The sequence below is a fragment of the Sphingobacterium psychroaquaticum genome (genome assembly GCF_004421025.1).
GTDB classification, from domain to species: Bacteria; Bacteroidota; Bacteroidia; order Sphingobacteriales; family Sphingobacteriaceae; genus Sphingobacterium; species Sphingobacterium psychroaquaticum.
The window spans coordinates 4322637-4380307 of the sequence record NZ_CP038029.1; the positions used below are offsets into that span (position 1 = coordinate 4322637).

Genomic DNA, 57671 nt, shown 5'->3' on the forward strand with positions numbered 1-57671 from the left:
TCTATCCGTCCCAATTGACGAGTATCTATTTCACAAAGTTGCACCATATATTCCTGCGACCATCCTTTATCTTCACGCTTACATTTAAAATGGCTGCCTAATTTGATTAAATATGCTTGATCCCTATATTGTTTCTGCGTCATAGAACTAATCTCAAAAAATTAATACTTAAAACAAAAGAGAGTAATTAGACCAAGCGTGTTATGAATCTATCTTTAACGCACTCAATCTTTTTATCGTGGTTTGGATTACAGTTTCGAAAAATCTAAAAGTTCATTTACTGATACCTTCAGAGCTTCCGCTATTTGCACCAATATAGATGTCGTAGGGTTTGCTCCTTGACGCTCCTACCGGTTGATGAATTGTTTGTCTTTTTGGACAATTGCGGCAAGGGTACTTTGTTCCATATTACTTCCCCCTTTGTGGTAAACCCTTATTTTAACATTATAGGTTCCATCTGCTTTTTTGTGGTGTTCATAAACTTTTGCGCTTACGGTTGCCATAATCTTTTCATTACCACGAAAACCTTTGTGACGGTTTTACGTGAAGTTCAACAAAAAACTATGCAAAACACGCCATTTTAAAGGATTCAAAACGGCTAGGGCGGAAGTTCCAAAACGGCTCTGAAAAACGCAAAAAAGCCGTTTTACGCATTTGTAAAACGGCCCTTTTCAGAAAGTGACCCCGCTGAGGCTCGAACTCAGGACCCACAGATTAAGAGTCTGTTGCTCTACCAACTGAGCTACGAAGTCTTTTTGATAAACAAATGTACGTACCATCATAAGAAAAGCAAATAATTTTTAGAATTATTTGCTTTTCTTATTCTCACAGTCCTTTCAGCCTCTTTTATATCAAAACCGCACTATTCAACAACTTCAATCTCCTTCTTCGTTTCATGCTTTCTACCAAACATATCAATCGCCTCAATTTCAATCATATGTTTCCCGGCTTTCAACTTTGGTAGTTTAAGCTTCCATAAATGTGCCGAAGAAGAGGCATCGCTAGGCCTTCTACCTGGCTGTAATGTCTTAGCACCATCATATGCCAATAAAGCTTGAACATAATTAGGATCTTCACCAACCACCTTTTCCATTGCCTTCCATGCACCATTATTCACCCTATAGGTTACCTTATCATCCGCAGAGCCCAAGAAAAAATTAGCGTATACATGATAACGACCGGCATATTTTGCTTTTACAACCGCCGGGCCGAAAACGCCGATCGTATAAGATTCATCTTCGCCAACCACCTTATAGTCAAATATGTAACGATTGCCATCAATAGAAAGTATCGCATATCCCTTCGGTGTTCCATCACGCATCATCGAAGTCGGCACGCCATCTCCATTAGGTAATCCAGAATACCAATCCCCCGAAGTTGTACCCACATTAAACTCATGGTGTGGAGTTGTCCCTTTCCAACCATGTGCAGCGGTATAAAAATTTTGCTGCTGGAAGTGCGTATGCGCCGATAATGACAACGTATTGGGATAGGCCGCTAAGAGATCAAACAAAACTTGTCTATCTTCATTACGAAAAGACTCGTCGTTATCAGGATTCAAGGGAATATGGAACGCTAAAACAACCAGTTTATTTGTCGGAACAAATTTCAAATCATTTGCCACAAACTCCAATTGATCTTTCCGAAAACCGCCCTGATATCCCTTTCCCTTCGTTGGATGTGGATAGATAATATCATCTAAAACAATAAAATGCGCATCCCCCACATTAAAGGAATAATTTGCAGGACCAAAAGCGCGTTCAAAACCTTCATCCGATAAAGAGTCATGCACGGCATCCAAATTCATATCATGATTTCCAATAACATGGTACCACGGTAACCCCATATGTGCAATTGTTTTTCTATAGCTCGGGTGTAACGTCAAATCATCCCCCACAAGATCTCCTAAGCTAATGCCAAACAAAGGCCCCTTTTTATTTTTCGCTTCATCCACGACACCCTTTTTAAAGAAAGCCATCTCCTCTTCCGTGTAAGCCTGCGGGTCTCCAAAAACAAAAGCATCAAATTTAGTTGACTCCATGGTTGGCACAACGGCAAAATCAATTTCCTTTGGTAAACTTCCCGTCGCATCTACCCCCTTATACTTTAATGCAGGAGAGCCTTCCGGTTTATGGATATAGTAAAACTTGGATTGATTGTCTGCATCCAAGGGAATTGAATAACCTGAAGGCTTAATGACAAAAATAATATTGTCCTTTTCTACCTGCAGTGCATATCGGCCATTTTTATCCGTTTGCACAACATCGCGACCATTACTGACACTAACGCCTGCTAAACCGATTTCCTTTTTATCACGACGGCCATTCCCATTCTCATCCACATAAATTGTTCCTTTTGCGACCTCCTGACCAACGGCTGTTCCTGTAACGAGACAGGCTAATAATGACCAATATAAGTTTTTCATATCCTTTAAATTATGTTGCCGCAAACATAGCATCTTGGGGTTAATAGAAATTTACGTTAACGTTAAATTAAATGTTCAATTAATCTCGACCGGCCGACTATAGATTCCTAAAAAAATCACGTAGTTTTGTACCAGAAAATACCCCAGCATGTCGACAACAACACTAAACGACGCTCCGCCTGTAGCGCCATCCAAAAACAGAGTGCGCATCGCCGTTTCCCTCTTTTATTTCGGTCAAGGTATCGCCTTTGCCTCATGGGCAAGCCGCATCCCCCAGATAAAAACAACCCTAGGGCTTACTGAAGCCCAGCTGGGAACCATCCTATTGATGTTGCCTATTGGACAGTTAATGACCATGGCCCTTTCGGGAAAGCTCGTCAGTAAATATGGTAGCCACAAAGTGATGCCTATTGCTGCCATTTTATATGGTATTGTCCTTTGTAGCATCCCTTTTGCAACTAATGCTTGGCAGTTAGGTGCTATTCTATTACTGTTTGGCATTACCGGGAACATGTGTAATATTGCAGTGAACACACAAGGAGTTTTGACCGAAGAGCTCTTTGGAAAGTCCATTATGTCTTCTTTCCATGGCGCGTGGAGTATTGCCGGATTCACCGGAGCGCTCGTCGGACTGGCCACCATGAATCTTGGAATCACCACCCTTCCTCACTTTATCTTTATTTTCGCCTTGCTGATTATAAATATCTTAGTGAACAGTAAATTCTTGATCGCCACTAAACCTGCGAAGGCAGAAAAAAAATCATTTGGATTAAAAATGGACAAAATTCTAATTAGTCTAGGCGTAGTCGGTTTTTGCAGCATGGCGACAGAAGGAGCAATGTTCGACTGGAGCGGTGTATACTTCCACGATATTGTACAGGCCCCAGAAAATTTAGTTATCCTCGGTTATGCTTCCTTTATGGTGATGATGGCGACAGGACGCTTTTTAGGAGATTTTATTATCGCGCGCTATGGTCGCCAACGTATATTACAAGGGAGCGGCATCTTGATGTTTATTGGCATGATGCTTTCCGTAGCCTTTCCTTCCCTTTGGGTCTGCGTGCTTGCTTTTATGCTCGTCGGGCTAGGCGTAGCCTGTAACGTACCAACGGTCTATTCTATTGCAGGAAAGCACCCAACCGTATCTTCAGGAATAGCATTAGCGATGGTTTCAAGTGTCAGCTATTTAGGCTTCTTGATCGGCCCTCCACTTATCGGTTACATTGCTGAAATCTTTAGCTTACGTTATTCCTTTGGTGTATTTGCACTCTTTGGACTACTGATGTTCTTTATGACAAGTCGGTTATCCATTTTTAAGTCGTAACAAGGCAACACACTAAAGGGTTACAAATCCTATAAAATGCGACGTCTTTCCGAACGGGGCACGCTATCCGATTTTAGCGCCTTCCATACTATGGGAGACGAAACCCATAGTATGTCATATATCAACAAAAAGAGCCCACATTACTGCGGGCTCTAACATTGAAACAAAATACCCAGTTTCTATGGGTAGGTCGTTAACACCTTACTTACCTGCCAACCATCCTGGCTTTTGCTCAAGGTGATGTAATCCACACGGGTAAAGTTGTCAAACTTCATCGTTGTTTTCGCGATGCACGTTTGTCCGGCTTCGTCTAATATCTCATAGCTTGTTTTACAATCGTACTTTAATCCTTTAGTTGCTTTTAAAAAAGCGCTATACTGCTTCTTTGAAAAGTTGTCGCCATTCGCGGTGTTGCTGTATGCAAAGTCATCTGCAAAGAGGTGTTTATTCAAGGTCGTATTTCCAGAGGTGGCTGCCGCCACATAACTTAACACGATGTTTTTAGAATCCAAATTTTTCAACGGATTAGCTTTCTCTGCGGCGAAAGAGCTAAATGATGCGATCATAATGAATGCTGCTGCGAGGGTTGTTACTGTTCTTTTCATGGTTTTAATATGTTTAATGTTTTCGTTTATATTTCTTATTTGATAACTCAAAGGTAGGGCAACAACACGGTGAAGGAAACGTCAATTAGACCAGTTTGGGGATATTCTCGGTGAAAAAGGGAAACAAATCGGTGAAATTTTTTACCGATAATCGAGATAGCATTCTCCCTTTGTTTTTACATACCACAACAGCAGGAAGAAGCGTACTATTCGTCTGGAAATGCGCCAACAAAAAAAGAGCCTACATCGCTGCAGGCTCTAATATTGAAACAAAATATTCTTTTATGGGTACGTCGTTAATACTTTACTTACCTGCCAACCCTCTTGGCTTTTGCTCAAGGTGATGTAGTCCACACGAGTAAAATTGTCAAACTTCATAGTTGCTTTTGCCATGCAGGTTTGTCCGGCTTCATCTAATATTTCATAAGTTGTTGTACAATCATATTTCAGCCCTTTAGTCGCTTTCAAAAAGGCACGGTACTGCTTCTTTGAAAAGTTATCGCCATTGGCCACATTACTATATGTAAAGTCTTCTGCAAAGAGGTGTTTATTCCATACTACATTTCCCGCTGTAGTCGCTTCGAGGTAGCTTAACACGATGTTCTTTGAATCTAGATTTCTTAACGGGTTAGCTTTCTCTGCGGCGAAAGAGCTAAATGATGCGATCATAATGAATGCTGCTGCGATGGTTGTTACTGTTCTTTTCATGGTTTTAATATGTTTAATGTTTTCGTTTATATTTCTTATTTGATGACTCAAAGGTAGGGCAGCAGCACGCAGTAGGAAACGCCAATTAGACCAGTTTGGGAATATTCTCGGTGAAAAAGGGAAACAAATCGGTGAAAATACTTACCGACTTACGTTTATACTGTGTCATCCTACTTTCATAATAAGCGAAACCTACACCAGCATCACCAATTGTTCCTGTTTCGTGAAACAAAATTCAAGATTTGTGCTAGTTTTTCCCCGTAAAATCAACTTACTTTTGTCAACACTTTTATTAGAAAAAAGGGTTATTGGCTAATGAATACACTCATGTTAAGACTATTAACATTCGTAATCTTCTTATTTTTAGCGCCCACAAATAAAGCGGCCGCAAAGATATCAGTACGGAAATGTGCTAGTCAATTACATGTATTAACGGATGACCTTACCGTTGCCAAACAACAGTACGCAGAAACGACACGCCGCTTTGAACATGCCGAAGCAAGCTGGATAAGCCCTATTTGGGATAATGACGGCGAACTAACTAAAAGTCAAGACTATACCATACATAAACTCCTTCATTCGCTTTCTTGGAAAACATTCCATGGTTCTTCCTTGTTTGTTGCTCGTGAGCGATATGCTATGGCAAGCCCGCCCGTCTTTCCTCTTGCGCGCTACTTGTTATTCCTTCAATTAAAAATCCCATCCGTAGACACGGTCTAAAGAGAACCGTTCTTTGATGAACGTACATCAAAGTATTACTCGGTTCACCATGCCACATGTGTTCTTTCATATCAAAGCGAACGCGTAAAAGAAGTCTTTTACGTCGCTCGAAAGGGCAATAAAGGACCATTTAGACCTTCTAACAGTCGTATTGGAACAGTCATAAAGGCCGTTCCAGAACAGAATCAAACACTTAATATTTACGTATTTATACTATGCATGAACTTAGTATAGTGAAGGATATTTTCGACACCTTGTCGGCTCATTATGCCACCAAGATCGACGATATTCAAAAAATTCAGGTAACAGCAGGTTTATTATCCAATGTACAACCTGTACTGATACAAAACGCATTTGATGCCTTTATTGCTGATAATCGGCAATATAGGGATATGGAGCTAGAAGTAATTGTAAACGACATTATCGCACACTGCGACCACTGTCAAAAAGACTTCAAGGTTCAATACCATCGTTTTGTATGCCCTTGCGGGCAGCCCTCCACCCAAATTGTGCAGGGCAATGAATTATTTATTTCAAAAGTAATCTTTAAACAACATGTCAGTTAACCCAGCAAACCCAAAAAGCGCCGGAAACCGAGTGGGCTCGGTACAGTGCGACAACACAACTCTACATCTTCTGAAAGCAAATGATTATGTAGCGCAAGCCATCCGTACGAGATTGAAAGATGTTTGTGTGATCAACGTATGTTCATCTCCCGGTTCGGGAAAAACGACATTGATGCAAGAAACCGGCAAGCGACTAGCGAAAGATCTTAACATCTCTATATTGGTAGGAGACCCAGAAACAGAACGTGACGCCGTCCGCATGCGTGAAGTCGGAATCAATGCTTTACAGATCGTTACAGGAGGCATGTGCCATATCGAAGCACAAATGATTCTACAAGCGCTTGACCATATCGATCTGACAGGTACCGACTTACTCTTTATCGAAAATGTAGGAAACCTATTATGTCCATCAGCATTCGATCTTGGTGAAGATTATCGTGTAACCCTACTTGCTACAACAGAAGGCGATGATAAACCGAAAAAATACCCTCGGATGTTTCTTACCAGTGAACTGATGTTGGTATCCAAAGCAGATCTTCTTCCGTATGTACCATTCTCTGTTGATGCCGTTTCCAAAGATGCTTGGGAGGTTAATCCAAACTTAGAAGTCATGACAATAAGCACATTGAATGGAGAGGGTCTGGATGCATGGTGCGATTGGTTAAAAGCCAAAGTACAAGCAAAAAAAGAGGCTGCAAATCAAACAACTGAAAAGTAACGGTGTCGTGAAGCAAATAGTACAAATCGACACGATTCAATCTGCCGCGCTAATTGGTAACTTCTGCTCTGATTTTATTGAACTGGAGTGGTTCGAAGTGCATAAACGTACGCTAACTCGAGCCACAAATAATGGACAAACATTACGCGTCGAACTTCCTGAAAAACAAGAATGGAAACATGGTGATGGACTCTATTTTCAAGGAATACTGCTGGCGACGATCCATATCAAGCCTTGCCTCACAATAGCCTTTCAATCAATGGGGCTAGTAGATGCCGCAGACTTTTGTTACTACATCGGAAATCGGCATCTTCCCATTTATGCAACACAGCAGAACGGTTTGTTTTTAGTTCCCTATGATGGACAATTGTACGAACAACTTCAAGCGCGGTATTCCAATCGTATTTCACTGCGCGAGGAACAGCTTTTTGCCGAACATGTAGTGCGAAAGAAAACAGCTTCGTAACAAACGCCTCGTTGCCACGGCCATAGGAGGGATCTAAAACAATATCCAAGTATAGATTCCTCCTTAAAAAATGGTTCGGAAATACAGGCTAAGATTTCTCAAAAATGAAGATTACTAAATTTATACAAACGATCGGTATCCTGACACTTATCTTCCTGACAGGATGTTCTTCACCAACGCATGAAGACGCTGAAAATGCGTTTACTGCGAAAGACAGTCGTGGACAAAATATCCGATTGCAGGAACCTGCAAAACGAGTCGTCGTTCTTTTTGAACCGTCCGTTGATGAGATATACATGTTGCAAGCGGCAGACCGCTTAGTCGGTATACCGCAACAAATCTATCAAAACGAAGAAACCTATACCTTTCTTTCCAAACTGGACGCTCGTATCGCTGACAGGAGTATTTCCACACCAACCTTCGGAGGCCGTTCCAGCAATGTCGAATCCATTGTGGCACTTATGCCAGACTTAGTCGTGCTCTACGAACAAGATCGCGAAACGGCTCAACAATTGGAAGGTTTAGGAATCACCGTCTTTACGGTATCAAGCGGAGATAAAGAGAAAATATTTCAAGAACTGATCGGTCTCGGAACCCTCTTGGGTAAAAAGGAACGGGCAGAGGAGATTGTTCAATATGTAGATGCCGAAACCAAAAAAATGATCGCTCCATCCGGCTCGAAGGTTAAAAAGGTCTATTACGCCTGGTCCAAAGGCCGTGTTTTTTCAACCTCAGGGAGAGGAACATTAATTGACCTTTCGATCACCTCGGCCGGCGCAGAAAACGCATGCCCACTCCAACTGGAAGCACCAAATGTGAGCGCTGAATCATTGTATAAATGGAACCCAGATATTATTTTACTGTGGAACTCTCAACTTTCAGATGTTTATAATCTGAAAGAGCTCGCCGCTCTACCTGCCGTAAAAAACAAACAAGTGTTTGTGATGAGCCCTGCTTTTTATTTTGACCCACACACCGTTAAGTTTATGCTTTTTGCAAAACAACTCCGCCATTGGTGTTACCCCGAATATACCGCACAACAACTTCAGGCGGATCTAAACGACGCTTTTACAATACTTTATGGTAAAGAAAATCTAATCCAATGAAGTCGTCTTTAAAAATAAGCCTGCTAGTTCTTTTTCCTATCCTCCTGATGCTTGCTTCGCTAGCATTAGGCTCGACAGGGAGCCTGAGCCCCTCCGCATTGACTATGCACATCTACAACGGAATACGGAATCTCTTTCAGGAACAAACAAGCCCGAACATGGTAGAAACAATTTTATGGCAAGTTCGTCTACCCCGTGTACTACTTACTTTCCTCGTAGGTGCGGCCTTAGCCTCTTCAGGCGGGGTGCTGCAAGCCATCTTTAGGAATCCTATTGTAGATCCGTTTACATTGGGAATCTCCTCCGGCGCTGCATTTGGGGCAGCACTAGCGATGTTAATCCCCGTACTATCGATTAACTTATCCGCCTTCTTTTTTGGCGTCTGCGCTGTCGTACTCACCTATCTGGTCTCCTACAGCAAAGTACGAAGCTCACTGGTGAGTATGGTTTTAGCTGGAATGATCATTTCCGGCGTATTTACCGCTCTTTTAACACTCTTACAATACTTGAGCGATCCGTATAAGCTCCAAGCCATCGTGCAATGGACTATGGGAAACTTACATACAGCCTCCTGGGATAAAGTAAAAACAGCATTCCTCCCAATTGGGATCGGTTTAAGCATACTGGTTTTCTTCCGATGGAAGCTCAACCTCTTGGCACTCGGAGACCATGAAGCATTGGCAGTAGGTGTGAATCCAAGATTATTGAAACTTCTTCTTGTTGGCGTATCAACGATGATAACCGCAGCCGCAGTCGCCGCTGTCGGTGTCATCAGCCTCTTTGGGTTAATCGTGCCGCATATTAGCCGCATGATATTTGGACCAAGTAATAGTATTGCCGTATGGGCTAACATCAGTATTGGTGGCAGTTTCCTTCTTTTGATTGACAATTTTTCCCGCACAGTAATGCCGTTTGAAATCCCTGTCGGTGTATTTACCATGCTCATTGGTGCTCCGATATTTATTTATTTAATGCGTAGAAATGCGATAAACTGGAACGCATGATAAAGGACGTAAACATAAAAAACTTGTCTTTCTCCTATGGTAGAGACACGGTGCTTAAAGGCGTAACAACATCCTTTCCGGCTGGAAAACTATCCATCATTCTGGGACGTAACGGAAGCGGCAAATCAACATTGTTCAATATTATTGCGGGACTTGAAAAACGATATGCAGGAGAGGTTTTGATTGGTAATGTAGAAAGAAAGAAACTTAAAACCGGAGCAAAAGATACCACCCGCTTGGGTTTTATGACGCAATTTCACCAAACCACATTTCCCTTTAAAGTATATGATGTAATCATGACGGGACGCGCCTCTTTTTCGCGCTTTTCTCCACGGGACGAAGACCACGATACCGTCACAGAAGTCCTCAAGCGATTTGCATTATGGCACCTCCGCAATAAACCATACACCGATCTTTCCGGCGGGGAAAGACAGCTTGTCTTGCTTTGTAGGGTACTCGTACAAAAACCGGATATCCTTATGCTTGATGAGCCCACAAACCATCTTGATCTGCATTATCAGGTCGCTGTATTGGAGTGCTTACAACAACTTGTACGAGAAGGAACAACCATCTTATGTGTTATGCATGATCCGAATTTAGCCTTTATGTTTGGGGATGCCTTTTATGTTATGCGCGGACAAGAGCTGTCTAGCTTGCAAGACCTAGACAGCTCTGCTGTAAAAAAACTACTCGAAGAAACCTATCAGTTACCCCTTATGGGATTGGACAACCAAGGCAAACCCTTATTTGTACCGCAACTAAAACAGCAGTAATATGAACATGGAACAACTTATCATAACACTCGTAGAAGAAAGACATAAAGACGAAATATTGTCGTACGTCATTGCATTTCGAAAGAAACTGTTTCCCATGTTGGACAGCGATAAGATTCCTGATGATCTTCGTTTTTTTGAGGAGACCTATATAACACATCCTTATGGGGCTTTTTTACAGGCAAGAACAAAATCCGGAAAACTTGTCGGTGTCATCGGTATGATGGCTTACGACTTCCGCTTTCCACACCTCCCGCTCGACCAACGCCCCACAGTCGAAGTAGCGCGCTTATTTATCGAACCTGATGTTCGACGCTCCGGTCTTGGCACCACGCTTTTCCAAGCGTTGCTCCGTTGTGCACGAGAACGCAGCATTGAACGGCTCTATTTACATACACATCCTTTCCTTACCGGGGCTTATGATTTTTGGTTAAAACAAGATTTTTCTTTGGTTGACTTCTGCGAAGAAGGGGGCTTCTCAACCATCCATATGGAACGACAGGTGTTGCAAATAGACGACAATAAAATAAATAGAAAGAACCCTTCCGCAGATTCTTTATTACAAACGACAGAACAATAAAATGACCTATAAATTTAACGTTTCAGCACTTACAGTGCTCCTCAGTATTCTCTTTTCTGTCACCGTACAGGCCCAGGGAACCGTTCGAATATTCGGAAAAACAGTCAATGAAGATGGGAAACCAATTGTCGGTGTCACGTTACGCATTGATAACCAAAATTTAGCAACAACGAGCAACAATATGGGAACATACCAGTTCTCAAAAGAAACGCATTTACCGGCTCAGATAAAAGCCACCGCCGTTGGTTATTACCCAAGTACCACGACACTAGACCGTGTCACGTGGAACACAGCCAGCGGACTTATTATTACGCTTGTAAAAAACGACCAACAGCTCGATGAGGTCTTGGTGACTGGCAGGCGCAACAACTCGTACCTAACAAATGGCGTAGAACTTGGTGGTAAATTCGCCGGAAAACTCAAAGATCTTCCTCAATCGGTATCCGTTGTTAGCAAGGAGTTTATGGAAGACAAACAAGCCTTCCTAATTACGGATATGGTACATGACCTTGCTGGAGTAAACCAGGCGTCAGCATACGATGACTTTACCATCCGTGGGTTTAAAAGTGGTTACGAAAATGGGCTACGATTAGTAAATGGGCTGCGTTCCAGCTATGGTTATGGAACAAGCTATTTTCGGCCACCTTTAACCATAAACCTAGAAAGTATCGAAGTTCTAAAAGGACCAGGAGCATCCCTCTTTGGAGATATCACGCCTGGGGGAACAATCAATATGGTTACTAAAAAACCGTTAGAAGAGCATTATGGTGCCGTAAATTTCACCATAGGAGGCTTCCAGACCATGCGCAGTACCCTCGATATTGGAGGTCCCCTTGATGCAGAGAAGAAAGTATTATATCGTTTTAATGTTGGATACGAAAACAGCAAGACTTTTCGTGATGTAAATCAACGAAAAACCTTTGCCATAGCACCTTCATTTACCTTTAAACCTGCTAAAGGCACACAGGTGGATGTAGATCTGCTATACGATAATTTCAACGGTTACCTGGATCGTGGAATGGGCATCAAAAGCAATAATCTATATGCTTTATCTCGTTCATTTACACTGAGCCAACCATCGGATTTCTACCGTACAAAGAACATCTCCCTTACAGCGCGTCTGAAACAGGAAATTGGTCCGCACCTGACCCTGAATGTGAGTTATGCCAAAGCTATTTATCAAGAGGAGCTTAACGAACACCGTACACTCAACACGTTTGCCAATCCACCACAAAACACGGTGATGAACATGCGCTTTTTTGAAAAAAGCTTAAAAGATTATACCGATAATATGGTGGCTTACCTGAACTACAACTTGCGTACGGGGCGTGTCAACCAACATATCGTTCTTGGCGTAGATCACGCACAGTATAAAGGCGATCCCAATAACCAGCAAAAGGAGGCTCGTAGCATGATGGTGAACGGAACAGCGGTACCGCTCACTTTTGACTTAGAAAACCCAACATATGCCTTGCGGGATGTGAATTCGTATATCTGGCGCCCGCAAGCATCCTTTCCTTTCCTAAGCCCTTATCGAAGTACAGGAATCTATATTCAAGATCAGTTGACCATCGATAGATTGCACCTCATTGTCGGGCTTCGCCACGAACATTACTATTCATCAAGCCCGGACGTAAAAACACCATACTCCGGCACACAAAATGCTTGGCTACCACGTCTTGGCTTAACCTACACGCTGAACGATCAAATTAACTATTTCGCTAGTTATGCACAAGGTTACGTCCCTGTTGCATCAAATTATGTGGCCAACTACCAAGACTACGGGGCCGACAAACCTTTTACAGCGGAACGAAGCTATCAGATTGAAACTGGATTCAAAACGGGGTTCTTCCAAAATCAATTACAAATGGACCTTTCCCTATACCATATTCAGCGTGAAAATATGATGGTATCAACAGGCGAAACGAGTGAAACCGGCTTTCCAATATATCGTCAATCTGGCCGGGTCACTTCCCGTGGTATAGAGCTCGATCTACGGGGACAAATTACAAAAGAGTTACAACTAATGGGAAACTACAGCTTTAATGTAACCGATGTCAAAGAATCTTCTATTCCCGCAGAGATCGGCATGCCTCTGGGCAATGCACCCAAAAACATGGGCGGAGCATGGGTAAAATACGTGTTCTCTGCACATGCCTTAAAAGGACTTGGCTTTGGAACTGGTGTCTACTACGTCGGCAGTCGTCGCATGGACAATCCTATTGGTAAAGATGCACAGGGATTGGACACCTGGGGCTTTCTTCCTGGATATACCACGGTAAATGCCGCACTCTATTATCACGTAGGCGCACTAAAAGTCGCGGCCAACCTCAATAATGTCTTTGATAAATATTATTACGTCGGCGCCTTCGATTATACCCGGGCTTTCCCAGGAGCACCTCGACATCTAATGCTATCCTTGGGATATCGTTTTTAACACATTTAGAAAACGCACAAATCTTGATTTAAGAAGAATTAAGACTAATCTAGTCAAGATTTGTGCTATTCGATCACCCCAAATAGCTCGTAAATTTGAGCTATCAAAATAAGATAAGAAGTCAATATCATGAAGACCAATGTTCGGTACATTTTAATCCTAATCGGGATGCTAAGCATACTAGCATTAGGGTTTGCCCTCCACCAAAAGGAGGTTTTTGTACGAACAGCAGCACATGTAGATGTCCCTGGCACAACGCATATCAGCAAAGCCGCCGACCACCTCCTCACCGATGCATTGTCTTCCTTTATGAACAGTATTATTGACGATCAGAATTTTCCGACAGCTGAAGAAGAGTGGGGAAAGATGCTATTTGTAAGCATCACATTGCTCTTATCCTTTGCCTTTCTTCTGCAAACGGAGAAACCACTACGTGACGATCCGCAAAAAGGATCTGTTCAACTTGTCTTACAACCTAAATACATTCTTTATCATTCCATAAAGATCCCCTTCCTGGGTTAGGTTAAATTTCTCATCGTTTCTTTTATCAAAGATCTCCTTTGTTGGTTCCAAAGAATGGGAGCCGTAGGAAATCAATGAGATACACCTCACTCGCGGAAACGCGACCTGAGCTATACAACATGGCTTCGTTTCCAGATCTCTTTCACTTGTTTTTAATTAAAAAGTATATATCATGCATTTATTGCCTAGAGAAACAGAAAAACTTCTACTTCACCTTGCCGGTGAGCTTGCAAAAAAACGTAAGGCCAGAGGCCTAAAATTAAATTACCCAGAAACGATCGCCTACATCAGCAGTGAGCTGCTAGAAGCCGCTCGTGATGGCCGGACAGTTGCTGAACTTATGCAATATGGCGCCACATTACTTACACGGGAAGATGTGATGCTTGGAGTCCCAGAAATGATCCATGATATACAGATTGAAGCAACATTTCCGGATGGAACAAAGCTCGTAACTGTGCATAACCCTGTTAGATAATTACAAATACTATCAATATGATTCCAGGAGAATATTTTATAAGAGAAGAAGACATTGTCTGCAATGAAGGCAGGACTATAACCAAACTTTCTGTGGTAAATACCGGAGACAGGCCCATCCAAGTTGGTTCACATTACCATTTTTTTGAAGTAAACAAAATGATGGAATTTGACCGTGCGCAGGCGTTCGGAAAGCGACTAAACATTATTGCCAGCACGGCCGTTCGCTTTGAGCCCGGCGAAGCGAAAGAAATAGAGCTTGTTCCATATGCAGGCGAACGAAAAATTTACGGTCACAACGACCTAGTGAATGGAGATACCGAAACAGACGCCTCCAAGATAGAAGCGTTAAAACGCATGGAGAAAAACCACTTTAAAAACAAAGTATCATGAGCTTAAACGTAAGTAGAGTAAACTATACCGCCATATTTGGCCCAACCACGGGCGATAAAGTTCGTCTAGGAAATACAGAAATAATTATTGAAGTTGAAAAAGATTATGCCAGCTATGGGGATGAAGCGAAATTCGGTGGCGGAAAAACAATCCGCGACGGGATGTGTCAATCATCCAAACACCTGCGCGAAGAAGGCACCCTTGACATGGTAATAACTGGGGCAATTATTCTGGATCACTGGGGTATTGTAAAAGGAGATATTGGGATCAAAGACGGCAAGATTGTCGGTATTGGTCGGGCCGGGAATCCAGACACCATGGATAACATCACACCGAACATGATTATTGGAGCCTCCACAGAGGTTCATGGTGGAGCTGGATATATCGTTACACCTGCCGGCATTGATACACATATCCATTATATCAGTCCAACACAAATTGAGACCGCCCTATACAGTGGTGTGACAACGATGATCGGAGGCGGAACAGGTCCTGCGGACGGAAGCAATGCAACAACCGTTACACCAGGAAAATGGAACATGAAACGCATGCTTCAAGCGGTAGAAGCCTTCCCCATGAACTTCGGTTTCTTTGGAAAAGGAAACGTCGGCAATGAGCAACCTATTATTGAACAAATTGAAGCCGGTGCCTTAGGCGTAAAAATACACGAAGATTGGGGTGCAACGCCAGCAACGATAGACCGTGCACTATCTGTCGCTGACAAATATGATGTGCAAGTCGCCATTCACACCGATACATTGAATGAGGCCGGCTTCTTGGAAGACACAATGCAAGCAATTAACGGCCGAGTTATCCATACATTCCACACCGAAGGGGCCGGGGGCGGACATGCACCAGATATTATTAAATCAGCAATGTATCCAAATGTTCTTCCTGCATCAACCAACCCGACACGTCCTTTCACCAAGAATACCATTGATGAACATCTCGATATGCTCATGGTCTGTCATCACTTAAGTAAAGATATTCCAGAGGATGTCGCTTTTGCAGACTCTCGTATTCGCCCGGAAACAATTGCCGCCGAAGATATTCTTCAAGATGCAGGGGTCTTTAGTATCATGAGTTCTGACTCTCAAGCAATGGGGCGCGTTGGTGAGGTGATTACACGCACTTGGCAAACCGCCGACAAGATGAAGAAACAACTCGGACCACTTGAAGAAGATGCCGGAAAAGGAAATGATAACTATAGAGCGAAACGCTATGTTGCAAAGTACAGCATTAATCCGGCTATTGCACATGGAATATCAAATTACATCGGCTCTATTGAACCAGGAAAAATTGCGGACATGGTCATCTGGAAACCAGCCTTATTTGGAGCCAAGCCAGAAATGATTATCAAAGGAGGGATGATTATTGCTTCCAAAATGGGAGATGCCAATGCTTCCATCCCAACTCCCCAACCAATCATCGTACGCACCATGTTTGCCGGCTATGGTAAAGCGGTAACGGAAACATGCTTCAATTTTGTTTCTAAAGCTTCGATCGAAAAGGGTATCAAAGAAGAATATGGTTTACAAAAAACACTCCTCCCTGTCTCGGGCTGTCGAACCATATCGAAAAAAGATATGATACATAATGATGCCACGCCGGAAATTATCGTTAACCCAGAGAACTACGAAGTAAGTATTGATGGCAAAGTCTTGAAATGCGAACCTATAGATGAGGTGGCATTGGGTCAATTGTACTTCTTGTTTTAATTATATATGCCGCACAGATGATTGTCACTTCGATCACGCAAAATATTCATAAAAATCCTTCTTCGAAGAAGATAGATTTCCTACATATTGCTTGGTATCAAGCCACAAAGCGTATACAACGCCTACGTTCCATAGAGGGCACGGAGATTGCCATCCGCTTACTTGGTCACGGGCAGGCTTTACACGATGGGGATATACTTTTCGAGAATGATGAAAAAATTGTCGTTGTTCGGATTGACGCTTGTGAATCGCTCTCCATTCGTCCTCAAAACGTTTTAGAAGCTGCCTTCATCAGTGCAGAAATTGGCAATAAGCACCTCCCGTTATTTCATAACGGCGAGGAGCTTCTATTGCCCTACGAAAAACCTATGCACCAATGGTTAATAGCACAAGGCTATCAACCTAGTATAGCTGAACGGCAACTCTTGCATCCATTTACGGCAAATGTAGATCCTATACATCACCGCACCGTACAACAGTCAACAAAAAAAATCAAGCTAGTGATTCAAGATTAAATAATGGAAAAATCATTTTTAGGCAAACTACTTCATCTCGCAGACCCGACACTCCCTATTGGTGCGTATACACACTCAAATGGATTAGAAACCTATGTACAGATACGTTTAGTACAGGACAAAGAAAGTGCCGACCAATACGTGCGACACAACCTGTGGTACAACATGAAGTATAACGATGCCGCCATCATGAAGCTCGCCTATGAAGCAACGATGGTTCGTGATATCGATTCGCTCCAAGCATTGGATCAGGAGTGTTCTGCGCTCAAAAGTGCCAAGGAAATTCGTCAAGCAAGCCAAAAGCTTGGATTACGGTTGTTTAAAATATTCACCCGCTATGAAAAAGATAGCCTGGTAGAAGCTTGGGCCACACTTGCTAAGCAAAGGAAGGTAGACAGTCACTATTGTGTTATATATGGCATGTTTGCTTGTCTGCTACAAATTCCACTTGCCGAGGCAATGCATGCTTATTATTACAACGCTGCCATCGGTATGGTTACCAATGCTGTTAAACTCGTTCCATTGGGACAGCTTGACGGTCAAGATATACTCTTCGCCCTACATGATGACCTCGAAACACTGTGTGCCGAAACGTTACTGGTAGAGCGGCACCTGGTGGGTTTATGTAATGTCGGTTTTGATATTCGCTGCATGCAACATGAACGTCTTTATACGCGGATTTATATTTCGTAAGAGGGGCGTATCCTTTATCTCGGCAAGAATGATGACCTAAAAACATCATGGCGAGAAGGAACAGCGCAGCAATCTCAAGACAGTTAAAAAAACAGGGCTAACCTTTTTGGTTGTCCAATTTAAAATCAAAAAAATGGAAAATAGAAAATACGTTAAAATAGGAGTCGGGGGGCCTGTTGGTTCTGGAAAAACAGCGCTCTTGGAACGTCTCAGCAGAAGACTCTTAAATGAATTGGATCTCGCTGTTATTACCAATGATGTTTACACGAAGGAAGATGCGGAGTTTATGGCAAAAAATAGTTTACTTCCGCGTGAACGCATTATTGGCGTCGAAACAGGAGGGTGCCCACACACAGCTATTCGTGAAGATGCCAGTATGAATCTCGAAGCGGTTGAAGAACTTGCTGAACGCTTTCCAAACCTAGAGCTCATTTTAATCGAAAGCGGAGGAGACAACCTATCATCAACCTATAGCCCTGATCTCGCTGACATTACAATCTTTGTTATTGATGTGGCAGAGGGTGAAAAAATGCCAAGAAAAGGTGGTCCTGCAATCACCCGATCAGACCTTCTATTAATCAATAAAAAAGACTTGGCTCCATATGTCGGTGCTAGCTTAGAGGTAATGGAACATGATGCCCGAATGATGCGCAAAGGAGCTCCTTTTTTGTTTTCAAACCTGAGAATAGGGGAAGGGTTAGAAGAAATTGTGGGTTGGATTAAGAAGTATGCTCTCCTTCAAGATGTGGACGAACCAAACCTACTGCGATAGCCATGGTTTGCGAGTTAAATATTAAAGTCGCCCACCGTGCTGGAAATTCCTTTCTAAAGGATGCCTTTCTGACACCTCCCTTTCGAATTGTACCTGTTGGGCAATACAAAAAGGATAAAGCGGCCTACCTGATGATCATGAGCTCATCGCCGGGCTTGCTGGATGGCGATACGCATAACATAGAGGTCGACATTGCACAGGGCGCCAAACTTCAGCTACAAACGCAGGCATATCAACGTTTGTTTCACATGAAAGGTGACTCTGCGCAAACCATGCGTGTCAACCTCGGACAAGACGCAACCTTTTCTTTTGTTCCTCATCCTGTAGTTCCACAAAATGCATCCAGTTTTCGCAGCCATAATATCATCCATTTACAGAAGAACAATCATGTGTTGCTTAGCGATATTGTAACCTGCGGCCGCAAGATGTCTGGAGAATCCTTTCAGTACCATCACTTTCAAAGCCTAACAGAATGTTTTATCGAAGGTAAATTAGTCTTGAAAGATAATGTATTGTTACAGCCAGATAAGATGCCGATCCAAGGCCTGGGTATTTTGGAAGGATACACACATCAAGGAACACTGTTTTATTTAAATAGTGCCGGGGTAGATGTGCTGTCTTGGATAGATAAATTTCACCAACAATATGGTGATCGCGAAGACCTTGCCTTTGGTATCAGCGAACTGCAAGAAAAAGGTTTTATGGTACGCGTACTGGGACATGGCGCAGAGCCAATGTTCGACTTATTTAAAGATATACAAAATCAGTTATGGGACGCACTGTTCTTGCAATAGATGCTGACAATTAAAAAACTTTACAATGAAAAATAAAGTCCTGGCCTTTACAAAGGCCTTTTTTAGAGGTTTTGGACAAATTATGCTACAGGGGAATGCTTGGACAGGACTGTTATTTATTGGGGCAATCTTTTATGATTCTCCACTAATGGGGCTAGCGGCCGTATTATCCAATTTAACCGGAATAGCGACAGCCTACCTGATGCGATGTAAACAAGAAGATATCAATAATGGCTTATTCGGTTTTAATGCCAGCCTGTTTGGTATTGCATTAGTCTTCTATTTCGAAGAAAACACCTGGGTCTGGGTCACGATTATCTTGGGTTCTGTTTTATCCGCGATGTTAATGGCCGTTGCCCTACAGAAGAAGTTTCCGGTTTACACATTTCCTTTTATTGCAGTAACATGGATATCACTTTATGTTCTAAGTATTCCAGAACTGGCCATGCGCACCGTTCCCGAGCATTTTGTTGATATCAAACAGATGGATGACTTCCTAATCGAAGGACATGCCTTCGGCCAAGTTATCTTTCAAGGTAGTGTTACTGCTGGATTTATTTTTTTCCTCGGGGTATTTATCAGCGAACCAATCGCCGCTTTATATGGCTTTGCAGCCGTTATTGTCAGTATCTATCTTTCGCATTATGGCAACGAATCGCAAAGCCTCATCAATAATGGCACTTTCAGCTTTAACGCTGTGCTATGCGGCATTGCAATGAGTGGACAACGTATACGCGACGGTTTATATGTTCTAGTTACTGTCGTGATCGCAACCTATGTAGATCGTTTTATGCTGCACGGAGGCTGGACAACATTAACCTTTCCATTCGTCGTCGCCATGTGGATGCTTGGTCCAATAAAATGGGTAGACCGTTGGGTTGTTAACAAATGGAACATACTCCGCGGTGAACAAATTTAATTATTACTATGTATTTAAAATCTATATCACGTAAGGCTGGGCTTGTATTCATGGTGCTTATCGGTACATGGAACATCACCAATGCACAAATAAGTCCACCGGGTCTTGGTAAAGCCAAGACTGCATTTTGGGCGGCTTTTGGTGTACGCAAAAAACTCGACTCTCTCGGCACAAAGCAACACATGACCTATATTGGGTTAGGTCGTAAAAGCACGCCGGAAGCAAATAATCCCTTCTCCAACCAAGCAATCCTTGTTCTCAATCACGAGTACTATCATCGATTTACGAAGCATCAACAATACAGTTATGCTTTGAGTTACCGGAGACAGAATGCCTACGCGAGCAGCGCTCCCTATGATGGAGAGGGGGTAGAGCAGGAGTTTCGAGCTTACGGTCGATACGCCTATATCATACCCGCAGGCCGTTGGAAATGGACCAATACCGTACGACAAGAGTTTCGCAAATTTTTCACCTCGGATTTTGGCAAAGCAGAAGAAAATTTCCAGTTGCGCACGCGTATTAAAAGTCAGCTTGTATATACCCTCTCATCAAAAAATAAACAGTCTTTGGCTTTGAGCGCGGAAGGTTTACTCGCGACAAGTGCGATGAACGAAGCAGAGAAGCAATGGACACCATATGCTTATAAAGAGACACGACTAGGTATATACTATCAATTCAAAATACCGCGCAGCGACCTTTCTATGGATGTCGGTTATGTGAACAATTTAATTCGCGGCAACCATCAGGCAAAAGCAGGCATACATTACCTGGCAATGGACCTGGTCTGGGATTTACCATTTCATGATAAACCATAGGCGAACCTAGCTTAAAAATTTATGTTTCCTGTAGTCACTAGGAGAATAGCCTGTGATCTTTTTAAACAGACGTGTAAAATAGGACGGCGACTGATATTTCAATTCAAAGGCTATGCCTGCAATATCGCGGGTAGCATCCTGTAGTAGAATCTGACTATGCAGGATACTAATCTCATTGATCCATTGCTTCGGTGGTTTATTTGTCGCCTCCTTTACACATTTATTGAGGTAGTTCTCCGAAATATGGAGGAGATTTGCGTAAAAGAGTACATTTTTATGATCGATATGAAATCGCTGTACCAATTCACGGAAGCGAAAAGCAATATCCAGCTGTCGGCTCATGGGTGCACGTGTCTCGATATCTGTACGTATAATCTTAAGCAAAGCACTCTGCAATAACGACACACAGATATCCATCTGCTTCCCTTCTGTATAAAGCTCATCTTCCAACAACAGCAAAATGCGTTTGACCCACTCTGCAACGTGCGGTTTCAATGTTATAAAAGGGTTGGAGTTGAAAAACTTGATATCGTTTATCCCTAAAGCAATATCTGTAACAATTTCATTCTCATACACCACAAAGAATCCCTCAATATCATCGGAAAGCGATAAGGTGGCGGTGATATTTCCCTGTTTAATATTGATGGCTTGTTGCGCGGTCAGGGTATAAGACCCACTTTCTAAATGCTGCGTAAGTGACCCCTTGGTCACAAAGATTAAGAAGTTAAAAGTCGTCCGGTAAGGAACTACGGGCATCAGAATACTGCGCAGGTAGTTTTCGATCCTATATACCTGTATCTTACTCTCGTTGAACAACGTATGATCGCTAACATCGGGCAAGAATAATTTCTTGTATTCGTAATTACTGATAATCTTTATGGCAGACTTCATCTTCTTTGATCCTTTACACCCGCACCTAGCATTACACAAACACCAGGAAAATCGGCCTACACAAAGATACGTTTAATCACAGTCTTTAACCATTTCATTTCAAATAATTTACATTTTCCGGACACCGATTCGCTCCCAGAGATTCTCCCACCAACGACATCTCTGTATGAAGCGGTTCACACGGAGCTCTTTTGAAAAATAAACATCATCAACGACCTAATTCCAGACATCCGATAGGGGAGCATTTCTACGGGTAAAAAACATAGTTTTGACGGTATAATCGTTACTTTACTTGTTGCCTAAACAAGCTGATTTTCCGTATTTTTAAATACTCAAAACAGCTCAAAAACTACATCTTTAATGCTATTCAAACTTTTCTTTCTTTTTACAAAAATAGGCCTTTTTACTATTGGTGGCGGCTATGCTGTTATTCCGCTGATTGAAAAAGATATCGTATCTAGAGACTGGCTAACACATCATGAGTTTTACGAATTACTAGCGATCACGGAATCACTGCCTGGCGTTTTCGCAACCAATATTGCAGCCTTAGTGGGATACAAGATCGGCGGCATCAAAGGAGGAATAGTCGCAGCACTAGGAACAATTATCGCTCCTTTTGCAATTATCGTTTTCATCGCTATGTTTCTCTCCCGATTTCAGGACAATATATATGTAATCAAAGCTTTCAAAGCATTGCGCCCTGTTGTCGTTGCCTTGGTCGCAGCGCCATGTTATATGGCGATTAAGGTCAATAAAATGGGGCCGAAAGAGTTGCTTTTACCGGCAGCTGCACTCATACTTATGTGGTTTTTTTGCGTTTCACCAATATGGATTGTTATTGCCGGATGCCTCGGAGGAATCGCCTACTTCGAACTAAAAAAATAATCAAAAATTGAAATCATGATCTTTATTAAGCTTTTTTGGACTTTTATCAAAATTGGGACGTTTGGATTTGGGGGTGGTTATGCCATGCTTTCTATGATACAGGAAGAGGTTGTGACGCGTAATGGATGGATGACCAACCAAGAATTTACGGATCTTATCGCTATTTCGCAAATGACGCCGGGTCCAATTGGTATTAATACGTCAACCTATGCCGGATACAATGCCTTAGCAAATTTGGGATACCCGCAATTGGTCTGTATCCTTGGAGCTTTGATGACGACTATTGCACTGTGTTTGCCGTCCTTTATTATGATTTCGGTGATTTCTTATTTCTTTATCAAATTCCGATCGAACAGTTTTTTTTCGCACGCTATGCTGGGCATACGTCCGCTAAGTGTATCGTTGATTGCCCTTGCTGCATTATCTTTAGTCTCTGAAGAATCTTTTATAGATTATGTTAGCGTCATTCTCTTTGCGGGAGCGCTGGTTCTTTCTGTTAAATATAAGCTGCATCCGCTGCTGATTCTTTCGGCAGCAGCAGTGTTGGGATTGATTATTTATTAAAGGAGAGTTTATTAAGGAAGCCCGTTAAAAAATATCCTGCTGAAATCTGTTTAATTTCAACAGGATATGTTTGAGTATTGTAGCTCTAACAAACGTAACTAATGATAAAGTAAATAGCATATTACAGAGTAAGCACACAAGAGCAAGGACTTTCAGGACTAGGTCTTAAAGCTCAAAAGACAGACGTCAGAAAGTTGTTGCAGAACAAAGGAAACGTAATTAAAGAATACTAAGATATAGAAAGCGGTAAGAATAATCTTCGTCTCAAATTATTAAACGCGATAGAGGAATGTAAAAAACTCAAGCGACTTTAATCACTGCAAAACTTGATCGATTAAGTCGGAATGCAGCATTCATCTTCACACTAAGAGATAATAAAATAGATTTCGTATGCTGTGATATATATAACGCTAATGCAGTAACCACTGGTATAATGAATGTATTAGCTCAAGATGAAAGAGAAAGAATAACGGCAAGAACAAAATCCACACTGGCCGAATTGAAAAAACAGGAAAAAGTATTAAGCTCTCTACAAAACTTGAGTGATAAAACGAGAACGAAAAGTTTAGAAATCCGCACTAACAAGACATTAAAAGATCAAAACAATAGTAAGTCAGGATCTTTAATACTGTAAATGTAAGGAAGGGAAGTTTTTCTACAGGGTTATGAACGAACTAAATGAGATTGGTTTTTAGGTCCCGAAAAGGAAAACAATTCCAACAAAATCGAGCCCAGATTCTCTTCCAAAGTTAGAACACAGAAAAATCTTGATGAAAGGAATATTAATTGGTATTTTTACGAAAACAGAGTATAGATATATAAAAACAGGAGAGGTTTAAATTAAAACACATGTAGCGTTTGCTATTATTCAGGTTTATCAAAATCGCCAAATTGTTGAATTACCCTCAGAATAATAAGACTAATCCTCACGTTTTGCGTGGGCTATTCTTATTTGGAGTAAGAGTGTTTGGTGATGTAATAACGTGGTAAACAAATATAGATTAGTCCCACGCTTCTTTTTTGAGCATACTTGCTCTAGATAAATACAAACAGTAGAATATAACGAAATTGCTTAGGGGACCGAAAGCAAAATAAATTTATTAATTTATGCGTAGTAGACCATATGCAGATATATGTCAATCTAGCTTTCTATTTTGGACCTTAGGGAGTCTCTTACTAGGGAGTCTAATTTATATTCTTTTTCGTTCCCCTTCACTAAAAGTATTCGAATGGCTGGAAAATGTCGGACTATATGAATCTACAAATGTTATAAGAACTATCACCACCCCTTTATACCATTATATTCCAGAATACATCTTATTTTCCCTTCCTGATGGTTTATGGGTGTTTTCTTATTTATGTTTGATACTTCATCTATGGAGTGGAAAGATATCTACGCAAAATATCGGGTGGATAATCATAACCCCTGTTGTAGCAATTGGTTCCGAAATCGGTCAATTTTTTGGACTTATTATTGGAACTTTTGATTTATGGGACCTTATATTTTACATTATCGGAGGGACGTCCCCTTTCTTATTATTTAACAAATCAATCACTTACAACTTCCAAAAGACATGAACAGAAAGTTTAAAAACACTATTAAATCAGCTGTCGCATTCGTATTTTTTATCTTTATCGCCTATGGCAGCAAAGATACCGATAGCAGCAATAAAGATAAAAGTTCATCCAATACTGAATCCAATATAAATACTGATTCTAAATCCACTCAAATAGGAGAGCCATTATCCACTAAATATTTTGACGTTACCATAAACAGCGTAGGAATTGAAGAACTCGTCAACACAGGTAACCAATTTGCAGATTTGCCCAAAGAGGACGGAATTCATTATCTAATAATAAATGTAACTTTTAAAAACACAGATGATGAAAGTAGGATGCTTACAGATGGCGAGGTGTTAATAAATTACAACGGAAAGGAATACAAATACGATAGATCAGAAATGATAGCTCTCAAAGGATGGGGATTAATGCTAGACCAAATTAACCCCTTAACTTCAAGAACTACCAATCTCGTATATAAAATCCCGGCTGAAATTGTCGGGAAAGCATACTATAGACCTGGAAGAGCGAGTAAAAACGACCTCATTGAATTGGGGGAGATAAATTAAAATTAAACTTAAAATATAAATACTTATGATGGGTAATATTATCCTATTATTTACGATGAAGTCGTTTTAAAATGCTCTCCTAAAAAAAGGAAAATAAAGACGCTTCTTAAACACTTTGGATTTAAAAACGTTCGGTTTATGATACCACACTAATTTAACAAAGATTATAAGGTCGAAACAATAAACTGTGATTTATTAACCCAATTTGGAGGCTCATTATATTGCCTAACTTTCGAGCGTTAATGTATTAAGAAAAATTCTAAAAATCTTAGACGTTGAAAAAAGTCTCAAAATTTCTTGTCAGTCAAATCTATTTGATTGCACAAAGTTTGAAGATGTCTGGGACTTTGTATGGGAAGAATTAGAAATCCGCGAAGTTTTAAAGATTTCGCGGATTTTCATTAAAGATGGTAGCCCCGAGCAGAATCGAACTGCTATCAAATGTTTAGGAAACATCTATTCTATCCGTTGAACTACGGGGCCAAAAGCTACGTTACTCTTTTCGAAAGCATTACAAATGTAAACTTTTTGTTCTTTTTTTTATATAATCATTATCGATAGTCACATTAATCACGTAATAGATTTTAACAATAACTCATAGAGCCTTTCGATTGGCTTTCGACTAATAAAAGTCGTAAATTTGTAACACACAAGAAAAGAAAAAATATATAATATTATGAGTTTTACAGGTAAAAATTTTCCAAACATTACAGTTGATGCTATTGATTATTTAGGTGACAACTTCAAGCTTAACATTTTTGAAAAAGCAAAAAGCGAAGGCAAGAAAGTTTTACTTTTCTGGTACCCTAAAGATTTTACTTTCGTTTGTCCTACAGAATTACACGCATTCCAAGAAGCAGCTGCAGAATTTGCAAAACGTAACACAATCGTTGTGGGTGCATCTTGTGACTCCGCAGAAGTACACTTTGCTTGGTTAAATACAGCGAAAGATAATGGTGGTATCGAAGGTGTTGAGTACCCAATTATTGCAGATACAAACCGTAACCTATCTAGCGTGTTAGGTATTTTAGAAATGACAGAAGTTGAGCACCCGGAATACGGTACTTTGGTTGAAGGATCAGCGGTATCTTACCGTGCGACTTACTTAATCGACGAGACTGGAAAAGTATTCCACGAGTCAGTAAACGATATGCCACTTGGACGTAACGTAAAAGAATATATCCGTTTAGTAGATGCTTACTCACATGTTCAAACACACGGTGAAGTATGTCCTGCTAACTGGGAAGAAGGTAAAGATGCGATGAATGCTACCCGCGAAGGTGTTGCTACATACCTATCTGCAAACTAATTTCTAATACACAAAGAGGTTGTTACGTGTTCGCTAGAAACACGTAACAACCTACTTAAACAAGCTCCGAGAAAAGGCAAACAGCCTGTAGAAATCCGCCCATTTCCGGGGCGAGTAGTACGTTCCACTTTAAAGAAAAATGATCTTATGTTACATGAATTAGAGACTGATAGCCTACAAGAGGTTATTGACAGCAATAAAACAGTGATGGTACAGTATGCCGCATCATGGTGTGGTAACTGCCGAATTATGAAGCCAAAATTCAAAAAAATGGCGACAGAAAATGAAAATGTCTACTTTGTGATTGTGGACGCAGAGAAATTTCCAGAATCACGCCAGTTGGCGAATGTAAACAACCTGCCCACTTTTGCCGCTTTCAAAGACGGAAAATTTGTGAACCAGGTACAAACAAATAAAATTGACGGTTTAATCGACTTATTAAATGAAGCTACCAGTAATTAAACACCTGCTTGATTTCATTGAACAGAATGATGTAGATTTTGTCCATGAAACGATTGAAACATTAGAAGCATTAACGGAATCACCCGCATTAAAAGATGAAGAGCTCGATGTTATCGGTGAACTTATATCGAACCTGTATGGGGCCGTGGAGGTGGACAAACTAATAAAAGAAGGTACCCCAAAAAAAGAAGCTTTAAATGACTTTATGAAAAGGGTATTAGGATCGATAGACCAGTAATATTCAGCGTTCTCGCGACGATAAACGCACATTAAAACTTTTCCCGTATAACCCTGCTGTTTAAAACTCAGGGAGTGTGGAAAAGTTTTTTTTCAATATCGTACCTTTTAAAACTTATTAACGCTATTTTTACTAGTACTAAAGGTTACTATTTTTAAAACTATCAGCGAGTATCACTTCATGTTTTCACAAATTCAAGGGGTTGTATGTGAAGTTTTAGACAAAGATTTTTAATTGTTGGTAAGGGGAATCAAAGTTTTTTGATTCCCCTTATTGTTTCACAGCTTTTACAAAATAGCTGTTGCCTATTTTTTTATGTAAGTTTATCTTCAGGAACCGCCACTGCCGAACGTAAAGTCTGAGGCAGGAAGATGAACGCTTATAAACATTTATTTACGGATGAAAAAACGATATTTCAGCTTGTGCTTTTATGGTCTAATGATCATGCAATCTTTGGCCCAGACCAACCGACCGATGCATGCCGCCGACATACAACTGCAAATGGAAAAACTCAACACCTTGGGTTCTGTGCTGTACTTTGCGGCCCACCCTGATGATGAGAATACAAAATTGATTGCTTACCTCGCTTCCGAGCGGAAAGTACGCACAGCCTACCTCTCGCTAACTCGGGGAGATGGTGGACAAAACCTCATCGGAACCGAACAGGGGGTAGAGCTGGGACTTATACGGACACAAGAACTGCTGCAAGCACGAAAAATCGATCGTGGCGAACAATACTTTACATCGGCCTATGATTTTGGTTTCTCCAAGACGCATGCCGAAACTTTTCGCTTTTGGAATGAGCACGAAGTATTACGTGAGGCGGTTTGGATTATCCGTAAACTTCAACCCGATGTTATCATTACACGCTTTCCACCCGATGAACGTGGCGGCCATGGGCACCACCAAGCTTCGGCCATGTTAGCACGTAAAGCCTTCGATGCAGCGGCTGATCCAAATGCATTTCCAGAGCAACTAGTAGAGTTACAGCCTTGGCAAGCTAAGCGTCTAATTTGGAACACCGCAAACTTTATGCGTATGCAGGGAGACAGCCCTAATCAGCTAAAAATTGATATTGGTCAGTTTAATCCACTATTAGGCCATTCTTACGGCGAATTATCGGCCTTAAGCCGCTCTCAGCATAAGAGCCAAGGGTTTGGGTCGGCTGCAACGAACGGACAAACTATTGAATCGTTCGAACATGTCGCTGGCGCTGTAGCCAAACAAGATCTATTTGATCAAATAGATATCAGCTGGACACGTATACCTGGTGGCCGACCTGTTCAACAGGCAATCGACAGGTTGGTAGAGACATATAATCCGACCAACCCTGCGGGGGCAATACCCCAACTCGCGCAAATATGGCACCTGATCCAAAAACTGGACAACACCTATTGGAAAGAAAGAAAAACCAAAGAAGTAGAAAGCCTATTGCTTGCTTGTGCAGGAATGAAAGTCGAAGCCCTCGTCGAAAAACCATATTACACACAAGGGGAAAGTATTCCTTTTCGAGCGGAAATTATTGTTCGTAACCCCAACACACAAGCTTGCATCTCCTATATCAACGGCGAAAATATACAGCAGACGCTTGTCGGAAATAGTGTAACTAAGTTCAACGGACAACTGGCACAACAAACCTATACACAGCCCTATTGGTTAGCCAAACCGCACACACTGGGGAAATTTGAGGTTCTTCCCGCTAATTTCGGCTTTCCAATGAACCCTGATTTGCCGGCTGTAAATATCCTGCTAGAGATTGGCGGAATTGAAATTCCACTTGTTGAGCCACTGCAATATAAATACCTCGACCCGGTACGTGGCGACGTGCATGAGTATGTTCAGGTAAGACCTGCAATTGCTGTCGGCTTGGATCAACCTGTTCTACTTGCCCAAAAAGGAGAACGCAAGAAAATAACAGTTACCTTTTTGAATCAAGCAAACCTAGATAGTCAAAAAAACATAGAGGCGCAAATTGAAGGAACAGGGTGGACTATCTCTCCAGCACAAATCAAATTAAACTTTAAAGCAGATCAACCAACGCTTACACAGGAATTTGATTTGACCAACACCTCCTTGCAACCAGAACCCTCACTCTTATCTTTTTCAATAGATGGCAAACCTTTGAAAGCCGTTCGCGAAATTGCTTATACACATATTCCAACCCAAACATGGTTTCCAGAGGGCAAGATTCGTTTACAACCGATTGACATCATTAACCCTGTAAAAACAGTAGGATACATTATGGGGGCAGGAGACCGCGTTCCAGAAGCTTTACGCGAACTAGGTATACAGGTAGACCTCATTAAAACGCCTGATATCACTCCGACCTTGCTTTCAAAATATGATGCTATTGTACTGGGCGTCCGAGTCATGAATATCGACAAAAATATAGCGCAAAAAATGCCCATAATCGACGAATACGTAAAAAATGGTGGGGTAACTCTAATACAGTACAACGTAAACTCAAACCTTGCCGAAGCAGATTTTGCATCACGAGGGTTTACGATTTCGCGCGCACGTGTCACGGAAGAAGATGCAGAAGTACGTTTTAATGACCCAAAAGACCCTGCTTTAAACTTCCCTAACAAGATTACAAAAAAGGATTTTGATCACTGGATACAAGAGCGTGGGCTGTACTTCGCTGAAAAGATAGCGCCACGCTATCGCACACCACTATCGATGAACGACAGTAACGAAGCGCCACATAGCGGGTCACTACTGATAGAACGCCAAGGAAAAGGCAAATTTGTCTATACTTCCTTATCTTTTTTCAGACAATTGCCTGCCGGAGTTGCCGGAGCTAATAGATTATTTGTAAATTTGTTAGCAAAAGAACAATAACGAATATTTATAATGGAAAATCAAGTAGAAAAAAACGAGACTGTAAATGCTAAAGGAATCATCCTTTTGTTAGGAACAATCTTTGGTGGATTGATCTCAATTGTTACGTGTGGAACATTTTTAGGTTTCATTACGGGTATCATTGTTGGTTTAGTATTCGCTATTTTCTTTGTTAGCGTTTTTCTTCCACACAAATCGCATGACAGATAAGGGATTACCTCCTTTTGTTAAAAACTGGAACCAGTTCTATATCCTTGTGTTCGCATGGTTAGTTGTCTGTATTTTATACATGTACTGGTTTACTAGATATTTTGCATGAGTACTATTGACTGGATAGTACTCTTTTTTACGCTCCTACTCATTGTCGTATACGGCATGTATAGAAGTCGTGGCATTAAAAATATCGACGGGTTTATCGTTGGCGACAGAGAGCTTCCTTGGTACAATGTCGGCCTCTCCGTTATGGCAACCCAAGCGAGCGCCATTACCTTCCTTTCAGCCCCTGGTTTAGCCTACTCTTCGGGAATGAGCTTTGTACAGTTTTATTTTGGGCTCCCCTTAGCCATGATTGTCCTCTGTATTACTTTTGTTCCGATCTTCCATCGCCTTAAAGTATACACCGCTTATGAATTCCTAGAACAACGATTTGACTGTAAAACCCGTGTTCTTACCGCCATTCTCTTTTTAATTCAGCGCGGTATATCCACCGGTATCACCATCTTTGCACCCTCTATCATTCTGTCCAGCATCCTGCACCTAGATGTTACTTATACCACGTTAATAATTGGCAGTGTGGTCATCTTATATACCGTATGGGGCGGCACTAAAGCAGTATCATACACCCAGATATTACAAATGGGAATTATTTTTACGGCTTTATTTGCGGCCGGTTTTATGGTGATTGAGCTCCTTCCAGAACATGTTGGTTTCAAAGATGCTTTACACATCGCAGGAAAATCAGGCAAAACAAATGCCATTGACCTCAGCTTTGACCTCAACAACCAGTATACTGTATGGACTGGACTAATCGGTGGTTTCTTCTTGCAGCTCTCTTATTTTGGAACAGATCAAAGTCAAGTTGGTCGGTACCTTACTGGCGCATCCATACGAGAGTCACGAATGGGCTTACTGATGAATGGCCTGCTAAAGGTTCCGATGCAGTTCTGTATCTTGCTTATTGGCGTACTCGTTTTTGCCTATTATCAATTTCATACACCACCTTTGTTTTTCAACAATGTGGAGGTAGAAAAAATACAAAACAGCGCACACCGTGGGGAGTACAACCGTATTATGGCGCAACATGAGCTATTAAGTGCCCATAAAACAGCCATTGTAGAAGATTTAACCGTTGCACTAAAAAAGGATGACCAATCCGCCGTTCAAGTAAAACGCGAAGCTTTACAACAGAAAAATATAGAAGGACAGAAGCTCCGCAAAGATTTGGAGGCGCTTATGAAAAAGAACAACCCCGATGTAGAGCTTAATGACAATAACTATGTCTTTCTGTCTTTTGTCACCAGCACGTTCCCTAAAGGCTTTATTGGGCTCCTAATCGCCGTAATTTTCTTAGCCTCTATGGGCGCAACAGCAAGTGCGATCAATTCCTTATCATCTACCTCTGTAATCGATATCTATAAACGATTCATTAATAAAACAGGAACCGACAGAACGTACCTGATGGCTTCTCGTCTGTTTACGCTTTTTTGGGGCATAACAGCGTTAGTTGTCGCTCTCTTTGCCAGTAAACTAGGAAACCTTTTGGAGGCGGTAAATATATTGGGATCGCTCTTCTACGGTACCATTCTAGGCATCTTTCTAGTTGCTTTCTATTTTAAGAAAATAGGAGGGAAGGCTGTGTTTTGGGCCGCGATACTATCAGAAATTGTCGTCTTCTCCATATGGAAAGCAGATGTATTGGCCTACCTCTGGTTAAACCTTGTCGGTTGTATCTGTGTGATTCTCTTTGGGTATCTATTAGAACGCAGGAAAGTGACCGTATAAAACAAAAAGTGCTTGAGTCCTTCCTAATAACCTCTTTACACGCTCACTACTTAACCTAAAAATAGCGTCGGTATACATTATATAGAATCCGCCTATCATACGCAGTCATCGTGTCCGAAACATCCACGACAATAAATTTACGCTTAAATGCAGTAATAGCCGCCTTGAGGTTCGTTACATCATAACCAATGATACGAAGCGCATCTACATAATTAAAGTTCTCTGGAACCATTTCTAGGTTTGACTCATCGTACCACACGCCAAAGCCATTTTGTGCAAGTCGCTTCCACGGAAAAAAAACACTGGGGTCATCTTTCCGAGTAGGAGCAATATCAGCGTGCCCAATAAAGTTGGTAAAAGGAATCTGATATTTGGTCTTCAGTGTGTCCAAGAGACTCAACAGAGTACTGATCTGTGCTTCTGAAAAAGGCTCCTTACCACTGTTATCTAGCTCAATACCTATCGACATCGAGTTGATATCGGTAATATTCCCCCATTTAGATCGTCCGGCATGCCAGGCACGCAGATAATCATTCAGCATCTGCACCACTTGCCCATCGCGACCAATAACATAGTGGGAAGATACTTTTGCATGGGGCACCTGAAATGTACGAATGGTTTGCGCTATACTGGTCTGTGCCGTGTGATGAATAATGACATAATTCGGTTTCCGAAGGTCATAATGCATCGCTTCGGTCCAATCTGCCTGCTTATTTATTCCCTCACGCATCATCAGGCGAACACGATCTTCCGTTGTTAAAATTACAGGAAGGCTCGTCTCTTCAGGATCTTGATTCTGTATTTGCGGAACTTGAACCGTTTCCGCTTTTATTTTGGCACTATCGACTACAATAATAGGGGCTTTCGTGGGTTGCGGCGTTACCTTTTTTTTGGTTGCACAACTAACAAATACACTCACTAAACATAAACCGATAATTCCTCTCATCTACATTATTTATCGTGGCAAAGTATACATTAAGCCCATCGCCAACGCCTGGCTATGTTGTATTTTGGATGCTTCACCCGAGTTGTACACCATAATGCCCGACAAGGACACATTGATTAAGCTCGTTATCTTTGCCGTTAAGGTTGCATCCAAACGATGATCTGGATCTGTTAGCTCCTTATAATCGGCAAACATATTGTACCTTGCTTTTAAGTTCAAATTCTTTGCCAAGTTTCTATCAAGGTTCGCCGTCAACTGAAAAGCGAGGTCATTCCGGAAAGACTGTCCTGGTTTTAGTCCAAATTTCTCTTGATCTTTTGTGATCGGTTTATTTTCAGGATATTTTTCAGCATACTCAGCGATTGTCAAGGGTTTAACCCGGCTATCCAACACCAATGTCTGACGGGCAGTACCTGTACCCAAACGCAAAGAGAAGGTATTATCCGGCTTATACTCCAAACCGAAAGACTCCGTAAAGTATCCTGGTCCCATAAAACTAGACCAATACTCCTTAACCCGCTCTTTCCCATCGCTATCCTTATCGTACGTGTATCCGAGATCAAATTGTGATTCAAAGGTCAAGGAAACATATAAAGCCCATGTTTTAGAGAGTTTATAGGCTAACTTATTATCCCAAAAAATTCGGTCATTATTCTTTTTTGCCAGCTGATCCTTATTCTTGATCTTACCATATTTCAAATCAAGTTCCGTCACAAACTGAAAATTATTCTTATTGTATTCCGATTTATGCCAAGCCAGTCCGCCCAATGCTACCGAGTTTACTCCCCCTGCACTCCAGTTATCACTAAAAGAAGCCTGGTTCGCATTCAGTCCAAATTTTGTCCAGTGTTTCCAATAGTCAACTGTCATATCTAATTTCGGAATAGGAACGTGCAATTTATTCAACTTGGACATTGGCGAATCTTTGCTGTTTACAATGCTGGTGTCGGGCTTTGCACGGAGATCTTTTAAATCAACCTGTGCTGAAACGATGCTTGAGCCACTAGCGGCAAACAGGACAAGAAGTAACTTTACTTTGTTAAACATGTCTACTTAATTATTAACTTCTAAATCTAAATCGGGTAATTTCGGTAAAAGCCGCAAGTTAGGATTTAATTTAAACATTTCATACTTGCTCTGGATATAAGACGTCAGATCATACGGGCTGGCAGCTAGGACAAAATAATAGGTCGGACGATAATTAATCATGAAATTATTCAGCTGCTCTCCCGAAAGTCCCGTTAAATTGGAAACCAGATCGGGGGTAAATTTAGAGTCGATCACATTCTGTTCGTACTCTTGTTGAATAACCTTTGTCAACCGTTTCGCCTGCTTTACCTCTTTACTAAATAAACTATAAATAGCATTGATACTCACGCCCGCCCCGGTGGGCCCAACACTAAAAACACTCCCCGGATCCGAAAGCTTGTATGCCTTACTAAAATCTTCTCTTCTCTGCTTTAAGATCTCCTCAGGAGAACGCCGAGCCACAACACGCACTTCGGGTATATAGATGCTTTTTCGCGCTACATAAATAAGCAAGATCTTTTGCCCGGTGTACAGGATCGTGTCACCATAAAATCCTTCCTTTTCTGCAACAATCTTATCACCGACACTAACGCTAATTTCAAATTCACCTCGTGCATTATTAAAGATGTTCTCTCGTGTGGATTCATTTTTCACAAAGACCTTACCCACGCGTTGATTACTGTCTTTGTCAAACACAATTCCCTGCACAGTGAAAGCTTGCCCAAAAACTAAAACAGGACAGCTATACAAGAAAAGACACAGTATGATATTCCGTATAATTTTCACAATTGTAAAACTAAACGAAAGAATAATAACTTTTGTGTTTTTAACAAATTTTATACAATTGACTACTTGGAGATAACAAGTAGCTGACCCACAGAAATGCTATCTGAAGACAATCCGTTTAAGGCTTTAATCTGATCGACCGAAACATTATATCTCTTACTGAGCGCATATAAGGTATCGCTGCTCTTTACCTCATGGATAACCATCGCCACTGCACTTTTGATTTCTTCCGTATTTACCTTCGGTTCATCGACAGCCTTTTGCGCAATAAGTAATTCCACCTTTTCTTCTCGTTTCTCTTTCGTGACATACGACTTCTCTCCGCGGTCATACTGATAGAGCTCATAGCGCTCTATTAAATCGATGAGCAGTTCAGGATACCTTGGATTTGTTGCATAGCCGGCTTCCTTTAATCCGCGAGCCCATCCTTTATAGTCGTTCTTATTCAACAGAAAAAGTCGCTCATAGCGCTTCCTGAGCAAGAATTGGCTATGATCTTTAAACGACTGCTCCGCATTATCATACACGCGAAAACAGTCGTTTATATTATCATCAGGACGTGTTACAGATTTACCGTTCCACACCCCTCCACATTTAATTCCAAAATGATTGTTGGCATTCTGGGCGAGGTAACTATTTCCGCTCCCAGATTCTAAGATAGCTTGAGCAAGCTTAATACTCGCTGGAATACCATAGGTATTCATCTCTTCGATAGCGATCGTTTTATAACGCTCCACATACGACTTACCGGACTGGGTTGTTCCCCCGCTTTGTCCTTTTGACGACGTAGAACCCGTCTTTCCTGTTACAGCACCTTTGCCGCCTGATGGTGATTTTAAAACAACTTTTTTAGACGACGAACAGGCGCCCAAAAAGACTGAAACCGTCAGGAGCAACAGGAATATTTTTTTCATTTTTTACTTATAGCAATAGTTTTTGGCCTACCGATAACTTTGTAGAAGCTAATTTACTTCTTTTTTTCAATACCTCGGTCGACGAGTTATACTTCTTCACCAATGCCGTCAAAGTATCATCCCCTTTCTTTACCACAAGTACATTCAAAACATCAAATGTATTGGCTGTGGCGTTCTTATTCATCTCCGCCAAGAGAATATCCTCTTTGGGTGCACCATTTGTTTGGGCTAAGGCAGATGTCTCTCCCAATGTTTCAACGCGATCATACTCATCTAAATCATAACGATTGATCGTCGCCAATACCTTAGAAGACCAATCCCGTGTCGTAGAATACCCTGAGCGTGCAATACCGCGTACCCAACTTTTATAATCTTCCTGCGAATGGTCGTCAAAAAGACTACTCGTAGACTTTCTGCGCTGCAACAAATCAATAAAGTCTAAATAGGAGTCCCTAACCGAAGAATAACCTTTGTATGCAGAACGAATAGCTCTACTACTGTTTCTTCCTTTAACGCCAAAATGATTGTTGAGGTGTTTTGCTATGCGACTGTTTCCGTAAGCACTTTCGTGAATAGCTACTGCTAAAATTACAGATGCGGGAACACCTGTTTCTGTCATAAGTTGCTGCGCCATCTCTTTGTATTCAGCGATGTAGCTGCTGGGTGAAAATTTTTGTGCAATTGTCATCTTGACAGTGAACACAAACATTAGTAATACAAGAATGTATTTACCAATACCTGTTTTTTGCATAATATTACTTTTAGTTCAACAATTACTTTTTGCGTAACACAAAAAGCCCGTCTCTAATTGGCAAAATGAGCTTCTCAACTCTTTCATCTCTCGCCAATGTTTCATTTAGCTCTACTATCTTTTTTGTTTGACTATCGGGGTTCTCATCCAAGACTTTCCCTTTCCACAACACATTATCAATCAAAATTAATCCTCCAGAAGGAACACGATCTACAAGCGCTTCGAAATAGAATAGATTTCGCTTTTTATCGGCATCAATAAACACGAGATCAAAACCTCCATCTATCTGCGTGATAATATCTGCGGCATCTCCTATACGATAATCAATCTGATCACCATAAATAGAAGAATCGAAATACCCTTGTACGCGCTCCTCTTGTTCCTCATTGATATCAATGGTGTACAGTAAACCGCCCTTTTCCAACCCTTCTGCCAAACATAATGTTGCGTAACCTGTGAACGTTCCGATTTCTAAAATACGTTTCGGACGTACCAGCTTTGACAACATAGAAAGAACTCTTCCTTGAAAATGTCCGGATAACATATGAGGCATTGTCTCTTTTAGATAAGTCTCTCTGTTTATGCGCTTTAAAAGCTCATTCTCCGGGTCACAAGTCTTTTCTAAATAAGCATGTAACGCATCTTCATTTTCAAGCATAAGAACAAAAGTAACGAAGCAATCCTAAAAAGGAAAGAATTTTAACATAAATTAATGAATGGAAGCCTATCAATAAACAATAAAAAACGCTATGTATTGGTCAATACATAGCGTTTTTTAGCGTAAAAAAAGCTTAATGTAACGATGCTGTAATCAAGCGTAAAAACTCAGATCGTGTAACATCATTCTGAAATGCGCCCGTAAAAGCGGATGTGGTGGTTACCGAATTTTGCTTCTGCACACCACGCATCGCCATACACATGTGCTTACACTCAATAACAACAGCTACACCCGCAGGTTTCAACGTCTCTTGAATGCAGTCACGAATCTCATTGGTTAAACGCTCTTGTACTTGTAAACGGCGAGCAAACGCATCCACCACCCGTGGGATCTTACTTAACCCGACGATATGTCCATTCGGGATATAAGCAATATGTGCCTTCCCAAAGAATGGAAGCATATGGTGCTCACACATGGAGTATACTTCGATGTCTTTTACCACAACCATTTGGCTGTAATCTTCTTCAAACATAGCACTACGAAGCAGTTCTGCTGCGTTTACATCGTAACCATGTGTTAGATATTGCAAAGCCTTTGCTACGCGCTCTGGTGTCTTAATCAAGCCCTCACGGGTAGGATCTTCTCCAATGGCCCGCAATATATCAGGATAATGGCCTGCAATATGTTCAACTTGTTTCGAGTTATATTGATCGATCTTGATATAACCGTTCTGCTCTTCGTCGTCGAAAGGTGTTAGATTACTCATTTTTAGTTTTATTTATAATGCTTTATTAGCCGAAATACTCGACATAATTGTTTTCTGTTTCATGTAATTTAACGCAGTGAAGTACTACATTTTCTTTTGCAAACCATGGTTTCAAAACATCAAATATGGCAATAGCAATTACCTCGGTAGATGCCTTTTTGCCCGCCATAAAATCGACGTCAAGATTGACGTTTTTATGATCTAGTTTATCGACTACATGTTCCAAGATAATACGTTTCATCACCTTCAAGTCGATCACAAAACCCGTCTCCGGATTAACGTCTCCCTTGACCGTAACAAAAAGCTCGTAATTATGCCCATGCCAGTTTGGGTTGGAACAATTGCCAAACACTTGTTCATTCTGCTCTTGCGACCATTCTTCACGAAAGAGGCGGTGAGCCGCGCTAAATCTTTCACGTCTAGTGATGTAAATCATGCAACAAAGATACTGTTAAAAAGTATAATTTAGTACCTTCACCACGACAATCCAACGTAACACCATGAAAGTACTGTTTGTAGCAGCAACACAACCAGAAATTACTGCATCCATCCCTCTTTTCGAAGCGTATGAGATCGACTATCTCATAACAGGCGTGGGGATGTTAGCCACGACTTATGCGTTAACCAAACACCTTCAGAAGAAAGAATATGATCTTGTTATCAATGTTGGGATTGGCGGCATTTTAGACCCAAAAGCAACATTAGGCACGGTCTATCAGATACAAAACGATAAAATATTTCAATTTGGGGCAGAGGACAATGACGCCTTTATTTCTATCGAAACCCTTGGCTTCGGAACATCTGTTTACCCACAGGTATTACCGCGTAAAAACTTAACCTTGCCCTCTGTCCCAGCTGCAGAAGGTATTACCGTTAATAAGGTACATGGTCGAAGAGAGAGTATCCAACAACTTCAATCGGATTACCCGACAGGAAATGTTGTTGAGTCCATGGAAGGTGTTGCCGTTTTCTTTGTTTCAAACAACGAGGGAATACCTGTCCTGCAATTTCGTGCCGTTTCAAATTACATTGAACCAAGAAACAGAGCCGCCTGGCAAATTCGCTCCGCAGTCTCCAACCTGAACACTTTTATAAAAGAAATCGTTATTAATATCCGCTAATTCGGTTATTCATTGTCACATTTTTCTTATTAAATAATGACAATTATAGCGCACTTTTGACAGACAGACACTACGAAATATCAATAAATTATAGTAGTTTTGCCGTATTCTTTAAAAAGACACAATTTTTCAACTGATGAGAGAAATACAATTCAGAGAAGCACTTCGTGAAGCAATGAACGAAGAAATGCGTAAAGATGAAACAATATTTTTAATGGGCGAGGAAGTCGCTGAATACAATGGTGCATACAAAGTAAGTCAAGGTATGCTTGATGAATTTGGTGCAAAACGTATTATTGATACGCCTATTGCTGAGCTTGGTTTTGCAGGTATCGGCGTTGGTGCGGCAATGAATGGTCTTAAACCGATTATTGAATTTATGACATTCAACTTCTCATTGGTTGCAATCGATCAGGTAATCAATGCGGCGGCCAAACTACACCAAATGAGCGGTGGTCAATTCTCTTGCCCTATTGTTTTCCGTGGACCAACAGGTAATGCGGGACAATTAGCGGCTCAACACTCCCAAAACTTCGAAAACTGGTATGCAAATACGCCCGGTTTAAAAGTTGTTGTGCCTTCAAACCCTTACGACGCAAAAGGATTATTGAAATCAGCGATCATCGATCCAGATCCAGTTATCTTTATGGAGTCTGAGGTGATGTATGGCGATAAAGGCCCTGTTCCTGAAGAAGAGTATTACCTACCTATCGGAAAAGCAAACTTGGTTAAAGAAGGTACGGATGTAACGATTGTATCTTTTGGTAAAATGATTCCTCGTGTCGTTCTTCCTGCAATTGAAGAACTTACAAAAGAAGGTATCAACGTTGAACTAATTGACTTACGTTCTGTTCGTCCAATCGATTACGATGCAATTTTAACTTCTGTTAAGAAAACGAACAGACTTGTTGTCGTAGAAGAAGCGTGGCCTTTGGCTTCTATTTCTTCTGAAATTGCTTTCCATGTACAGAAAAATGCGTTTGATTACTTGGATGCACCAGTTATCCGTGTAACATCTGCGGACGTCCCTTTGGGTTATGCGCCTACATTAGTAGAAGCATCTCTACCAAGTATCGGGAAAGTTGTTAAAGCTGTCAAAGAGGTTTCTTACTTGAAAAAATAAGAAATTACCCCATATTTAAAAAAAGGTCTCCAATACGTGTATTGGAGACCTTTTTGCTTTTAGTTATTTCATTTTTTTATATATTCACGGGATAACGATAAAAATATGAAAAGATACGTTCTGACAGGGGTAGCTGTTTGTCTCGGCTTATTGACCTTTGCCCAAAAAGCTGTCGACTTTAAGCTGAATCCGGAGATTGGCAAACCTATGACGATCAATATGATGATGAAAACCGATATTGATGGTCCCCAAAGTGTCATCATGGACATGAACATGAAAATGTTAATGAACACCATAAAAAAAGAAAACAACGACTTCACAATCGAGAATGTTACGAAATCTGTTAAGGTAGATATCGATGCCGGAATGATGACGATGAGCTATAATTCACAGGAAGACCCAACCGACGAGATGGCAAAAATGCTGAGTGAGCAGTTTTCTAAGATTATAGGGCAAAAGATTACCATGTTAATATCAGAAAAGGGAAAGACATTGGATGTACAAATACCAGAGAACCTGGCTGAAGGTTTAGACCGCGCTTCTTTTTCGAATATTACGACTTCTTTACCTGAAAAACCGGTAGCACCAGGAGAAAGCTGGACCAATGTCGTAGAGATCGAAGAGAATCCAATCCTCTCTAAGACGGAAACGACATCCACCTTTCGCGAAGAAACTGCCGACGGTTACGTCATCGATGTGGTAGGTAAATTATACGATCAAAACGGAGAGTCTGCGGGATCTATTACCTCCACTTATACACTAGACAAGAAAACACATTTTACCAAAAGCGGTGTGGTAAAAACATTAATTGAGGTACAAGGTGCTAAGATTCAAAGTGATATTACCTTACAGGTAGACTAACCTTAGGCTTTAAGACACAAAAAAAGGGAGACTCGTATAGAATCTCCCTTTTTTTATACTTTTACGCACTTATGCGTTAACTTCTTCTTTGTATTGATCTGCAGATAACAAAGCATCGACGTCTGCAACATTCGCTAATTTAACACGAATAACCCATCCGTCACCGTAAGGATCCGAGTTCACCAATTCTGGAGATGCATCAATTGCATCATTAACCGCCAAAACTGTAGATGTAACTGGCATAAATAAGTCAGAAACAGTTTTTACCGCTTCAACCGTACCAAATACTTCATTGGCTGCTACTTCTTCACCGACAGTGTTGATGTCAACGAATACAATATCGCCTAATTCGCGCTGTGCGAAATCCGTGATACCGATAACGGCCTCATCACCCTCTACACGAACCCATTCGTGATCTTTAGTGTATTTTAATTCTGCTGGAAAATTCATATAATTTTTCTTTGCCCAAAAATATCATTATCCTTTGACATTAACAAAAAATTAAACTTTTCAAGCAATCGTATGATATTAGCCTTATTTTAGTAAAATGAACGCACAGATAGCCAAACTTTACGAAATTGCAAACAAGGAAACTCGTTATATTATTGGACTGATGTCGGGAACATCTTTGGACGGACTCGATATTGCACTCTGTCGTGTTCAAGGCGCTGGTATATACACGCAAACAACGCTAGAGCGCTTTATCACCTTACCCTACGAGCGTCCTTTTCAAGAACAGGTCCGTACCATATTTGCGAAGCGCGAAATCGACCAGCAAACGTTTTCAGGCTTAAATGCTTTGATCGGTACCTTTCACGGTGATCTTATCAACACAGCATTAACGACATGGGGCATCAAAGCGGCGGATATCGACCTGATCGCGAGTCACGGACAAACAGTTTATCATGCTCCACAGCGTCTTACGAAGGACAAAAACTACCAAAATAGTACGTTGCAAATCGGAGATGGAGACCATATTGCCGTGAAAACAGGCATCATAACACTTTCTGACTTCCGTCAAAAACAAATCGCCGCAGGTGGAGAAGGTGCTCCGCTGGCGGCATACGGAGACTTCTTGCTGTTCACGGACGACATCGAGAATAGGATTCTATTAAATATTGGCGGCATATCGAACTTCACCTTCTTGCCAAACGCAGAATCGCTCTTAGAAGCTTATGCCACCGATCTTGGCCCCGGTAACACCATGATGAATCAGTACATGCATCAAACCTTTCAAGAGGAAATGGATAAAGATGCCATATTGGCCAAGCAAGGAACAGTACACGGCGAATTACTTGCCGCACTGTTTGAAGAAGTTTTTTTAAGCGAAGATTTCCCTAAAACGACGGGACCAGAGCTCTTCAACTTACACTATTTAGCCGCTGCACAACAGCGATCCGAAACGACAGGGATTGCTCCACAAGATGTGATGGCGACCTTAAATCAATTTGCGGCACAAGCAATCGTGGACGGCATAAAAAAAGCCACCGCTGGATTGACCAATGTGGCTATATATATTAGTGGGGGAGGTCTTCACAACCCGCTATTGGTCGATAATATCAAAAAAGGATTCCCGGAAACAAAAGTAAGTTCATTTATGGACCTGGGTATAGATCCTGACGCGAAAGAAGCTTGTTTATTTGCGCTCTTAGCAAACGAAACCGTCGCGGGTAGCCCAGACAACCTGAAGGGAATAAAAGACTCTCCTGCGGCCTGTATGGGCAAAATTAGCTTCCCTTATTGATCCAATGCCTGGTGGATAAACTGCTTAAACGGATAAATACGTTTCGTAATACCAACCATATTTTGCAACGCATTCGGCGCCGTTACTTCCGCATCGGATAGTGAACGGTGAATAATAAAGCTTTTCAACTTTAAAACCTCAATATTGGGATCGTCCTCCGTGTAACCGGCTGGTGGACGTTTTAATTTATCTTCGACCGATAAATCTGCTATAGTAAAGTCGCCTTCGGCAAGAACCTTTACCAGCTCTCCGCTGTTGTAATCTATTTCTTGTCGAATCGCTTCTAAATGTTGTTTTTCAGGTCGCCAATATCCAGCCGCGATAAAGTTGTTCTCCGGACCTATATGTAGATAGTATTCCGGACCATCCAATTTACGGCCATCCACCGAAATTCCTGCCGCAAACCAGGTTTTATACGGTGTTTTATCTTTGGAAAAGCGAATATCCCGATAGATCCTAAAAAGGCATTTAGAAGCCTTAATTTCATTATTTATATGCGGGTCAAAGGTCGTCAACTCCGCGATAAGCGCCGTTATAAAATCTTTTACATTGGCTTGCGCTTTATCATACGCGTCTTTATTCGCAATAAACCACTCGCGATTGTTGTTCTCACGCAGCTCACGCAAGAACGACATGGTCTCTTTCGCTATATGCATTGTCCGTATACTTTTAAAAACAGATAAACCAAGGGGGCCGCAACAAGTAACCCATCAAAACGATCCAGGAACCCGCCATGTCCCGGTAGAATGCTACCCGAATCCTTTACACCAACATTTCTCTTTAACATCGACTCTACTAGATCACCCAGCGTACCAAAAACACCAATAATAAGGGCCATAACAACCCATTGCCAGCGCGTTAGTCCATCAAAATACTGCGCTAGATTCAAGCCCACAACAGCGGCCAATACAACGCCACCAACGAAACCTTCCCATGTTTTATTGGGTGAAATACGTTCAAAAAGCTTGGTGCGACCGAAACTGCGTCCGGATAAATATGCTCCGGTATCATTTGTCCAAAGTAAAATCAGAAAGCCTAGCGGAATATACGGGTTGAACGTGCCGTCAAGGAAGCCTAAAGCAATAAAAAAAGCAAAAGGAACACCTGCATAAATAACCCCCATCAAGGTATAGCTGATGTCATTTATCGGATTCACGGTCTTCCGGAACAGCGCAAGTATGTACACCGAAAAGAAAGGGACAATGCTGACCAACAAAACAAGCGCCGGAGCAATACCTAAAACATAGGTAGCAACCACAGCCAAGACAATGAATGCAAAACCAACCCCCAGGATTCGCATAGGCTGTACATCACTTCTGGCAACAATACGATAAAACTCCCAAACGCTTAATAAACCAATCAGCGAAAAGAAAGGAACAAAAGAATAAGGCCCTAATAAAACAGCTCCAACAAGAACCAAAATAAAGAAAAAACCCGTTATGGCCCTAGTTTTCATCCGTTCCTTTCTCTTGGTTCTCGGCAATCAACTGCTTGGCAAGTGCCACATTTTCCTCTTGAACAAGAAGCTCTATTTTACCAAATTTCAAAGACGAATCTTGTTTGTTCAAGAGGACAGCATCTATACCATTCTGCTCCAGCAATTGCTTAGCAAACTCACTTGCAAAGACATCTATATAACTTTCGACCTTAACCCAATTCTTTTCCATAATTTCGTTTTTTTTCAGTGTAACGATAATACAAATACGCAATCCCTACACTTAAAATTAAGCTGCCAATATACGCAATAAATGGATAATTTTCGGCCTCCATCAGGTCGCTATAGCTTTTCCCTTCCCGTGTGTATTGGAAGGCAACAACCGTTACTATAGCATTATTAACAATGTGCGCCAGCACAGGAACCCAGATATTCTGGGTCCAAACCAACATATAACCAAAGAAAACACCTAATAGCAATCGCGGAAAGAAACCATAAAACTGTACATGTATCGCGCTAAAAATAACAGCGACCACCCATATAGCTGCATACTTGTTTTTCAAAAGATCTTCAAAAATCCGCTGCAAGGCACCCCGAAAGAACAACTCTTCCGCAATCCCGGGGATAATGGCCATCACCAATATATTTGTAAATAGCATTGGCCATGAATTAACCATAACAACACTTTCCGTTAATGCCGCCATACTATCCTCCTGCGTGCGCATCCAACTTTCGATCGTCTGCAAAGATTGTGGGAGCTTCATTCCTTCGTTCCAAGCACCTATGGCCGTCATCAGTGGACTAAAGGACAGCATGAAGGCGATCGCTAAAACGTAGAATAACCAGTTTGTCCGGTGCTCCATCGGAAAGATCGTTGTTTCTCGACGCATACGCTGAAAGAAGTAAGCCGGAAGGAGAAAGGTACCGATACTGCTGCTGGCGAGCAAAAGGTAGGTCATCGCGGGGTTTCCGCTCATCAAATCACCACTTTTCAATACCGATTCAATGTCACCACTTATAAAAAGACCCACTATTACCGCAGGAACTTGTGTGACAATACTGCAAACAAAAACTAACAGTAAGAGAAAAAGAAAGTCTTTCCAGGGATTGCTTTTCGTAGGATTTACCATATTCATGGGTTAAACATAGATAAATTACCACGTATATACAAAAGGTCGGTCTCGTACATAAAAATAGAGGTGTCTAAAAAGCTCTTTAGACACCTCTATAAAAGGCTTGCCGTAAGGAGGCAAGCTAAGCGTTATATTATTTAACCCGATTGGGGTCTTTTGGATCTTTCAGATTCTTGTATGGATATGTCTTCATTTCCTGCATAAGGATTTGAATTGTTCTCTCCAATTGCGGATCTCTACCTTCCAATAGGTCTTTTGGTGTTTGTTCCACAAATACATCTGGAGCAACACCTTCATTTTCGATAATATATTTGCTATCTAAATCAAAAACACCAAAGTTTGGAGAGGTGATGCTACCACCATCCAATAGCGGCGGATAACCAGAGATACCAACCAAGATACCCATCGTCGTTCTACCAACTAACTTACCCAAACCTTTGAAACGGAACATATATGGCATCATATCTCCACCTGATCCTGCATTTTCATTGATAATCATCGCTTTCGGACCATAAATACCATTTCCTGGTGTCGTAAAACTTTTGCCATCACGCACCTTCCAGCCCGCGATCAAATCGCGAGATAAAAGATCAATCACGTAATCCGCAACAGAACCACCACCATTATTCCGTTCATCCATTAACAAGGCCTTTTTGTCCATTTGTGAAAAGTAATAACGATTGAAATAGGTATACCCCTCTTGCCCAGTATTCGGCATGTAGACATACGCAATTTGTCCATTACTCAATTCATCCGTACGCTTCCTGTTATTCTCTACCCATGCCATACGACGCAATTCAACCTCATCGCTAAATGAAACAGGACGCACAATAACATCGCGCGCACCATTCAATGAAGCTGTGCCATTGATCTTTAAGCTAACCTGCTTTCCAACAGTGTTTTCCAGCAATTGGTACAAGTTCACGTCTTTCGTCAATGGAACGCCATTCACAGCAACGATATAATCACCTTCTTTAATGTTCAAGCCGGGCTCGGAAAGAGGTGCCTTGAAAGAAGGATTCCAATCTAAACGCGTAAAGAGTTTGTTGATGCGATATCCATTCGCCTCCACACTAAAATCAGCACCCAAAGACCCGGTATTCACTGATGGTGTAGAGGGTTGATCTCCCGGATAAATGTAATTATGACCAACAACCATTTCTCCCATCATCTCATTCAATAGGTAGCCTAGGTCCGAGCGATGACTCACATAAGGCAAGAATTTTTCATATTTCGCCTTGATAGCTTTCCAATCTGCACCGTGCATATTCTCTACATAAAAGAACTCTTTCTGCATCGCCCAAACTTCATTGAAAACCTGATTCCATTCTGCTGCTGGATCAACCAGTTGCTTGATATCCTTAAACTCGATTTTACCGTTTCCTGGCGCAGGCTTTTGTCCAGCATTAACGATGAAAAAGTCTCGGCCAGCATTATAGATCATTTTCTTTCCATCCGCACTGATTTCAAAACCATTAGCCATCTCTACGATAACTTTATCTTCCAGCTTGTTTAAATCATAAACACTGATAGAGCGGCCACGCATGTACGTTAACATCCCTTCTGTAGCGCCGCTAAGCTTAAAATAGCCTGGTAGAATAGGAAGAGCAACAATACGATTGCTGATATCGTCCAAATCAACCTTAATGCCCGCAGGTTTCTTATCTTTTACTTTCCCTTCCTCTTTTTTATCATCTTTCTTATCATCCGCCTTTTTAGGTTCCTCTTTCTTACCCTCTACTTTTTCCTCTACAACTTTCTCTTCATCACTTTCGTTCTTGAAAATCGATGGCGTATCCTTGGAAAGAATAAAAGCATATGCGCTATAGCTTACATTCTTCTCATAAGCCGACATATGCAATCCAGAGTTTGTCAAACCTGTATTTGTGCTTGCACTAAAGAATAAGTACTTTCCATCTCTACTAAATGTAGGCTGATTTACCGCACTCATGCCATCTGTAACTTGGGTGCTTTGTTTGGTGTCTACATTGTACATAAACAACGTTCTAACACCGTTATTCAAGCTTTTAACGTATGCAATCCAGTTGGAATCATAAGACCAGGCTGGTTGGAAATGATTCGATGTGCGCCCCGTCATTGAGCTCAAACGATCATTGTCTACCAACGTTACTTTCTTACTGTCGATGTCGACATAATACAAGTTTAAATGAGCATCGTTATAAAATAGCTTTTTGCTATCTGGAGACCACGTTGGTTGGAAGTAATAAGCGGTCTCGCCCAACGAAATGTATACCGGAGCATCCTTCGCCTCTTGATCGCGCAAAACAAGCTCAAACTTTCCGTTCTTATCTGAAATATAAGAAATCCACTTGCCATTTGGAGACCAACTAGGATAACGTTCGTGCGAACCTGGTGAATTGGAGATATTTCGTGCGTCACCTTTTTCTTTCGGTACACTGAAAATCTCACCTCTTCCTTCAAACAAAGCTCGCTGACCGGTAGGAGAGATGTTATAGGCGCGGATAGACTCCGTCATATTTGCATAATGCGGACGCTTATACATCGCATCCGTATGAACAGAAATAGCCAAGGTATTCACCTTCTTATTATCTGTGTTTAGAATATGTACGCGACCTTGGTACTCAAACGTTAATTCATTATTGCGACCACTTAATGTTCTAACATCGTAATCTTTATAATCAGTTATCTTTTCAACCTTTTGTGTTTTAGTATCGTATGCAAAAATATTTACAATTTTATCCCGATCAGACAAAAAGTAAACCTTACTTCCCAACCATACGGGTTTCACATCGTTGCTATTAGATCCCGGTACAATTTCCGTGTTTTTCGTTTGGGTATCAAAAATCCATATGGAAGGCATACCACCTCCTCTATAGCGTTTGAAAGCAACACGATCACGCTCGGTAGGATCTGTATTCTTAATATAGGCCCAATAACGACCGTCGGCGGATGGGCTTCCTTGATAAGCCTCAGGCATCATCAACGGTGCCGCAAACTCCCCATTCAGAGATGTTTTATAAAGTCTTGAGCCTAACGAATACGTAAACTCACGTGTCGTCGTGAAGTAAACTTCATTATTATTCAACCAGCCGCGTACCACATCCGCTGCAGGATGGAACGTTACACGTTTAGGTGCACCTCCATAAATAGAAACCACATACACATCGGTATTACCATCATAATTTCCAGTAAAAGCAATACTCTGTCCATCCGGAGAAAAGATTGGATTTAACTCTACTCCCGGATTTGTTGTTAAGCGACGAGGATTCGTACCGTTTTTGTCGGCAATCCATACATCCCCACCATATACAAAGGAGATATGCTTATCGCTGATTGTAGGGCTGCGTAGTAGCAATGTTTCTTGTTGGGCTTGGGCTGCAGATAATAGCGCCCCTGAAAAGACAATTGTCTTTAAAATGCGTGAAAAAGATTTGTTCATGTAAGATCAATAACTGATAATCACCCAAAAATAAGGGTTTCCTTCGTTTTCACATACTTATATCAGAGATGTTGCACAAATCATACAAAATAAAAAAGCGCTCCAGAACTGGAACGCTTTCTATACCTTCTTTAGAATCCGTAATTATCCGTTTTCTTCTTCGAAAACGATACCTTCATCAACAATTACGCGACCACAGTGTTCGCAGATAATAATTTTTTTGCGTTGACGGATCTCAGACTGTAACTGAGGTGGAATCTTATTGTAGCAACCTGAACAGCTATCACGCTCAATAGAAACAACAGCTAAACCGTTTCTGAAAGATCCACGAAGCTTGCTATATACTTTTAACAATCGCTCTTCAATCTTCTTTTCTGCACCAGCTGCTTTATCCAACAAAGCATTTTCTTCTTTCTCTGTTTCTCCAGTGATGGTTTCTAATTCCTTTTTCTTAACATCCAACTCACCTTGGCTAAATTCAAGGTTTTTCTGTGTGTTGTCGTATGCTTCAGTTCTATTTTTAATTTCGAACTCAGCCTCACGAATACGTTTCTCACAGACTTGGATTTCCAACCCTTGAATTTCGATTTCTTTAGAAATAGCATCGTATTCACGGTTGTTCTTTACTTCATTCAATTGCCCCTCGTACTTCTTGATCGCAGATTGTGCATCTTTGATCATGTTTTTACGCTTTACGATAGAATCTTCTAAATCATCTAGATCAGTTCTGATTTTTTCGATACGCGTATCAAGGCCCGCAATCTCGTCTTCCAGATCAGCAACCTCAATAGGCAACTCGCCACGTACCTGACGAATTTTATCTATCTTAGTATGTATGGATTGTAGCGCCCATAATGCTTTTAACTTTTGTTCGACGGTTTGTTCCATTTAACTATAGTATTTTATAGGATTTGTGTCTATTTCTGTCAATAAGACAGCAAAGTTAACAAATTTTTTCCGTATTATATCTAATAATAATTCTTGTGTAAATTGTTCACTTTCAAAATGTCCAATGTCAGCAATCAGCAAGTCATCCTCCGCATCAAAAAATTCATGGTACTTATAATCTGCCGTAACAAACACATCAGCCCCTGAACGCTTTGCTTCAGACAAAAGGAAACCACCAGCACCACCACAGATAGCAATCCGATGAACGGCTTTATCCAACAGCTTAGTATGTCGAATCACGGATAGTTTAAGCTTGTCTTTCAAATAGGCGAGAAGCTCCATTTCATCCATTCCGGCAGGAAGATTGCCAATCACCCCTGAACCGACGGTATGTAGCGAATTTTCTAGCGTCAGGATCGTATGTGCAACTTCCTCATACGGATGCGCCGCATACATCGCAACCAAAATAGCACGCTCTTTCATCGCCGGAAAGACAACCTCTATTTTTGTTTCCTCTACGCGCTCTTGTACACCCACCTCACCAATTGTCGGGTTAGCGCCCTCTTGTCCGCGAAAAGTACCGTAACCAATCGTATTATAACTGCATTGATCATAGTTGCCCACGGCACCCGCGCCTGCTTCAAACAAGGCATCCCGAACGGCCTCCACGTGGGTACGCGGAACATACACGGTTAATTGCTTTAAAAGATGACTCTTCGGACTTAAAATAGCCGCATTTTCCAGCGCTAGTTTTTCCGCAATTTTACTGTTTACGCCGCCTAAAACATTATCCAAATTGGTGTGGATAGCATACAAAGCGATATTATGCTTGATCGCCTTAATAACAACACGCTCCACATAATTCTTGCCATTGAATTTCTTCAACCCTTTAAACACAATAGGATGGTGGGAAATAATGATATCGCATCCTTTTTGGATCGCCTCATCCACCACATCTTCCGTACAGTCTAATGCGATTAATGCCTTATGGATTTCATCCTGTGGGTTGCCCACAATCAAACCTGAATTATCATAGCTTTCCTGATAGGAAAGAGGAGCAAGCTGCTCCAAATATTGTGTCAAGGTGCTAATTTTCATACGTTTGTTTATCTTCAAATTTATAATCTAATCCGTAGTGCCCAATATGAAGCTTAAGTAAACTTCGGTGCTGGGCAATCTTAACCCAATAGGTCACAAAATAAACCAAATGTAACAGTCCGATCGTAACTAGGATAAAGGGAGGTAAAGGAATATTCGACAACAAAAAGGTCCAGGCAAAAAGCATACCTGAGCGACGCGTCGGATTTTCTTCCACTTCAATCTGACGATCGTAAAACTCATTGTTCAAAGAGTCCGATAACCGTCTCACAACCTCAAAATTCCAATAAATATTAAAGAAAGGAAGAGCTACAAACCAAGCTTGACTCGGTAAAATACATTGGTTTTCCTTTTTTATAAGCTTTAATGTACTATAAATCGTATAGCCAAAAAACAACCATATAATAATCCGAAGGATACCGGCAACAACCATGTATTGCACAAATTCTTCTGTTATTCCTTTTTGCAAATATTCGAGCATGTTGTTTTAGTTACTGTAAATCAAAAAAATAGTGGGCTTCTTATGTAAATCTACCTTTCTTTTTTTCCACTGTGAAATAGGAAGCGTCAAAATAAACTCATCTTCCCCGGTGATATTACAGGCAACACACAGCTTAGTCTGGTCTTTACATGTCCGCAATAGCTCGTCATAAAGTGCTTGATTCCGGAAAGGTGTTTCGATAAAAATCTGTGTTTGCCGCTCCTTGAAAGATTGAAGTTCAAGCTCCTTAATTTTACGACCACGCTCTCCTTTATCGATCGGAAGATACCCCTGAAAAGCAAACTTCTGCCCATTAAAACCCGATGCCATCAAGGCTAATAAAATAGAACTTGGCCCCACTAGGGGAACAACACGAATACCACGACGATGTGCTTCTGCAACAATTTCTGCCCCAGGATCTGCCACACCAGGACAACCGGCATCTGACATTAAACCAAGATCCTTCCCTTCCTGTATGGAAGCAAAAAACACAGCGTAGTCGACTTTTTCTCGAACATGCTTACCATAATCATGAATAGTAAGCTGCTGTTGTGGCGTTTTTAATCCGGCCTCTTTTAAAAACCGACGCGCAACTTTCTCGTTCTCGACAATATACGTATCGATGCTGTTTATCAGATCAGCATGAATCAAGGTATATGATGACTTTTCTGCCCTTTCTGCTAAAGGTACAGGTATTAGATATAACACTCCTGATGACATAGCCAAAGCTACTAAAAATATGAACCAACAAAGCATGTAAAACAATTCCACAAAAAGTTCCCTTGCAAATCATAACAAAATTATTTATGTTTGATTGAGATTAATAACATAGCAATCAAATGACTACACAGATCACAGCAGGCGTGAAGGTATCCGTTGACGTTATTTATCAACCCGAATATTCCAATCCGGAAAAACTTCACTATATGTTTTCCTATCAAATAACGATTGAAAACTTGAGCGATAACACGATTCAGTTACTCGGTCGACACTGGGATATCTTCGATTCTATCGGTGATTTCAAACAAGTTGATGGGGAAGGGGTCGTTGGAGAGCAACCGGTACTAGGACCCGGCGAATTACATAGATATGTTTCTGGGTGTAACTTAAAAAGCGAAATGGGCTATATGGAAGGTTACTACGAAATGATGCGGGAAGTGGATGGAAACATATTTTTAGTCGATATCCCTCGCTTCAATCTCATAGCATCTTTTAAGCTCAATTAAACAAAACTAGGAGGTAAACAACAGGCTTCGAAGGCTGCTTATTTAATCCCTCTGTAATTTCTCACCTCATTCGTGCGCAAAACGCTCAATTCCTGTAATATTTATTTATTTTTGTACTTGGGATAGTATGGCTCAGCCAAACGTGATTTTAAGAACAAATGAATAGATATATAATCTTGTATTCTATATTGATTCAGGTGCCCTTTGATGTAGAATAATTCACAGAAAAAACACGCGACAGACATCCTAATAGCTTGCAAAAGAAAGACTTGTATGCAGGTTGCTTTGTAAATAAAAACAAGAAAGTCTACAAAAAAAACATAAAACACTGATAATAAATACATTAAAAATTGAGTATTTTAGCAACGGAACAAGTAAGCCATTCCTACAACGACAGGTGGTTATTTAAAAATCTACATTTCGCACTCCAAAAAGGAGATCGTGTAGCTTTAGTGGGTATTAATGGAACAGGTAAATCTACCTTATTGAAAATCTTAGCCGGAATTGTTGTACCAACAGACGGAAAAGTAGTCAAAGAAAAAGGTATTCGTATCGGCGTTTTGGCACAAGAACCTGACTTCACAGGGATGAAAACAGTGAACGATTTCATCTACAGTGCAGACAATGAACAACAGCAAGTCATAAAAGAATACGAACTTTTATTGAATAACGATGTGGTTGATCAGGATAAACTAGCCGACCTAATGGATAAGCTAACTGCATTGGAAGCATGGGAATACGAGCACAACATTAAAACCATCTTGAACCGCTTACAAATTTCGGATTTCACACAAGACATCCATAGTCTTTCGGGAGGACAAAAGAAGCGTCTATCTCTAGCTAAGCTTTTAATAGACGAACCAGATGTATATATTCTAGATGAGCCAACCAACCATTTGGATATTGAAACAATTGAATGGTTAGAGAAGCTATTAACGACCGGCAACAAAACGGTGTTACTTGTTACCCACGATAGGTACTTCTTAGATAACATCTGTAATGAAATTCGCGAACTCGATAAAGGAAATGTATATACCTACAAAGGAAATTACACCTATTTCTTGGAGAAGAAAGCAGAACGTGAAACCATCGATGTTGCGATGGCAGACAAAGCGCGCAATTTACTCCGTAGGGAATTGGAATGGATGCGCCGTCAGCCGCAAGCGCGTGGAACAAAATCCAAATCAAGGATCGAAGCATACTACGATTTAGAAGACAAAGCGAAAGGACCACAAAAGAAAGAACAAGTTCAACTATCGGTAAAAGTAAGCCGTCAAGGTTCTAAAATTATCGAAATAGAAAATATATCAAAATCATTTGGATCAAACACCTTAATCACCAACTTCAGTTACACATTCAAGAAAGGTGATCGCATTGGTTTAGCAGGAAAGAATGGTACCGGAAAATCTACCTTCTTAAATCTAATTACAAACTCAATACAACCAGATAGTGGAACCATCGAAATAGGGGAGACCACAAAATTCGGTTACTACAAACAGGGCGGTCTCGAGTTCAAAGAAGAAGATCGTGTTATTGATGTCGTAAAAAATGTTGCCGAATATATCGAGATGGCAAACAAAGATGTAATCACAGCATCGCAGTTGTTAACACTATTCCTGTTTCCACCCGAAAAACAATATGCTATGGTTAGCAAATTGAGTGGGGGAGAAAAGAAACGTTTACAACTTATGCGTGTCTTAATGGGTAGTCCAAACTTCTTAATTCTCGATGAGCCGTCCAACGATTTAGATATCGACACATTAAATGTACTGGAAGAGTTTTTGGAAAACTATCCTGGTGTATTGGTTATGGTTTCCCACGACCGTTACTTGATTGACAAGTTAACAGATCAGCTTTTCATTTTTGAAGGAGAGGGCAACATCCGAATATACAACGGAAACTATGCCGATTACAAATCGGAACAAGAGAACGCCCTAAAAGAAAAAAAGGAGCAAGAAAAAACGAACACGATTAATACACCAGCTCCAGTTAGCGTTACTACTAAAAAAACACTAAGCTACAAAGAACAGATCGAGTATGAGGCCTTAGAAAACGAAATCCAACAACTCGAAGAAACACTGGAAACAAAAGCAAACAAACTAAACACTCTGAGCGACCACACCGAGATAATGACCATCGCCAAGGAGATCGAAGACATAAAAATCACACTAGACCAAAAATCAGAACGATGGATGGAACTAGCAGAAAATATCTAAAAACAAAACGTTCCACGTGAAACAAGTGGGATAAAAAAGCAACAGTTTCACGTGGAACATTAATAAAAAACAATGTTTAATAAATATAATGTAATTGTAGTAGGAGCAGGACATGCGGGCTGTGAAGCCGCTGCAGCGGCAGCAAATATGGGATCATCCGTATTGCTGATTACAATGAATATGGGTGTTATTGCGCAGATGAGCTGTAACCCCGCAATAGGGGGAGTAGCCAAAGGACAGATCGTTCGGGAAATCGATGCTATGGGTGGATACACAGGTATCATTGCAGATAAATCAACGATACAATTCCGTATGCTCAACCAATCTAAAGGACCAGCTATGTGGAGTCCAAGAACACAAAATGACCGTATGCGCTTCGCTGAAGAATGGCGTTTAACATTAGAGTCATTATCGAATGTCTATATGTGGCAAGATACGGTCAAAGAAGTAATCGTTGAAAATGGTCAAGCTAAAGGTGTCGTAACTTCACTGGGTATACGTATTGATGCCGATGCTGTCGTACTTACTAATGGAACGTTCTTAAACGGGACTATACATATTGGTGAAAAACGCTTCGGTGGAGGACGCACAGGGGAGAAGGCCGCGACGGGTCTAACGGAACAATTAGTTTCATTAGGTTTCGAATCAGGTCGCATGAAAACAGGAACTCCACCGCGTATCGATGGACGTTCGTTAAACTACGCGCTCATGGAAGAACAATGGGGCGACGAGAAAAGAGGACGTTTTTCCTATACCGATGTGGAGATACCAACAGAACAACGTTGTTGCTGGATCACATACACCAACGAGAAAGTACACGAAATTCTTCGCACAGGTTTCGATAAATCTCCAATGTTCACCGGCAGAATCAAAGGTCTTGGACCACGATACTGTCCTTCTATAGAGGATAAAATAAATAGATTCGCGGAGCGCGATCGTCACCAGATATTTGTTGAACCAGAAGGTTTCAAAACGGTGGAAATATATGTGAATGGTTTTTCGACATCACTTCCAGAGGATGTACAATTAAAAGCATTGCAATTAATACCAGGTTTTGAAAAGGCTAAAATGTACAGACCAGGATATGCCATCGAATACGACTATTTTCCACCAATGCAGTTAGACCTCACCTTAGAAACATTGCGGGTTAAGAATCTCTTTTTTGCTGGTCAGATAAACGGTACAACAGGATATGAAGAAGCCGCTGCACAAGGATTCGTCGCAGGTGTCAATGCACATCAACGTATACATGATCAACATGAGCTAATCTTAAAAAGATCTGAATCCTACATTGGCGTCCTTATCGATGATCTAGTAACCAAAGGAACGGAAGAACCATACCGAATGTTTACATCACGCGCAGAGCACCGTTTACTATTACGTCAGGATAATGCAGATATTCGGTTGACACCAATTGCGCATAAACTAGGTTTAGTGGATGATGCGCGACTAGCAAAAGTCAACAAGAAAATAGAAGACTCTGACAAGTTGGTTAGCTACATGCGCGCTACAAGCGTAGCACCAGCGGATATGAACCCAATACTCGACGAGGTAGGGTCGAGCGCTATTCCGCAGAAAACAAAATTGTTCACACTTTTAAGTAGACCTCAAGTAACAATTAATGACATAGGTCGTGCTTCAAATGACTTTCAAGAATTGCTCCAAAACCACGACGAAGAGACAATCGAACAAGCGGAGATAAAAGTAAAATACGATAGCTACTTTGAAAAGGAAATGGAGATCGTGAACAAAATGAAGAAAATGGAAGATAAAGAAATCAATCCTGATTTCGATTACAAATTACTAACTTCCCTTTCTATTGAAGCACGCGAAAAATTATTAAAAGTAAAACCTCGTACGTTAGGGCAGGCATCTCGAATTTCAGGGGTTTCGCCGTCTGATATTAGTGTATTAATGGTATATATGAGTTAATTAATTGATTATCAATTAATTAAAATAATTAAACAAGACTTATTTTAAAGCGTTCTAAGGCTATATTTTAAAATTTATGATACACGATTCCAAAATAGATAAAACTATCTCAAATCGCTTTAAAATGCGAAATTTAAAGAATATAGTTCTTTTTGGCTTTATGGTGCTCTTTACAAGTACACTCATACGTTGTGCAAATATTCAACGTCCAACAGGTGGACCAAAAGATTCGTTACCACCGAAACTGTTAAATGAATTACCTGCGAATTTCTCACGAAATTTTAAAGAACGAAGAATTGTACTCACATTCGACGAATACATTAAACTAAACAATCAATTTAAAGAATTCAGTATAAGTCCTGATGTCGATGTTCAACCCATCTTTCGCGTAAAGAAGAAAGATCTAATTATTACACTTCCCGATAGCCTGGAAGAAAATACAACTTACACCATTAATTTCGGTAAAGGTCTAGTGGATTATAATGAGGGCAATCCTGTCGTTCATTACAATTATGTGTTTGCGACGGGCAATGAATTAGATTCGCTCTCGCTTAGTGGTTCGGTTAAAAATGGTTTTACGAAAGGCTTTGATCAAAAAAAGGATGAGAATATAAAGGTACTCCTAATACCTACCAGTCAAGATTCTATCTTTGGTAAGAAAAAAGCAAATATCTTCGCCAATGTAGATACAGCGGGCAATTTCAAATTTAATAACCTCCGTGAAAATACCTACCGGATCTATGCCTTGAAAGAACAAAACAATGACCGTATTTTT

At 41.0% G+C, this 57671-nt stretch carries 61 protein-coding genes and 2 tRNA genes (2 of these 63 cut by a window edge); 38 read left to right on the forward strand and 25 right to left on the reverse strand.

All coding sequences use genetic code 11. The features are described 5' to 3' along the window. From E2P86_RS17715 to E2P86_RS17725, 3 genes are all read right to left on the reverse strand, one after another. Window positions 1–143 carry the 5' portion of a helix-turn-helix domain-containing protein gene (locus E2P86_RS17715; protein WP_134433916.1) on the reverse strand. 88 nt of this gene lie to the left of the window's left edge, so only the first 143 of its 231 coding nucleotides appear in the window; its start codon is at window positions 141–143; its stop codon lies beyond the left edge, outside the window. 536 nt (window positions 144–679) lie between these two features. Then, a tRNA-Lys gene (locus E2P86_RS17720) sits at window positions 680–752 on the reverse strand. Window positions 753–862: 110 nt separating this feature from the next. Continuing rightward, on the reverse strand, window positions 863–2425 hold the full coding sequence (locus E2P86_RS17725; RefSeq protein ID WP_134433917.1) for a calcineurin-like phosphoesterase C-terminal domain-containing protein: 1563 nt from the start codon (window positions 2423–2425) through the stop codon (window positions 863–865). A 148-nt stretch (window positions 2426–2573) separates the two neighbouring features. Here E2P86_RS17725 and E2P86_RS17730 point away from each other — a divergent pair, with 148 nt between their 5' ends. After that, window positions 2574–3749, forward strand: coding sequence for an MFS transporter (locus tag E2P86_RS17730; protein ID WP_134433918.1), 1176 nt, complete (start codon window positions 2574–2576; stop codon window positions 3747–3749). A 179-nt stretch (window positions 3750–3928) separates the two neighbouring features. On the opposite strand, the gene E2P86_RS17735 is transcribed toward E2P86_RS17730, so the two are convergent. Both E2P86_RS17735 and E2P86_RS17740 read right to left on the reverse strand, forming a co-directional pair. Further along, window positions 3929–4354, reverse strand: a complete 426-nt coding sequence (locus E2P86_RS17735; RefSeq protein ID WP_134433919.1) for a nuclear transport factor 2 family protein — start codon at window positions 4352–4354, stop codon at window positions 3929–3931. A 282-nt stretch (window positions 4355–4636) separates the two neighbouring features. Next, window positions 4637–5062: a nuclear transport factor 2 family protein gene (locus tag E2P86_RS17740; RefSeq protein WP_134433920.1), complete on the reverse strand. Its 426-nt coding sequence runs from the start codon at window positions 5060–5062 to the stop codon at window positions 4637–4639. 327 nt (window positions 5063–5389) lie between these two features. On the opposite strand from E2P86_RS17740, the gene E2P86_RS17745 reads away from it, so the two are divergent. From E2P86_RS17745 to E2P86_RS17835, 19 genes are all read left to right on the forward strand, one after another. Beyond that, the gene (locus E2P86_RS17745; protein ID WP_134433921.1) at window positions 5390–5782 is read left to right on the forward strand and encodes a hypothetical protein; all 393 of its coding nucleotides are present in this window, start codon (window positions 5390–5392) and stop codon (window positions 5780–5782) included. Between the two features lie 215 nt (window positions 5783–5997). Beyond that, the gene (locus E2P86_RS17750) at window positions 5998–6348 is read left to right on the forward strand and encodes a hydrogenase maturation nickel metallochaperone HypA/HybF (protein ID WP_134433922.1); all 351 of its coding nucleotides are present in this window, start codon (window positions 5998–6000) and stop codon (window positions 6346–6348) included. Next, complete coding sequence (gene hypB, locus E2P86_RS17755) at window positions 6338–7066, forward strand: hydrogenase nickel incorporation protein HypB (protein WP_085473483.1); 729 nt, start codon at window positions 6338–6340, stop codon at window positions 7064–7066. Before E2P86_RS17750 ends, hypB begins: the two co-directional genes overlap by 11 nt. A gap of 7 nt (window positions 7067–7073) precedes the next feature. Continuing rightward, window positions 7074–7532, forward strand: coding sequence for an urease accessory protein UreE (locus E2P86_RS17760; RefSeq protein WP_159451849.1), 459 nt, complete (start codon window positions 7074–7076; stop codon window positions 7530–7532). A gap of 104 nt (window positions 7533–7636) precedes the next feature. Further along, window positions 7637–8638 (forward strand): ABC transporter substrate-binding protein, encoded by a 1002-nt coding sequence (locus E2P86_RS17765; protein WP_085473481.1) that lies wholly within the window; start codon window positions 7637–7639, stop codon window positions 8636–8638. Beyond that, window positions 8635–9642: a FecCD family ABC transporter permease gene (locus tag E2P86_RS17770; protein WP_085473480.1), complete on the forward strand. Its 1008-nt coding sequence runs from the start codon at window positions 8635–8637 to the stop codon at window positions 9640–9642. Before E2P86_RS17765 ends, E2P86_RS17770 begins: the two co-directional genes overlap by 4 nt. Beyond that, window positions 9639–10415 carry an ABC transporter ATP-binding protein gene (locus E2P86_RS17775; protein ID WP_134433923.1) on the forward strand — a complete coding sequence of 259 codons (777 nt, stop codon included), beginning with the start codon at window positions 9639–9641 and terminating at the stop codon, window positions 10413–10415. The genes E2P86_RS17770 and E2P86_RS17775 overlap by 4 nt, the downstream gene beginning before the upstream one ends. A 1-nt stretch (window position 10416) precedes the next feature. After that, the gene (locus E2P86_RS17780; protein ID WP_134433924.1) at window positions 10417–10995 is read left to right on the forward strand and encodes a GNAT family N-acetyltransferase; all 579 of its coding nucleotides are present in this window, start codon (window positions 10417–10419) and stop codon (window positions 10993–10995) included. 1 nt (window position 10996) lies between these two features. After that, on the forward strand, window positions 10997–13432 hold the full coding sequence (locus tag E2P86_RS17785) for a TonB-dependent receptor (RefSeq protein ID WP_134433925.1): 2436 nt from the start codon (window positions 10997–10999) through the stop codon (window positions 13430–13432). Between the two features lie 168 nt (window positions 13433–13600). Beyond that, window positions 13601–13954 (forward strand): hypothetical protein, encoded by a 354-nt coding sequence (locus E2P86_RS17790; RefSeq protein ID WP_134433926.1) that lies wholly within the window; start codon window positions 13601–13603, stop codon window positions 13952–13954. A 172-nt stretch (window positions 13955–14126) separates the two neighbouring features. Beyond that, window positions 14127–14429 carry an urease subunit gamma gene (gene ureA / locus E2P86_RS17795; protein WP_085473475.1) on the forward strand — a complete coding sequence of 101 codons (303 nt, stop codon included), beginning with the start codon at window positions 14127–14129 and terminating at the stop codon, window positions 14427–14429. A gap of 17 nt (window positions 14430–14446) precedes the next feature. After that, window positions 14447–14821 (forward strand): urease subunit beta, encoded by a 375-nt coding sequence (locus tag E2P86_RS17800; protein ID WP_134433927.1) that lies wholly within the window; start codon window positions 14447–14449, stop codon window positions 14819–14821. Further along, window positions 14818–16539, forward strand: a complete 1722-nt coding sequence (ureC, locus tag E2P86_RS17805) for an urease subunit alpha (protein ID WP_085473473.1) — start codon at window positions 14818–14820, stop codon at window positions 16537–16539. The genes E2P86_RS17800 and ureC overlap by 4 nt, the downstream gene beginning before the upstream one ends. Before the next feature lie 17 nt (window positions 16540–16556). After that, complete coding sequence (locus E2P86_RS17810) at window positions 16557–17054, forward strand: urease accessory protein UreE (RefSeq protein ID WP_134433928.1); 498 nt, start codon at window positions 16557–16559, stop codon at window positions 17052–17054. 3 nt (window positions 17055–17057) lie between these two features. Further along, window positions 17058–17747: an urease accessory protein UreF gene (locus E2P86_RS17815; protein WP_134433929.1), complete on the forward strand. Its 690-nt coding sequence runs from the start codon at window positions 17058–17060 to the stop codon at window positions 17745–17747. 133 nt (window positions 17748–17880) lie between these two features. Next, on the forward strand, window positions 17881–18519 hold the full coding sequence (gene ureG / locus E2P86_RS17820; protein ID WP_134433930.1) for an urease accessory protein UreG: 639 nt from the start codon (window positions 17881–17883) through the stop codon (window positions 18517–18519). A gap of 2 nt (window positions 18520–18521) precedes the next feature. Next, window positions 18522–19313, forward strand: coding sequence for an urease accessory protein UreD (locus tag E2P86_RS17825; protein ID WP_134433931.1), 792 nt, complete (start codon window positions 18522–18524; stop codon window positions 19311–19313). Window positions 19314–19338: 25 nt separating this feature from the next. Next, on the forward strand, window positions 19339–20232 hold the full coding sequence (locus tag E2P86_RS17830) for an urea transporter (protein ID WP_085473468.1): 894 nt from the start codon (window positions 19339–19341) through the stop codon (window positions 20230–20232). Between the two features lie 8 nt (window positions 20233–20240). Continuing rightward, window positions 20241–21047, forward strand: a complete 807-nt coding sequence (locus E2P86_RS17835; RefSeq protein WP_134433932.1) for a DUF2490 domain-containing protein — start codon at window positions 20241–20243, stop codon at window positions 21045–21047. A 6-nt stretch (window positions 21048–21053) separates the two neighbouring features. Here the strand turns inward: E2P86_RS17835 and E2P86_RS17840 are convergent, their stop codons facing one another. After that, entirely contained in the window at window positions 21054–21938 is an 885-nt protein-coding gene (locus E2P86_RS17840; RefSeq protein ID WP_085473466.1) for a helix-turn-helix domain-containing protein, read from the reverse strand. Window positions 21939–22298: 360 nt separating this feature from the next. Here E2P86_RS17840 and E2P86_RS17845 point away from each other — a divergent pair, with 360 nt between their 5' ends. The 4 genes from E2P86_RS17845 to E2P86_RS17865 all read left to right on the forward strand — a co-directional run bounded on the left by E2P86_RS17845 (window position 22299) and on the right by E2P86_RS17865 (window position 25516). After that, the gene (locus E2P86_RS17845; protein ID WP_134433933.1) at window positions 22299–22823 is read left to right on the forward strand and encodes a chromate transporter; all 525 of its coding nucleotides are present in this window, start codon (window positions 22299–22301) and stop codon (window positions 22821–22823) included. 15 nt (window positions 22824–22838) lie between these two features. Next, complete coding sequence (locus E2P86_RS17850) at window positions 22839–23387, forward strand: chromate transporter (RefSeq protein ID WP_134433934.1); 549 nt, start codon at window positions 22839–22841, stop codon at window positions 23385–23387. 313 nt (window positions 23388–23700) lie between these two features. Beyond that, window positions 23701–24021, forward strand: a complete 321-nt coding sequence (locus tag E2P86_RS17855; protein ID WP_134433935.1) for a recombinase family protein — start codon at window positions 23701–23703, stop codon at window positions 24019–24021. Between the two features lie 940 nt (window positions 24022–24961). Continuing rightward, on the forward strand, window positions 24962–25516 hold the full coding sequence (locus tag E2P86_RS17865) for a DUF4352 domain-containing protein (RefSeq protein ID WP_134433936.1): 555 nt from the start codon (window positions 24962–24964) through the stop codon (window positions 25514–25516). Window positions 25517–25924: 408 nt separating this feature from the next. Here E2P86_RS17865 and E2P86_RS17870 read toward each other — a convergent pair. Then, a tRNA-Arg gene (locus E2P86_RS17870) sits at window positions 25925–25999 on the reverse strand. 193 nt (window positions 26000–26192) lie between these two features. Here E2P86_RS17870 and E2P86_RS17875 point away from each other — a divergent pair. The 6 genes from E2P86_RS17875 to E2P86_RS17900 all read left to right on the forward strand — a co-directional run bounded on the left by E2P86_RS17875 (window position 26193) and on the right by E2P86_RS17900 (window position 32367). After that, complete coding sequence (locus E2P86_RS17875) at window positions 26193–26825, forward strand: peroxiredoxin (RefSeq protein WP_085473463.1); 633 nt, start codon at window positions 26193–26195, stop codon at window positions 26823–26825. 147 nt (window positions 26826–26972) lie between these two features. After that, entirely contained in the window at window positions 26973–27287 is a 315-nt protein-coding gene (locus E2P86_RS17880) for a thioredoxin family protein (protein WP_085473462.1), read from the forward strand. Next, window positions 27268–27525 (forward strand): DUF6952 family protein, encoded by a 258-nt coding sequence (locus E2P86_RS17885; protein ID WP_085473461.1) that lies wholly within the window; start codon window positions 27268–27270, stop codon window positions 27523–27525. The genes E2P86_RS17880 and E2P86_RS17885 overlap by 20 nt, the downstream gene beginning before the upstream one ends. Before the next feature lie 399 nt (window positions 27526–27924). Continuing rightward, entirely contained in the window at window positions 27925–30366 is a 2442-nt protein-coding gene (locus E2P86_RS17890; protein WP_240775542.1) for a PIG-L family deacetylase, read from the forward strand. Between the two features lie 12 nt (window positions 30367–30378). Beyond that, window positions 30379–30576, forward strand: a complete 198-nt coding sequence (locus tag E2P86_RS17895) for a hypothetical protein (RefSeq protein WP_085473459.1) — start codon at window positions 30379–30381, stop codon at window positions 30574–30576. A gap of 105 nt (window positions 30577–30681) precedes the next feature. Next, entirely contained in the window at window positions 30682–32367 is a 1686-nt protein-coding gene (locus tag E2P86_RS17900) for a sodium:solute symporter (RefSeq protein WP_134433937.1), read from the forward strand. A gap of 55 nt (window positions 32368–32422) precedes the next feature. Here E2P86_RS17900 and E2P86_RS17905 read toward each other — a convergent pair whose 3' ends face one another. The 8 genes from E2P86_RS17905 to E2P86_RS17940 form a co-directional block, all read right to left on the reverse strand. Next, entirely contained in the window at window positions 32423–33313 is an 891-nt protein-coding gene (locus tag E2P86_RS17905; RefSeq protein WP_134433938.1) for an N-acetylmuramoyl-L-alanine amidase, read from the reverse strand. Between the two features lie 9 nt (window positions 33314–33322). Continuing rightward, on the reverse strand, window positions 33323–34360 hold the full coding sequence (locus tag E2P86_RS17910) for a DUF3078 domain-containing protein (RefSeq protein ID WP_134433939.1): 1038 nt from the start codon (window positions 34358–34360) through the stop codon (window positions 33323–33325). Between the two features lie 6 nt (window positions 34361–34366). Continuing rightward, complete coding sequence (locus E2P86_RS17915; RefSeq protein ID WP_134433940.1) at window positions 34367–35128, reverse strand: hypothetical protein; 762 nt, start codon at window positions 35126–35128, stop codon at window positions 34367–34369. 62 nt (window positions 35129–35190) lie between these two features. Continuing rightward, on the reverse strand, window positions 35191–36042 hold the full coding sequence (locus tag E2P86_RS17920) for a glucosaminidase domain-containing protein (RefSeq protein WP_134433941.1): 852 nt from the start codon (window positions 36040–36042) through the stop codon (window positions 35191–35193). 7 nt (window positions 36043–36049) lie between these two features. Beyond that, on the reverse strand, window positions 36050–36793 hold the full coding sequence (locus tag E2P86_RS17925) for a glucosaminidase domain-containing protein (protein WP_085473453.1): 744 nt from the start codon (window positions 36791–36793) through the stop codon (window positions 36050–36052). A 22-nt stretch (window positions 36794–36815) separates the two neighbouring features. Then, window positions 36816–37451, reverse strand: a complete 636-nt coding sequence (locus tag E2P86_RS17930) for an O-methyltransferase (protein WP_134433942.1) — start codon at window positions 37449–37451, stop codon at window positions 36816–36818. Between the two features lie 133 nt (window positions 37452–37584). Continuing rightward, window positions 37585–38217, reverse strand: coding sequence for a GTP cyclohydrolase I FolE (gene folE / locus E2P86_RS17935; protein WP_085473451.1), 633 nt, complete (start codon window positions 38215–38217; stop codon window positions 37585–37587). A 25-nt stretch (window positions 38218–38242) separates the two neighbouring features. Beyond that, entirely contained in the window at window positions 38243–38653 is a 411-nt protein-coding gene (locus E2P86_RS17940) for a 6-pyruvoyl trahydropterin synthase family protein (RefSeq protein WP_085473450.1), read from the reverse strand. Window positions 38654–38717: 64 nt separating this feature from the next. On the opposite strand from E2P86_RS17940, the gene mqnB reads away from it, so the two are divergent. The 3 genes from mqnB to E2P86_RS17955 all read left to right on the forward strand — a co-directional run bounded on the left by mqnB (window position 38718) and on the right by E2P86_RS17955 (window position 41322). Then, complete coding sequence (gene mqnB, locus E2P86_RS17945; RefSeq protein ID WP_134433943.1) at window positions 38718–39338, forward strand: futalosine hydrolase; 621 nt, start codon at window positions 38718–38720, stop codon at window positions 39336–39338. 136 nt (window positions 39339–39474) lie between these two features. Next, entirely contained in the window at window positions 39475–40461 is a 987-nt protein-coding gene (locus E2P86_RS17950; protein WP_085473448.1) for a pyruvate dehydrogenase complex E1 component subunit beta, read from the forward strand. A gap of 105 nt (window positions 40462–40566) precedes the next feature. Further along, window positions 40567–41322, forward strand: a complete 756-nt coding sequence (locus tag E2P86_RS17955) for a DUF6263 family protein (protein ID WP_085473447.1) — start codon at window positions 40567–40569, stop codon at window positions 41320–41322. Window positions 41323–41391: 69 nt separating this feature from the next. On the opposite strand, the gene gcvH is transcribed toward E2P86_RS17955, so the two are convergent. Beyond that, window positions 41392–41772 (reverse strand): glycine cleavage system protein GcvH, encoded by a 381-nt coding sequence (gene gcvH / locus E2P86_RS17960; protein WP_085473446.1) that lies wholly within the window; start codon window positions 41770–41772, stop codon window positions 41392–41394. 97 nt (window positions 41773–41869) lie between these two features. On the opposite strand from gcvH, the gene E2P86_RS17965 reads away from it, so the two are divergent. After that, window positions 41870–43066, forward strand: a complete 1197-nt coding sequence (locus E2P86_RS17965; protein WP_134433944.1) for an anhydro-N-acetylmuramic acid kinase — start codon at window positions 41870–41872, stop codon at window positions 43064–43066. On the opposite strand, the gene E2P86_RS17970 is transcribed toward E2P86_RS17965, so the two are convergent. The 9 genes from E2P86_RS17970 to E2P86_RS18010 form a co-directional block, all read right to left on the reverse strand. After that, entirely contained in the window at window positions 43060–43722 is a 663-nt protein-coding gene (locus E2P86_RS17970; RefSeq protein ID WP_134433945.1) for a DUF2461 domain-containing protein, read from the reverse strand. The two genes, E2P86_RS17965 and E2P86_RS17970, sit on opposite strands and share 7 nt — an antisense overlap. Beyond that, window positions 43713–44522 (reverse strand): phosphatidate cytidylyltransferase, encoded by an 810-nt coding sequence (locus E2P86_RS17975; RefSeq protein WP_134433946.1) that lies wholly within the window; start codon window positions 44520–44522, stop codon window positions 43713–43715. Before E2P86_RS17975 ends, E2P86_RS17970 begins: the two co-directional genes overlap by 10 nt. Beyond that, on the reverse strand, window positions 44512–44733 hold the full coding sequence (locus tag E2P86_RS17980) for a putative signal transducing protein (protein WP_085473442.1): 222 nt from the start codon (window positions 44731–44733) through the stop codon (window positions 44512–44514). The genes E2P86_RS17975 and E2P86_RS17980 overlap by 11 nt, the downstream gene beginning before the upstream one ends. After that, complete coding sequence (locus E2P86_RS17985; RefSeq protein WP_166785219.1) at window positions 44714–45631, reverse strand: CPBP family intramembrane glutamic endopeptidase; 918 nt, start codon at window positions 45629–45631, stop codon at window positions 44714–44716. The genes E2P86_RS17980 and E2P86_RS17985 overlap by 20 nt, the downstream gene beginning before the upstream one ends. A gap of 136 nt (window positions 45632–45767) precedes the next feature. Further along, window positions 45768–49055: a S41 family peptidase gene (locus E2P86_RS17990; RefSeq protein WP_134433948.1), complete on the reverse strand. Its 3288-nt coding sequence runs from the start codon at window positions 49053–49055 to the stop codon at window positions 45768–45770. A 144-nt stretch (window positions 49056–49199) separates the two neighbouring features. After that, window positions 49200–49943, reverse strand: coding sequence for a zinc ribbon domain-containing protein (locus E2P86_RS17995; RefSeq protein WP_085473439.1), 744 nt, complete (start codon window positions 49941–49943; stop codon window positions 49200–49202). Beyond that, window positions 49944–51041: a Nif3-like dinuclear metal center hexameric protein gene (locus E2P86_RS18000; RefSeq protein ID WP_134433949.1), complete on the reverse strand. Its 1098-nt coding sequence runs from the start codon at window positions 51039–51041 to the stop codon at window positions 49944–49946. After that, a complete protein-coding gene (locus E2P86_RS18005) occupies window positions 51031–51522 on the reverse strand; it encodes a hypothetical protein (RefSeq protein WP_134433950.1) in 492 nt (163 codons plus the stop codon). The genes E2P86_RS18000 and E2P86_RS18005 overlap by 11 nt, the downstream gene beginning before the upstream one ends. Window positions 51523–51528: 6 nt before the next feature. Continuing rightward, window positions 51529–52242 carry an SAM-dependent methyltransferase gene (locus tag E2P86_RS18010; protein ID WP_134433951.1) on the reverse strand — a complete coding sequence of 238 codons (714 nt, stop codon included), beginning with the start codon at window positions 52240–52242 and terminating at the stop codon, window positions 51529–51531. A gap of 119 nt (window positions 52243–52361) precedes the next feature. Between E2P86_RS18010 and apaG the strand changes: the two genes are divergently transcribed. The 4 genes from apaG to E2P86_RS18030 all read left to right on the forward strand — a co-directional run. Then, complete coding sequence (gene apaG, locus E2P86_RS18015; protein WP_085473435.1) at window positions 52362–52748, forward strand: Co2+/Mg2+ efflux protein ApaG; 387 nt, start codon at window positions 52362–52364, stop codon at window positions 52746–52748. A gap of 350 nt (window positions 52749–53098) precedes the next feature. Next, entirely contained in the window at window positions 53099–54964 is a 1866-nt protein-coding gene (locus E2P86_RS18020; protein ID WP_085473434.1) for an ABC-F family ATP-binding cassette domain-containing protein, read from the forward strand. A gap of 72 nt (window positions 54965–55036) precedes the next feature. Further along, on the forward strand, window positions 55037–56896 hold the full coding sequence (mnmG, locus tag E2P86_RS18025) for a tRNA uridine-5-carboxymethylaminomethyl(34) synthesis enzyme MnmG (protein WP_134433952.1): 1860 nt from the start codon (window positions 55037–55039) through the stop codon (window positions 56894–56896). A gap of 124 nt (window positions 56897–57020) precedes the next feature. After that, window positions 57021–57671 carry the start of an Ig-like domain-containing protein gene (locus E2P86_RS18030; RefSeq protein ID WP_240775543.1) on the forward strand. 981 nt of this gene lie beyond the right edge of the window, so only the first 651 of its 1632 coding nucleotides appear in the window; it begins with the start codon at window positions 57021–57023; its stop codon lies off the right edge, out of view.

Bases quoted from the DNA above. Each gene is read 5' to 3' on its own strand.
- E2P86_RS17840 (WP_085473466.1), bottom strand. From the start codon at position 21,938: ATGAAGTCTGCCATAAAGATTATCAGTAATTACGAATACAAGAAATTA.
- E2P86_RS17920 (WP_134433941.1), bottom strand. From the start codon at position 36,042: ATGAAAAAAATATTCCTGTTGCTCCTGACGGTTTCAGTCTTTTTGGGC.
- E2P86_RS17725 (WP_134433917.1), bottom strand. From the start codon at position 2,425: ATGAAAAACTTATATTGGTCATTATTAGCCTGTCTCGTTACAGGAACA.
- E2P86_RS17785 (WP_134433925.1), top strand. From the start codon at position 10,997: ATGACCTATAAATTTAACGTTTCAGCACTTACAGTGCTCCTCAGTATT.
- E2P86_RS17845 (WP_134433933.1), top strand. From the start codon at position 22,299: ATGCTATTCAAACTTTTCTTTCTTTTTACAAAAATAGGCCTTTTTACT.
- E2P86_RS17810 (WP_134433928.1), top strand. From the start codon at position 16,557: ATGATTGTCACTTCGATCACGCAAAATATTCATAAAAATCCTTCTTCG.
- E2P86_RS17905 (WP_134433938.1), bottom strand. From the start codon at position 33,313: ATGAGAGGAATTATCGGTTTATGTTTAGTGAGTGTATTTGTTAGTTGT.
- hypB (WP_085473483.1), top strand. From the start codon at position 6,338: ATGTCAGTTAACCCAGCAAACCCAAAAAGCGCCGGAAACCGAGTGGGC.
- E2P86_RS17765 (WP_085473481.1), top strand. From the start codon at position 7,637: ATGAAGATTACTAAATTTATACAAACGATCGGTATCCTGACACTTATC.
- E2P86_RS17735 (WP_134433919.1), bottom strand. From the start codon at position 4,354: ATGAAAAGAACAGTAACAACCCTCGCAGCAGCATTCATTATGATCGCA.
- apaG (WP_085473435.1), top strand. From the start codon at position 52,362: ATGACTACACAGATCACAGCAGGCGTGAAGGTATCCGTTGACGTTATT.
- E2P86_RS17835 (WP_134433932.1), top strand. From the start codon at position 20,241: ATGTATTTAAAATCTATATCACGTAAGGCTGGGCTTGTATTCATGGTG.
- folE (WP_085473451.1), bottom strand. From the start codon at position 38,217: ATGAGTAATCTAACACCTTTCGACGACGAAGAGCAGAACGGTTATATC.
- gcvH (WP_085473446.1), bottom strand. From the start codon at position 41,772: ATGAATTTTCCAGCAGAATTAAAATACACTAAAGATCACGAATGGGTT.
- E2P86_RS17910 (WP_134433939.1), bottom strand. From the start codon at position 34,360: ATGTTTAACAAAGTAAAGTTACTTCTTGTCCTGTTTGCCGCTAGTGGC.
- E2P86_RS17890 (WP_240775542.1), top strand. From the start codon at position 27,925: ATGAAAAAACGATATTTCAGCTTGTGCTTTTATGGTCTAATGATCATG.
- E2P86_RS17965 (WP_134433944.1), top strand. From the start codon at position 41,870: ATGAACGCACAGATAGCCAAACTTTACGAAATTGCAAACAAGGAAACT.
- E2P86_RS17900 (WP_134433937.1), top strand. From the start codon at position 30,682: ATGAGTACTATTGACTGGATAGTACTCTTTTTTACGCTCCTACTCATT.
- E2P86_RS17930 (WP_134433942.1), bottom strand. From the start codon at position 37,451: ATGCTTGAAAATGAAGATGCGTTACATGCTTATTTAGAAAAGACTTGT.
- ureC (WP_085473473.1), top strand. From the start codon at position 14,818: ATGAGCTTAAACGTAAGTAGAGTAAACTATACCGCCATATTTGGCCCA.
- E2P86_RS17850 (WP_134433934.1), top strand. From the start codon at position 22,839: ATGATCTTTATTAAGCTTTTTTGGACTTTTATCAAAATTGGGACGTTT.
- E2P86_RS17985 (WP_166785219.1), bottom strand. From the start codon at position 45,631: ATGGTAAATCCTACGAAAAGCAATCCCTGGAAAGACTTTCTTTTTCTC.
- E2P86_RS17775 (WP_134433923.1), top strand. From the start codon at position 9,639: ATGATAAAGGACGTAAACATAAAAAACTTGTCTTTCTCCTATGGTAGA.
- E2P86_RS17730 (WP_134433918.1), top strand. From the start codon at position 2,574: ATGTCGACAACAACACTAAACGACGCTCCGCCTGTAGCGCCATCCAAA.
- E2P86_RS17740 (WP_134433920.1), bottom strand. From the start codon at position 5,062: ATGAAAAGAACAGTAACAACCATCGCAGCAGCATTCATTATGATCGCA.
- E2P86_RS17895 (WP_085473459.1), top strand. From the start codon at position 30,379: ATGGAAAATCAAGTAGAAAAAAACGAGACTGTAAATGCTAAAGGAATC.
- E2P86_RS17925 (WP_085473453.1), bottom strand. From the start codon at position 36,793: ATGCAAAAAACAGGTATTGGTAAATACATTCTTGTATTACTAATGTTT.
- ureG (WP_134433930.1), top strand. From the start codon at position 17,881: ATGGAAAATAGAAAATACGTTAAAATAGGAGTCGGGGGGCCTGTTGGT.
- E2P86_RS17955 (WP_085473447.1), top strand. From the start codon at position 40,567: ATGAAAAGATACGTTCTGACAGGGGTAGCTGTTTGTCTCGGCTTATTG.
- E2P86_RS17975 (WP_134433946.1), bottom strand. From the start codon at position 44,522: ATGAAAACTAGGGCCATAACGGGTTTTTTCTTTATTTTGGTTCTTGTT.
- E2P86_RS17990 (WP_134433948.1), bottom strand. From the start codon at position 49,055: ATGAACAAATCTTTTTCACGCATTTTAAAGACAATTGTCTTTTCAGGG.
- E2P86_RS18010 (WP_134433951.1), bottom strand. From the start codon at position 52,242: ATGTCATCAGGAGTGTTATATCTAATACCTGTACCTTTAGCAGAAAGG.
- ureA (WP_085473475.1), top strand. From the start codon at position 14,127: ATGCATTTATTGCCTAGAGAAACAGAAAAACTTCTACTTCACCTTGCC.
- E2P86_RS17790 (WP_134433926.1), top strand. From the start codon at position 13,601: ATGCTAAGCATACTAGCATTAGGGTTTGCCCTCCACCAAAAGGAGGTT.
- E2P86_RS17995 (WP_085473439.1), bottom strand. From the start codon at position 49,943: ATGGAACAAACCGTCGAACAAAAGTTAAAAGCATTATGGGCGCTACAA.
- E2P86_RS17800 (WP_134433927.1), top strand. From the start codon at position 14,447: ATGATTCCAGGAGAATATTTTATAAGAGAAGAAGACATTGTCTGCAAT.
- E2P86_RS17980 (WP_085473442.1), bottom strand. From the start codon at position 44,733: ATGGAAAAGAATTGGGTTAAGGTCGAAAGTTATATAGATGTCTTTGCA.
- E2P86_RS17950 (WP_085473448.1), top strand. From the start codon at position 39,475: ATGAGAGAAATACAATTCAGAGAAGCACTTCGTGAAGCAATGAACGAA.
- E2P86_RS17865 (WP_134433936.1), top strand. From the start codon at position 24,962: ATGAACAGAAAGTTTAAAAACACTATTAAATCAGCTGTCGCATTCGTA.
- E2P86_RS17825 (WP_134433931.1), top strand. From the start codon at position 18,522: ATGGTTTGCGAGTTAAATATTAAAGTCGCCCACCGTGCTGGAAATTCC.
- mnmG (WP_134433952.1), top strand. From the start codon at position 55,037: ATGTTTAATAAATATAATGTAATTGTAGTAGGAGCAGGACATGCGGGC.
- E2P86_RS17750 (WP_134433922.1), top strand. From the start codon at position 5,998: ATGCATGAACTTAGTATAGTGAAGGATATTTTCGACACCTTGTCGGCT.
- E2P86_RS17830 (WP_085473468.1), top strand. From the start codon at position 19,339: ATGAAAAATAAAGTCCTGGCCTTTACAAAGGCCTTTTTTAGAGGTTTT.
- E2P86_RS17880 (WP_085473462.1), top strand. From the start codon at position 26,973: ATGTTACATGAATTAGAGACTGATAGCCTACAAGAGGTTATTGACAGC.
- E2P86_RS17970 (WP_134433945.1), bottom strand. From the start codon at position 43,722: ATGCATATAGCGAAAGAGACCATGTCGTTCTTGCGTGAGCTGCGTGAG.
- mqnB (WP_134433943.1), top strand. From the start codon at position 38,718: ATGAAAGTACTGTTTGTAGCAGCAACACAACCAGAAATTACTGCATCC.
- E2P86_RS18005 (WP_134433950.1), bottom strand. From the start codon at position 51,522: ATGCTCGAATATTTGCAAAAAGGAATAACAGAAGAATTTGTGCAATAC.
- E2P86_RS18000 (WP_134433949.1), bottom strand. From the start codon at position 51,041: ATGAAAATTAGCACCTTGACACAATATTTGGAGCAGCTTGCTCCTCTT.
- E2P86_RS17875 (WP_085473463.1), top strand. From the start codon at position 26,193: ATGAGTTTTACAGGTAAAAATTTTCCAAACATTACAGTTGATGCTATT.
- E2P86_RS17770 (WP_085473480.1), top strand. From the start codon at position 8,635: ATGAAGTCGTCTTTAAAAATAAGCCTGCTAGTTCTTTTTCCTATCCTC.
- E2P86_RS17940 (WP_085473450.1), bottom strand. From the start codon at position 38,653: ATGATTTACATCACTAGACGTGAAAGATTTAGCGCGGCTCACCGCCTC.
- E2P86_RS17885 (WP_085473461.1), top strand. From the start codon at position 27,268: ATGAAGCTACCAGTAATTAAACACCTGCTTGATTTCATTGAACAGAAT.
- E2P86_RS17780 (WP_134433924.1), top strand. From the start codon at position 10,417: ATGAACATGGAACAACTTATCATAACACTCGTAGAAGAAAGACATAAA.
- E2P86_RS17815 (WP_134433929.1), top strand. From the start codon at position 17,058: ATGGAAAAATCATTTTTAGGCAAACTACTTCATCTCGCAGACCCGACA.
- E2P86_RS17745 (WP_134433921.1), top strand. From the start codon at position 5,390: ATGTTAAGACTATTAACATTCGTAATCTTCTTATTTTTAGCGCCCACA.